36 protein-coding genes, 2 tRNA genes and 1 pseudogene are annotated in these 41,411 nt (G+C 49.5%); 23 read left to right on the top strand and 16 right to left on the bottom strand.

All coding sequences use genetic code 11. The features are described 5' to 3' along the window. Window positions 1–485: radical SAM protein (locus MKMG_RS04010; protein WP_165075894.1), on the bottom strand; the 485-nt coding region annotated here is incomplete at its 3' end. Window positions 486–674: 189 nt separating this feature from the next. On the opposite strand from MKMG_RS04010, the gene MKMG_RS04005 reads away from it, so the two are divergent. Further along, window positions 675–2,546, top strand: coding sequence for a HAMP domain-containing sensor histidine kinase (locus MKMG_RS04005; protein ID WP_165075891.1), 1,872 nt, complete (start codon window positions 675–677; stop codon window positions 2,544–2,546). 473 nt (window positions 2,547–3,019) lie between these two features. Here the strand turns inward: MKMG_RS04005 and MKMG_RS04000 are convergent. Then, a tRNA-Leu gene (locus tag MKMG_RS04000) sits at window positions 3,020–3,104 on the bottom strand. A 230-nt stretch (window positions 3,105–3,334) separates the two neighbouring features. Here MKMG_RS04000 and MKMG_RS03995 point away from each other — a divergent pair. Continuing rightward, entirely contained in the window at window positions 3,335–3,838 is a 504-nt protein-coding gene (locus MKMG_RS03995) for an ACT domain-containing protein (RefSeq protein ID WP_165075888.1), read from the top strand. 248 nt (window positions 3,839–4,086) lie between these two features. Here the strand turns inward: MKMG_RS03995 and MKMG_RS03990 are convergent, their stop codons facing one another. From MKMG_RS03990 to MKMG_RS03960, 7 genes are all read right to left on the bottom strand, one after another. Then, window positions 4,087–5,109 (bottom strand): RimK family alpha-L-glutamate ligase, encoded by a 1,023-nt coding sequence (locus MKMG_RS03990; RefSeq protein WP_216842870.1) that lies wholly within the window; start codon window positions 5,107–5,109, stop codon window positions 4,087–4,089. A gap of 9 nt (window positions 5,110–5,118) precedes the next feature. Continuing rightward, window positions 5,119–6,069 (bottom strand): N(5)-(carboxyethyl)ornithine synthase, encoded by a 951-nt coding sequence (locus MKMG_RS03985; protein WP_165075885.1) that lies wholly within the window; start codon window positions 6,067–6,069, stop codon window positions 5,119–5,121. Between the two features lie 523 nt (window positions 6,070–6,592). Further along, window positions 6,593–7,081, bottom strand: a complete 489-nt coding sequence (locus tag MKMG_RS03980; RefSeq protein ID WP_165075883.1) for an HDIG domain-containing metalloprotein — start codon at window positions 7,079–7,081, stop codon at window positions 6,593–6,595. Then, window positions 7,081–7,599, bottom strand: coding sequence for a transcription factor (locus MKMG_RS03975; RefSeq protein ID WP_165075880.1), 519 nt, complete (start codon window positions 7,597–7,599; stop codon window positions 7,081–7,083). The genes MKMG_RS03980 and MKMG_RS03975 overlap by 1 nt, the downstream gene beginning before the upstream one ends. Next, window positions 7,593–8,678 (bottom strand): ATP-grasp domain-containing protein, encoded by a 1,086-nt coding sequence (locus MKMG_RS03970; protein WP_165075877.1) that lies wholly within the window; start codon window positions 8,676–8,678, stop codon window positions 7,593–7,595. The genes MKMG_RS03975 and MKMG_RS03970 overlap by 7 nt, the downstream gene beginning before the upstream one ends. Next, a complete protein-coding gene (locus tag MKMG_RS03965) occupies window positions 8,675–9,199 on the bottom strand; it encodes a tRNA (cytidine(56)-2'-O)-methyltransferase (protein WP_165075874.1) in 525 nt (174 codons plus the stop codon). The genes MKMG_RS03970 and MKMG_RS03965 overlap by 4 nt, the downstream gene beginning before the upstream one ends. Beyond that, complete coding sequence (locus MKMG_RS03960; RefSeq protein WP_165075871.1) at window positions 9,199–9,486, bottom strand: winged helix DNA-binding protein; 288 nt, start codon at window positions 9,484–9,486, stop codon at window positions 9,199–9,201. The genes MKMG_RS03965 and MKMG_RS03960 overlap by 1 nt, the downstream gene beginning before the upstream one ends. A gap of 59 nt (window positions 9,487–9,545) precedes the next feature. Here MKMG_RS03960 and MKMG_RS03955 point away from each other — a divergent pair, with 59 nt between their 5' ends. Next, complete coding sequence (locus tag MKMG_RS03955) at window positions 9,546–9,935, top strand: hypothetical protein (protein ID WP_165075868.1); 390 nt, start codon at window positions 9,546–9,548, stop codon at window positions 9,933–9,935. 7 nt (window positions 9,936–9,942) lie between these two features. On the opposite strand, the gene MKMG_RS03950 is transcribed toward MKMG_RS03955, so the two are convergent. From MKMG_RS03950 to MKMG_RS03940, 3 genes are read right to left on the bottom strand one after another with little or no spacing between them, the layout of a single operon-like run. Next, window positions 9,943–10,650, bottom strand: a complete 708-nt coding sequence (locus tag MKMG_RS03950) for a UPF0280 family protein (protein ID WP_165075866.1) — start codon at window positions 10,648–10,650, stop codon at window positions 9,943–9,945. Further along, on the bottom strand, window positions 10,647–11,033 hold the full coding sequence (locus tag MKMG_RS03945; protein ID WP_165075864.1) for a 4Fe-4S binding protein: 387 nt from the start codon (window positions 11,031–11,033) through the stop codon (window positions 10,647–10,649). The genes MKMG_RS03950 and MKMG_RS03945 overlap by 4 nt, the downstream gene beginning before the upstream one ends. Further along, entirely contained in the window at window positions 11,030–12,538 is a 1,509-nt protein-coding gene (locus MKMG_RS03940; protein WP_165075862.1) for a homocysteine biosynthesis protein, read from the bottom strand. Before MKMG_RS03940 ends, MKMG_RS03945 begins: the two co-directional genes overlap by 4 nt. Before the next feature lie 143 nt (window positions 12,539–12,681). Here MKMG_RS03940 and MKMG_RS03935 point away from each other — a divergent pair, with 143 nt between their 5' ends. The 4 genes from MKMG_RS03935 to MKMG_RS03920 all read left to right on the top strand — a co-directional run bounded on the left by MKMG_RS03935 (window position 12,682) and on the right by MKMG_RS03920 (window position 17,146). Next, window positions 12,682–13,386 carry a Nif3-like dinuclear metal center hexameric protein gene (locus MKMG_RS03935; RefSeq protein ID WP_165075860.1) on the top strand — a complete coding sequence of 235 codons (705 nt, stop codon included), beginning with the start codon at window positions 12,682–12,684 and terminating at the stop codon, window positions 13,384–13,386. After that, window positions 13,386–13,670 carry an SWIM zinc finger family protein gene (locus MKMG_RS03930; protein ID WP_165075858.1) on the top strand — a complete coding sequence of 95 codons (285 nt, stop codon included), beginning with the start codon at window positions 13,386–13,388 and terminating at the stop codon, window positions 13,668–13,670. The genes MKMG_RS03935 and MKMG_RS03930 overlap by 1 nt, the downstream gene beginning before the upstream one ends. A gap of 69 nt (window positions 13,671–13,739) precedes the next feature. Then, complete coding sequence (gene alaS / locus MKMG_RS03925; RefSeq protein WP_165075856.1) at window positions 13,740–16,481, top strand: alanine--tRNA ligase; 2,742 nt, start codon at window positions 13,740–13,742, stop codon at window positions 16,479–16,481. Continuing rightward, window positions 16,478–17,146 carry a transcriptional regulator gene (locus tag MKMG_RS03920; RefSeq protein WP_165075854.1) on the top strand — a complete coding sequence of 223 codons (669 nt, stop codon included), beginning with the start codon at window positions 16,478–16,480 and terminating at the stop codon, window positions 17,144–17,146. Before alaS ends, MKMG_RS03920 begins: the two co-directional genes overlap by 4 nt. A gap of 210 nt (window positions 17,147–17,356) precedes the next feature. Here MKMG_RS03920 and hisH read toward each other — a convergent pair whose 3' ends face one another. The 3 genes from hisH to MKMG_RS03905 form a co-directional block, all read right to left on the bottom strand. Further along, entirely contained in the window at window positions 17,357–17,962 is a 606-nt protein-coding gene (hisH, locus tag MKMG_RS03915) for an imidazole glycerol phosphate synthase subunit HisH (RefSeq protein WP_165075851.1), read from the bottom strand. Then, window positions 17,937–19,349, bottom strand: a complete 1,413-nt coding sequence (locus MKMG_RS03910) for a phosphoadenosine phosphosulfate reductase family protein (RefSeq protein ID WP_165075848.1) — start codon at window positions 19,347–19,349, stop codon at window positions 17,937–17,939. Before MKMG_RS03910 ends, hisH begins: the two co-directional genes overlap by 26 nt. Window positions 19,350–19,856: 507 nt before the next feature. After that, entirely contained in the window at window positions 19,857–20,174 is a 318-nt protein-coding gene (locus tag MKMG_RS03905; RefSeq protein ID WP_165075814.1) for a hypothetical protein, read from the bottom strand. A 109-nt stretch (window positions 20,175–20,283) separates the two neighbouring features. On the opposite strand from MKMG_RS03905, the gene MKMG_RS03900 reads away from it, so the two are divergent. Next, window positions 20,284–20,928, top strand: coding sequence for a tetratricopeptide repeat protein (locus MKMG_RS03900; RefSeq protein ID WP_165075846.1), 645 nt, complete (start codon window positions 20,284–20,286; stop codon window positions 20,926–20,928). A 194-nt stretch (window positions 20,929–21,122) separates the two neighbouring features. Here MKMG_RS03900 and MKMG_RS03895 read toward each other — a convergent pair. After that, a tRNA-Gly gene (locus MKMG_RS03895) sits at window positions 21,123–21,194 on the bottom strand. A 268-nt stretch (window positions 21,195–21,462) separates the two neighbouring features. Between MKMG_RS03895 and MKMG_RS03890 the strand changes: the two genes are divergently transcribed. From MKMG_RS03890 to MKMG_RS03820, 15 genes and pseudogenes are all read left to right on the top strand, one after another. Then, window positions 21,463–22,083: a bifunctional precorrin-2 dehydrogenase/sirohydrochlorin ferrochelatase gene (locus tag MKMG_RS03890; protein WP_165075844.1), complete on the top strand. Its 621-nt coding sequence runs from the start codon at window positions 21,463–21,465 to the stop codon at window positions 22,081–22,083. Continuing rightward, window positions 22,080–23,354 (top strand): glutamyl-tRNA reductase, encoded by a 1,275-nt coding sequence (gene hemA / locus MKMG_RS03885; protein ID WP_165075841.1) that lies wholly within the window; start codon window positions 22,080–22,082, stop codon window positions 23,352–23,354. Before MKMG_RS03890 ends, hemA begins: the two co-directional genes overlap by 4 nt. Then, entirely contained in the window at window positions 23,333–24,307 is a 975-nt protein-coding gene (hemB, locus tag MKMG_RS03880; RefSeq protein WP_165075840.1) for a porphobilinogen synthase, read from the top strand. Before hemA ends, hemB begins: the two co-directional genes overlap by 22 nt. After that, entirely contained in the window at window positions 24,304–25,545 is a 1,242-nt protein-coding gene (gene hemL, locus MKMG_RS03875) for a glutamate-1-semialdehyde 2,1-aminomutase (protein WP_165075838.1), read from the top strand. Before hemB ends, hemL begins: the two co-directional genes overlap by 4 nt. Then, window positions 25,536–26,417 (top strand): hydroxymethylbilane synthase, encoded by an 882-nt coding sequence (gene hemC, locus MKMG_RS03870; protein ID WP_165075836.1) that lies wholly within the window; start codon window positions 25,536–25,538, stop codon window positions 26,415–26,417. The genes hemL and hemC overlap by 10 nt, the downstream gene beginning before the upstream one ends. Beyond that, complete coding sequence (cobA, locus tag MKMG_RS03865; protein WP_165075834.1) at window positions 26,414–27,175, top strand: uroporphyrinogen-III C-methyltransferase; 762 nt, start codon at window positions 26,414–26,416, stop codon at window positions 27,173–27,175. The genes hemC and cobA overlap by 4 nt, the downstream gene beginning before the upstream one ends. Window positions 27,176–27,262: 87 nt before the next feature. Beyond that, window positions 27,263–27,523, top strand: a complete 261-nt coding sequence (locus MKMG_RS03860; protein ID WP_165075832.1) for a UPF0175 family protein — start codon at window positions 27,263–27,265, stop codon at window positions 27,521–27,523. Then, on the top strand, window positions 27,504–28,001 hold the full coding sequence (locus tag MKMG_RS03855) for a DUF3368 domain-containing protein (protein ID WP_165075830.1): 498 nt from the start codon (window positions 27,504–27,506) through the stop codon (window positions 27,999–28,001). The genes MKMG_RS03860 and MKMG_RS03855 overlap by 20 nt, the downstream gene beginning before the upstream one ends. A gap of 112 nt (window positions 28,002–28,113) precedes the next feature. Beyond that, on the top strand, window positions 28,114–29,160 hold the full coding sequence (locus tag MKMG_RS03850) for a virulence RhuM family protein (RefSeq protein WP_165075828.1): 1,047 nt from the start codon (window positions 28,114–28,116) through the stop codon (window positions 29,158–29,160). Window positions 29,161–29,617: 457 nt separating this feature from the next. Next, window positions 29,618–31,276 (top strand): hypothetical protein, encoded by a 1,659-nt coding sequence (locus MKMG_RS03845; RefSeq protein ID WP_165075826.1) that lies wholly within the window; start codon window positions 29,618–29,620, stop codon window positions 31,274–31,276. Between the two features lie 14 nt (window positions 31,277–31,290). Then, window positions 31,291–33,789, top strand: coding sequence for a hypothetical protein (locus MKMG_RS03840; protein WP_165075824.1), 2,499 nt, complete (start codon window positions 31,291–31,293; stop codon window positions 33,787–33,789). A gap of 4 nt (window positions 33,790–33,793) precedes the next feature. Continuing rightward, on the top strand, window positions 33,794–34,834 hold the full coding sequence (locus MKMG_RS03835) for a hypothetical protein (RefSeq protein ID WP_165075822.1): 1,041 nt from the start codon (window positions 33,794–33,796) through the stop codon (window positions 34,832–34,834). Continuing rightward, window positions 34,827–40,187 carry a DEAD/DEAH box helicase gene (locus MKMG_RS03830; RefSeq protein WP_165075819.1) on the top strand — a complete coding sequence of 1,787 codons (5,361 nt, stop codon included), beginning with the start codon at window positions 34,827–34,829 and terminating at the stop codon, window positions 40,185–40,187. The genes MKMG_RS03835 and MKMG_RS03830 overlap by 8 nt, the downstream gene beginning before the upstream one ends. A 527-nt stretch (window positions 40,188–40,714) precedes the next feature. Beyond that, window positions 40,715–41,032, top strand: a complete 318-nt coding sequence (locus MKMG_RS03825) for a hypothetical protein (protein ID WP_165075817.1) — start codon at window positions 40,715–40,717, stop codon at window positions 41,030–41,032. Further along, window positions 41,029–41,411 (top strand): annotated as a pseudogene (locus MKMG_RS03820) (hypothetical protein); the annotation flags it as partial. The gene MKMG_RS03825 and the pseudogene MKMG_RS03820, both read left to right, overlap by 4 nt.

Below are 41,411 nucleotides of genomic sequence, written 5' to 3'. Positions count from 1 at the left end.
CGGTAGTCAACGGAGTATGAGGTGAAGGTGCAGATGAAGCGCACGGAAAGTCCGTTATCACGCGCAATACGGTAACCATGCATGGTCTTGTCAAAGTATCCCTCGCCCCGCTGTATGTCATTAATCTCTTTCGGGCCGTCAATGGAGGTGCCGATGGGGACCTTGTATGCGGCAAATATCTGTGCAAGTTCAGGTGTCATCCGCCAGAGATTGGTCTGAATGGCAAACGCCGGTTTCAGGTGTGCAAGCTCTTCTGAGAGGAGGGGGAGCGCCTCACGGTAGAAGTCAGCCCCGGCAAGCAGGGGTTCTCCCCCATGGAATGTGACTGTCACCTGCCGGTCGTCAAAATCTTTGAGCCAGGCCGCCACTTCCCGGATGGTCTCCAGGCTCATCACCGGCGAGTCCTCTTCTGAACTCCAGCAGTAGTGGCATTTGGACGGACAGCCAAGTGTCGGTATAAGCATCACATGAAAGGGACTTTTCATACCCAAAATTTTAGGTCTCTCTATCAATGAAGGTTCGGATTGCCATGCCACAGGCGAGGGATGGGGAAAAATCGTTCAGGGCAGTTGGGGTGCATGACATCGAATAAGCAGCTTATGCCTGTATTCTTCCGTTTTTTGCGTGTATTTGAAAAGATATGTTAAAATCATACCATCACCCAAAAAAATGTAATGACAAAAGATGACCGAAAACAGCCGTCCCTTCAGACAAGCTTTAGTCTCGTCATCTTTCTGGTATTTATTGTTCTGACAGTATTTCTTTCTGCAATACTCTACTCCTCGGTTGAAGAGAATATCATCTGCCAGTTTGAGGAGAAGATGGATCAGACGGAAATATCGGTCACTCACTCTGCGATTCTCGCAGACAAAGGGCTCATTCTCTATGAGAAAGCCTATGATCAGCAGCTGAAGGATGCATTCGTCCCGTTTCTTGAGGCATATGAGCAGTCAGGCGGGAACCCGGCCACCATCGATCTCGATGCCCTGAAAAACAGGATGAAACAATCTTCCGACTGGGAGATTGATCTCTATATCATCAATGAAAGCGGTGTTATTGAATATACCACATTTGAGCCTGACAGGGGATTTGATTTCAGCACGATTCCCGGATTTTATTCGTCAATCACCACAGTCAGGGAGGGAGATGAATTTTCTGCCGACCGGGTGAGTACCAGCTTCTCAGATCCTGATGTGGGGAAAAAATATGCCTATATGCCCACCCCTGACCACCGGTATCTGCTGGAAGTGAGTTTTACATCTGAGTCCTTTATGGCAGAGCGCAAAAACTTTCCATACACCGCCATTTCAGATATGCTGATTGAGGATGGCTCTGCCCTCCGTGAGGTTTCGATCTTTGATGTCACCTATCGCCGGCTGGCAGGTCATGGTGCATCTGCACAGGGGGATACTCTTGCACATGTGAAGCAGGTCTATGCTGACCATTTTGGCTTTGATATCACCGATAAACCGAATGAAACCATCACCCGCTATATCTATATTGATCTGAATAATGCCGGATATCCCTCTTCGTCCCAGATGAATCTTGTCGGTGAGATTGTCTTTACCACACAGCCCCTGCAGGATTCGCTCAACATGCTGCGTTTCAATGTGTTTGTCCTCAGTCTGCTTGGCGTTGGTATCGGGGTATTTTTTGCATATTATATTTCATATTTCCTGATACGGCCGGTGAAGGCGATTATGTCAGATATTGACTATATCGCAGAAGGGCATCTGGATCACCCGATACAGGAGGCGCGGTCAGCGGAGACCGAAAAACTCAGGCGGAGTGTCAATATTCTTGTGGTGCGCCTGAAGTCTGATATTCTGATGCTGAAACAGACATCAGCTGAGCTCGATTCTGAACTGAAACGGACACAGGAAGCGGAAAAAGCACTGATGAATGGAAACATAAAACTGGGACTGCTCTCGGGCATTACCCGGCATGATATCCTGAATCAGATCCAGGCACTCACGATGATCTCTGCCCTGCTCAAAGAAGAGCTGGGTGATGAGGCGAAAGCAGAGCAGCCCCTGAGGATCATGGACGATGTGATTGCAACGATGGAGGAACAGATCACCTTTACCCAGGAGTATGAGATGCTGGGATCTAAGACCACAGAATGGATGAATATCTGGTCACTGGTAACGGAAGTGGCAGAAGGCACTGCATTCCGCCAGATCACAACAGAGATTTCCACCGGCAATCTTGAGGTGTTTGCCGACCCGCTTCTGAGACGGGTGATCTTCAATCTGTTCGACAATGCGGTGCGTCACGGAGAAGGGGTGACCAAAATGACGGTCTCATTCCATGAAGAGGGCGACGGGGGGCTGCTTATATTTGAAGATGACGGCTGTGGTGTTGAGGAGAGTATGAAAGAGAAGATCTTCTGGAAGAAGACCGGCAAAAATACCGGCTACGGGCTATTTCTGGTGCAGGAGATCCTCTCGATCACCGGCATGACCATTCGTGAGACGGGAAAGGAAGGAGTCGGGGCCCGCTTTGATATATGGGTTCCTGAAGAGTGTTACCGGTTTAAAGAGTGAACTGCACATTCGTGTGGGGGTGCAAACCGGTCGGATGAATATCTGAAACGTGGGTTACTGTCTCTCCCTCCTGTTTTTTGTCACCCGTTTTCTTCCCTCTTTCGCTCCCTGCGTTGGGGAATCGGGGGGTGAAATGACCGTATTTTTTGATCATTTTTACTGCCGAAAAAATATGCATTTTCTGCCTTTTATTTGCTAAAAATACGGTTTATTGCGGACTATTTTGGGGTCGCTATTGGTGAATATTTTGAGGAGGATGTATCAGTTGTCCCGACTGAGAAAGGCTCGCTCCGGGCTTCTGTGTGGATACATTTTTTCGGGGCACAGACGTGCAGGATGTGCCATTTAAACACTATTCTGCCTGGTAAAAACCAAAAAATTATCCATTCAGCATTGTTTATCTATTGCTTATATATGGAATAATGCTGAGCGAAACAGTTGCACCTGGCTGTCAGGTGTTAAAAGTGAATAAATGCGGGAGGAGCGATTCGAACGCTCGGACTCCTACGAGACTAGGCCCTCAACCTAGCGCCTTTGACCTGGCTCGGCAACCCCCGCACAGGAATGTGAGAAACAGCCAGGACCGGTTTCATGACATCAACACAGACCGAAACAACCGAATTCGGGAGTTCAGGCGACTGCGCCATGTTACTCTATACAGAATGACGTCCGTGGAAATATATGTTTTGATTTGATTTTTGGTTCCCTGTCTGCCCGGACAGACATTCTCCGGTTTTTGCCGGTGACGATGGGTGGTATTTTTATGAATCAGGTTTAATTCTAACGTAATGTGGGCAAAGATACTGGATGCATTCAGTGATTCACCTTCCCAGGCGCAGGTTGTACGGTTTCTTCTGGAAAATGGCCTTGGCATCAATGAACAGGGCCGCGTCACGGTAAATGGCATAGAAATTCCTGCGACCCATCTCTCAAAGGAGATCGGGACCGACCGCCGGGTCGTTGACGCCACGGTGAAGCGGATATTATCCCTTCCTGCCATTACTGACATCTTTCTCAACCTTCGGGCCACACCGGATGTCAGCCGTATCGCAGCGTCCCTCGGTCTCACTGTGATCACTATTATGCCGGATAATGCAGCGCAGAAGGGCGTGGTGGGTGAGGCCGTGAAGGTCATTGCCGACAATGGTATATCCATCCGCCAGATATTTGTCACCGACTCCCACCTGTCAGAAGACCCGAAGCTGGTCATTGTGGTCGATGAAGCACTGCCAGCGGTTGTCTATGAGGCCCTGCGTGCCCTCCCGCAGGTCAGAAAACTCATTATTGAATAAATTAAACCCTCTGTATATAGCGTTTCTCCACCAGGGGGGCTGCACCCCCCGGAAATCGGCGATTCTCTTATACTCAGGCGTTGTTCACAATTTTAAAATCAGAGATTTCTCTCATGCTCACAGATGTGGACTCATTTGGTGACAGAGAGAAAAAAATTGCATCCAGGGCCGCTGTCAGCCAGCCTGCTGCACTCCGCCCCTCCGGCAAAATGGAGGAGAAACGGAAGGATATAGTCTGACACTCTTTCTCAGGTCAGTAACTTGGGGTTGACTTCTTCTGCCGGATACTCCTCAAGCTGCTCTACAAAATCCCGGACCCTCAGATTACAACATGCGTTACGGCAAAAGTATCCCTCTTCAAAAACCCAGCTACCGTTTTCTGACAGATATCTTCCCGGCTTTCCATCTATGTACATCTGTGAATCGTTATAAGCACCAAAAAAGGGCTGCAACTCATTGACATAATAATCTCCATGTAAATCCTCAAAAATATCAATATTCATGGAACTGAAATTGCCCTGACTGCATATGTGCTGAGTCATCCGCAGAAGCTGTTCCGGAGGTGCAACCCACCCCACCTTACCACTTCCACTGTGAAATTTACCTTTTTTCATTTTCTGGTGTCCAAAGTAGGACTTTCCGATCTTAATCATCCTCCATTCATGTTTTACATCGATCATCTCCTGAAAAGTAATATAATTGAACTGTTTGTCATCCATTAACGGAACAGAAAGTCCGGATTCTGTCTTCTGCCATTTCGCATAACCACTGTTATAAAAACCATACTTTGTAAAAACTTTATCAATCAGTCTTTTTGCCTGATGCTTTCTGCTGATGTATTTGACCCCCATCGAATAACTTCCTATATTCGGCTTAAATACCAGCGGGAAACAGGCTTTGTTTTCTATAAAATCCATTGCCTCCTCTTTGTTATAAAAAATCCAGGTTTTGGGATGAGGCAGGTCGTGTATCTGTAGCCAGTATGCCATGTTTTTTTTGCTTTCATGTAAAAATATATCGTTGTACACGGGATAGACTGGCTTATCGGTTATATATTTAATATAGTATAATCTTTCATCATACATCCGTTTCCATGCATCTTTTTTATACGAAGGTCTGACCAGATAACCATCACAATCGGATGACCTTATATTTTCAATCCAGTCAGATGAAATGATATCAATCACTTCATACTCAATGTCCAGTTCTTCACATGCATTTATATAATCCTTTTCCAGTCCCATAAACTCATTAAAAATACCCAGTTTCACAAACAACACCTATTCTGCTTTTTTATATTCTTCAATCAGATCAAAGTAAACCTGCACATCCCTGTGATAAATCTGCCTGCTAAAAGAGCTGCTTATTATCCTGCTGGAATCCCTGTAGAAGATAGACGGAGCATTATTTACCACATAATAGTGGACGTTATCTATTTTGTATATCGGATTGTCTATGGATGTGTAGTGACTATCTTCTATAGCATTCCCCGCATCGGCCGCGGCATCTATGACAAGACAATTTTTCTTCAGCCTTTTCTGATCATCAAGCGTTAAAATATGCAGGTCAGGCCTGTCAACTTCAATTCCATTGATAATAATGTCAAAGCTCTCCAGGTCTGCTTTAAACTCAGGCATTGTCTTTCTGTAAAACAACCTGACATCAGCTCCCCATTTTGATATTGCTGAAAATGCTCCCTGGGAAACATTACCCGGGGCAAGTATTGCAACCCTCGTAGATGATGTAGGAATCATTCCGAATGACAAAATAGCATGATATGTGGAGGATAATCCCGCAATAAAACTGTTCCTGTAAATAAAATTCGATTTTAGCCAGTCTATGGGTATCACATGATCGTTGTAATAAATGCAGGGCTGAATATTATCCAGGTCTACAATAACAAGTCCTTTCGGTTTTGCCTGAGACTCCATAAATTCTTTGCCGGAACCAGACGGGTGTGTCCACCCTATGATAATCTGACCTTTCTTAATATACGGGTAATCCGAAGGCTGTAGCAATTTTAGTGAAAACACGGCTTCACATGTTGAAAAAATGGTTTCCCTGTCAGAAATAACACATCCGGCCTTTATATATTCTTCATCTTCGATCCCCAGGTTCCGGCCAAATCCATTTTCAACTACGATTTCATTATTGAAGTCTCCAATATGTTCGGGCAGCAGAGCAACCCTTTTTTCATGCGGAAATTCTGGTATTATAAATCCAAGTTTCAAAATTAATTCACCTCTGGTTCTTGAGTAAATACAGACATCACTGTCCGGACTTATCGACGAAAATTATCATTAAGGCATAAACATAAAATTGTTCATTTTTATGCATACCCAGATTAAACACTATCATAATACAGACCTGTCAGACAGATCTGATCGTTTAAAGGATCACATTGGTTATAATCCATATGTTTTTACCCAGTCATGCAACTGAACATTTTAATAAATATCCCTGTATACTTTGTTTGGCAATCCGGATATATTTTTCTCCTGACATTTTTCATGCAGAGAGCGGATAACATCAGCAATATCTGACCGGTCAGTCAGGGAAATACATAATGTCATGCGATCATATTTCTGCCATTATCTGACTCAATGCATCCATTATCAGTGGCATTTATCTGACATTAGAGAACTGACCGAACACCAGAGCATTCCTCTTTTTTCCGCACAACGGTCTCTCCACTATCCATCGGACAGTCGGTATAACACCGGCTTTGGAAAAGAGAGGCGGCACATGACTATTTCAGAGACGTTCCACGTCTGCTGCAAGGGCGGCGATGCGTTTTACAATGATGTCCGGGAGTGTGTTTGTGGCAATCTCCAGCCGTTCTTCAATGGTAATGATTTTCGTGCCCCTGACCAGGTTGTCCGCATGGGCCACAATCTTCTCTTCAGGTGTCCGCGGTATACAGTCAATCGGTTTCAGACCCTCTGCCCTGCACTCCTCTGCTGTCAGACCGGCGCCGATGTGGCACTCAACGATGCGTGCCACCTCTTCAGGGAGACCGTATTCACGGCAGATGTCTGCGCCTGTCTGGGCATGGGCCAGCGAATGGGTCTGTGACCTGCCGATGTCATGGAGGGCCGCACCCCATGAGACTAACTCTCTGTCCACCGGCCGTGACTCTGCGTAGCGGCAGGCAAGGTCATGCACCACATGGCAGTGGGCTATTACATTATCCGGGCACCCGGCCCGGTGAAGAAATAAAAACGGGTCTTCTGATGGGAGCATCAGATTTTGCCCAGTGTCACCTTCATTGCGGCAACACGCGTTTTGAGTGCATTAAGAAGAAGTTCGTTATCATAATGTTCCATCTGGGTTCCGCAGTTGCAGGCAAACTCGAGTGCAAGGGCGTCAGTGAACGTATAGACGATGCCGCAGTTATTACAGATGTAAAAGTCGTTCTCGTCTTCATACCGTTCCCGTGCATCCAGTTTGTCGAATGCGTTCTCCATGTCCTCGGTGAGGGCATCGTTCAGGTTATCCAGCCTGAGTGTCCATTTATAGGTGAGCCACCCGGTCTCCTGGTTTTTTTCCCGCCGGTACTGGGCGAGACGCTTCCCGTAGAGTGTATACAACGTATTCCGGACTGAATTGAGGTTAATTTCGGTCTCCTCAGCCAGTTGCTCATCGGTCTTTTCAACTGTACGGTCAAATTTTTCCAGAAGGGTAAGCCCTTCTTCTCCCACCATCCGGATCAAATATGCCCGAACCGCAGGATTATCCAGCACGTCTGTCTCCTCTACCATCTGCTCATATATCTGTGTACTCTGGTAATAGTCTTATCCAAGGCAGCGAGTGCTTCGTCCTCATCCGCACCGTGGCCATAGACGCTGAGGACCGCACTTCCCTCTTCAATCTCCGTCCCCGGCCATGGTATATCTGCAACGTCGGGATGAAGTGATTTCAGGTCATCCTTTACCACACAGTCGTGTTCTGCAAAGATGATGGAGCGCACAACGGTCTTTTTTGGGATTGGGCGGGCAGCGGGAAGGATGCCACGGGCCGCATTGCGGTGCAATTCAAAGATATTTGTCCCTGTAGAAATCTCCACGATGTCAAGCGTTGCCTGGAACCGCGGATTGATCTCAATGGTGCGGATGCCGTCAGCTGTCAGCATAAAATCAATCCCCAGTGAACCGATACACCCGCTTTTTGCTGCAATATCCTCTGCAAGGCTGAGGATGCTTTCGCGTTCTTCCGATAGGAAAGGTGTTATCGCCCCTGCAAATCCGAATCTGCGTTCCCCTTCCCCGCCGCGGTTAAACTGGCGGTTCAGGCTGAGGGCCCGTGCAGACGTGCCGTCAGCGATACAGGAGACACTGCAGGGGATACCTTCCACCGGATGCTGGCGTACGTACGGGGTGTCCGGCCAGCACTCAGTCCATGCTGCCTCGTCGTCCGCGGTGGCGGCAAGCGCATTGCGCCAGCCGCCCGCGCCGGTGTCAGGTTTAATGAACGCGGGATACTCCCCTTCGTGAAGGAGAGGTGGCACCGGGAAGCCATGCTCCTCAAAGAACTGCTGAATGCCGGTCTTTGTACAGAACCGGGCAGCCACATCAGGCGGTGTCCCGCAGACGTTTCGCCCGAGGTCCATCTCCTCTGCGCCGGAGGTGGTGACGATGCAGTCAAACGTATGGCGTGAACAGATGTCTCCGATGAGATCCGGTAATTCGGCCAGTTCCTCAAAGGTCTGCTGTTCTTTTGTGTACCATGTGAGGTCCTGGTCACAGAAATGGTCGATGGCACAGACCTCATAGCCTGCGGCATATGCAGACCTGACCACGTGGCGGGTTGCAAACCCGGCGACGAGGACCCGGCCCTTCAATCCTCAAACCTCTTGCCGTGTTCAGACGGAATTATTACCATCTCTGCATCCGGATATTCGCGGTTCAGTTCACCTCCGTCAAAGAGCCTGTCGAGGATGAGGGCCAGGCTTGAGATCTCTGAATGGGGCTGTGTGGTGACCGATATATTGTAGTCGGCGAGTTCGTAGATGTCTGACGGCACCTTCTCCGCACCGACGACCACGAGCACCTTTTCATGTTTTTTGATCTCATCGATGGTATCCGTCATCCGCAGACCGTACATGGTCAGATGGACTACTATGCCCCCTGCATCCTTCCATTCACGGATGACCTTCTTCCATGACGCATTATTCTCGACAAAGAAGTCGCCGCCCCAGCGATTGGCGACATCAGTCGCTGACTGGCGCACGCCCTTGTCGTCTGCTGCAAGATACATGCCTTTTGCCCCCAGCGCCCGGGCAGTGAGGGCCACATGGGTTGTTACTCTCTGGTCACGTTCCGGCCGGTGGCCCAGCCGCAGGACCCGTACATCCGACACCATTACTTGTCCTCCTTCTCTTGCCGGACTTTAATGACGCCATCCTCCATATAGATGGGGGAATCCTTCATTGCCCGTTTTAGTTCTGCGGTCATAAGAATTTCCTGGATGGATTTTACCGCGCAGGTCTCATTCTTTCGGGAAATCAGACCGTATCTCTGCAGGCGCTCCAGTGATTCTTCTGCAATGCTTTCTTCTGTGCCTGTCATCCTGCAGATCTCATCCACGGTTATTTCGGATTTATCTGCGATAATATGGTATATCTGCCAGTCTCTCTCTTCTGCTCGCACATTCAAAGGTTACCCGGATGCGGGCATATAGTTTTTTACATGCAAAAGGAATGTGAGATATGACTGATTATGTTGAACTGGCAGAACTTGCCGACAGTATCCTCGCAATCAGTGACGATGATGTGGCAGAACTGGTGTCTGTCCTTGATGAACTTGAAGAAGGCGTGAGAAATGAACTGCTGGTCTCTGATTTTCTGAATGCCTATCAGGTATTCTGGTATTTCTTCCGCTATGAACCTGAAATTCTTGCAGCAGAACGCCTCATGCTATCATCTGCATCCTCACTTCCAAAAGGCGTGCTGATTGAGGAGCGCGACATCTATGAGATCCGGTTCCGTGTCGCGGATGCTCATCCTGAGATGCTGGTCACAGACGGGGAGGCGGAGCTGATGACCTTCAGGGGTAAGGGCGCATACCGGGACGCAGCAGAATGGGTGGACAGCAACTGATCTGTTGTTATCTGCCTGCGGTGATCAGGCTGGTATCGACTGATGCCCGTACGATATCCGGGAGCCTGCCCCACCGGCAGAGGAGGTCACCTGCGATGGCACAGATGCCGCATACGCCTCTGAGGTCACGCGCCTGAAAAAATGCATCCGAGCATTCGGTAAAGTCATTGCACAGAGACGTCGCCCAGGCGTCTGCAAGTGACACATTCCGGGAGAATACTGTAACGGCATCGGCCGTCCCGAACGAGACCGACGGGCCCACGGTGGCAGAGGAGGTGCAGATGCCGAGTATGGCGTCCTGTGGCGAAACGCGGAAGGCAAGATTACCGGAGAAGGGAGATGTGCCTGCATGAATGCCGATGGTGACCTCACGGTCTGTAATGAGGGCGATGTCACCGCCATTATCAATCACTGCGAAGGTGGCCCCGGCATCCTGCATCGCTTCCACACCAGACCATGCAATTGTCCCTGCGACCGCGGCCATCGGACCGACTCCTGCGGATTCTGATGCAACAGCCATCCGCTGTGCCACCGGCGAGGATATTTCAGTGGTGTACGGGTCATAGGTTGACCCAAAAAAGGGGTCCCGGATGATCTCGCGTTCCAGTTCACTCCGGGCGTCCACCATTGCATTTTTGGCTGCTCTGATATGTCTCTCCTCTTCGGCGAGGATGGTGGTGATGGTTGTCCGGTACTGGAAATGTTCCCGGATCATGGGAGCAGTGAAAGTGCCTGGTGGGGACAGGCTTCCACGCATTTGCCGCAGAGGACACACTTTGAACTGTCAATGCAGAGTGTCCATGTCTCATCGAAGGAGAGCACGTCCTGCGGGCAGACACTGATGCATGCACCGCAGTTTACGCACTCAGACTCGTCCCTGATGACCGAATCCTCGATCTTCTTCACGCGTGCGCCCGCCTTCTCCATCGCAGCTGATATGATCTCTGTATCCTCGTCGGGGACGTCGATGAGGACTTCACCCTCGTTTGACTCGATAAACGCCCGCTCTACGTTTATAAGCACACCGGTATCCTTTACGGTCTGTGCGATGAGTGGCTGTTTGCCGCCCTTTCGGGAGAATGTGACCAGCAGTTTCATCGTTTCCACCCCCGTTCAAAGAGTTTGCCCAGGTTAATTGCAGAAAGAATCCCGGCCAGTTTGCCGTTTTCGTCCACGACCGGGAGGGCACTGATATTGTTCATCTCCAGTTTGCGGGTGGCCACATCCACTGCCTCAGCAGGTGATGTATATACCACCCGTTTTGTCATGATGTCACGCACAGTCCCGCCTTTCCCGTTGGATGCCACTGCCTTCGCTATGTCAAAGGTGGTGACGATGCCGACCAGCCGGTTTGTGTCGTCAAGCACAGGAAGGTGATTTATTTCCCCTCTGAGCAGTCGTTTTGCCGCCGTCTGGATCTTCTCGTCTTCGCTGATGGTGACAAGGCTCGTGTTCATGATGTCGCGGACCTGGGGTGCACGGGCCCGGTCGCGCATCGGGCGTGCGGTTTTCTCTGTGTTTATTCTGCGGGTGGGGAGGGCGAGCTGCATTCTTCCGCCCTCGACCCATGACTTCAGCTCATCAGCGACCTCAAGCGCTTTTTTGTACGAAGAGAGAGACGACGTCTTCACCTCCTCACCGTCCATCTCCACCAGTCCGCTCTTCAGTTCGGCGTAGGTGACTTCACGCAGGTCCGGCCGGTTGCGGTTGGAGACGCCGTAATCTGCAATCGTGGTCTTCAGGTCTTCATCACGGACAGCTGTCTGTCGCACCACCTCTTCATCGAGAACGGGTATGGGCACACCGAGGCCGACATAGAGCGTGCTGTTATATCCCTTGAATGTGGCCGCACGGAGGAAATCGGTGGACATGTCGTTCATGTCCCCTGTCGTCATCAGGGTGCCGAAACCATTGCCGGGCGATGCCTGGGTGCCTTCCCCGATGATCATGCCCTCGGCGCCGCAGAGAAATATAGGGACGCCGCTGCCGATGGTGCGCAGGCCGGGGTCATTGGGTATGGGTGAGAGGCAGCCTGCACCGGAGTATGAAACATTTCCTGCATTGGGCAGCAGGGTGCCCATATAGGTGTGCAGGGTCCGGTCAGAGGTGTTGGATGCCGCCACATATGACTGATAGGAATTGCGCGGATTGACCATGGTGGCCTGGTTCATATCCTCAAGGGTCAGATCAATCTCCAGTGTCTTTCTGGGATAGCAGTCAGTTCCCCGTGACTGTGCCCGTAACCGGACTGAATTACCTGCGACGAGGTCTTCGAGCACATGGGCGCCGCCGTATGATATGCCCTGTGTCTCCGATTTCTGGGTGGCGCCGAGGTAGGCGTCCACTGCCGCAATGCCTGCATATGCCTCCACTTCGTTCATCCATACCTTCTCCATCCGTATAGGGGGGTCTGAATGGCCGAAATTGAAGAATGCACCGGAGGAACACATGGCGCCGAACGTGCCGGTTGTTACCACGTCGACTTCCCTGAGTGCGCCCTCCACACCCAGCTCATCAACAATATCCGGCATCTGATCTGCCCTGATTGCCCGGGCATTGCCGTCGCGAATGCGGGTGTTGATGAGTTCAATGGTCTTTTCCATGTAGTATTATATGATATGGTGTATAATTAAAGCTTACGTTTATTACTCTGAGTAATTGGAGCATTCACCGAATCCTGTCTGATGGCATTCTTCCGTCCTGCAATCAATAACTTTATTCCCGGTTGTTTCTCTACATATTCACTATGCAGATTGCTGATTTTATTGCAATGCTTGAAGAGATTGCACCGCCTGAGCTTGCAGAGGAGTTCGATGGTGGCAGAATCGGCCGTATTATTGAAGGGCATGAAGATGTGAATACCGTGTGCTGCGCCCTTGATGCGACACTCCCGGTGGTCAGGGCAGCGGTCGCAGAGGGGGCGGATATGCTTGTCGTGCATCACACACCGATATGGAATCCTCTCACCCGCATCGGAGGCGAATCAGGACGGATCATTGGCACAGCCCTTGCCGCAGGGCTGAATATCTATGTGATGCACACCAATTTTGACCATGCACAGGGCGGCATCAATGACGCACTGGCAGAGACGCTTCATCTCACGGAGGTTGTCCCCCTCTCACTGGGTGTCATCGGCACCCTCACCCGTTCCCCGGATGAAGTGGCTGACCTCTTGGGTGCACCCCTCCGGGTCTACGGGGATGTGCCTGTGCCCTGCCGCCTTGCCGTTGCCGGTGGCTCATGTTTTTCCCCCGACCTGATCTCTGAGGCTGAGGCGCATGAAGCGGAGGCATTCCTCTCGGCGGAGCTGAAACACAGTGTCATGCGTTCTTCAGGTATTCCCCTCATTGAATCCACCCATTATGCGACCGAAGCACCGGGAATGCGGATGCTTTCCCAACGGATGGGCTGGACCTTTCTTGAAGACATCCCCGCAATGGTGCAGCACTGATGGTCGGCAGTGACGCAGCTGAGGTGATCACAGAGGTCTGCCGCCTCTATGACATGAAAGGAGAAAAAGCGGTTTTTGCTGCAAAAAACGGGCGGGTGATACAGTATCGTGACTTCTGTGTGGTGATTGGCACCACTGACACCTATGTCGTGGATGAGGAATTCTGCACCTGTGGTGACTTCACGTACCGGGGATCCCAGTGCTGGCATATCCTTGCCTACAGGACGGCAAAAGCGCTTGGAACGATTGTAGAGCGTGACGAATGGTACCAGGATTCGTTCTGAAAACCGTGAGGAACAAACACTATATGGAATCCCGTGGTGATTATTATAATCAGGTTACTGTGATTACCCATGCTCGAGGAAGAATATCAGCTTGAATATTTCAGAGAGAACGGTCTGGTCAGGAAGATCTGTCAGGCCTGCGGTTCAGCGTTCTGGACACGGGACCCTGAGCGTGAATACTGCGGTGATGCACCGTGTGAGCCATATTCATTCATCGGCAACCCGGTCTTCTCTCCCCATACCATTGACGAGATGCGTGAAGCGTATCTGAGTTTTTTTGAACAGAACGGCCATACACGAATCGGGCGCTACCCTGTGGCTGCCCGCTGGCGTGATGATATATATCTGACGATCGCATCCATTGCGGATTTTCAGCCGTATGTGACCAATGGTGAGGTGCCCCCGCCTGCAAACCCCCTGACTATATCCCAGCCCTGCATCCGGTTAAATGATCTGGATTCGGTGGGACGGTCCGGCCGCCATCTGACTACGTTTGAGATGATGGCCCATCATGCGTTCAATACGGATGAGGATAACATATACTGGAAGGATGAGACCGTCAGCCTCTGTGACCGGTTTCTCGCGTCCGTCGGGGCTGACCTGAGCCGTGTGACATACAAGGAACATCCATGGATCGGCGGCGGCAACGCGGGCCCCAGTGTGGAGGTGCTCATCGGCGGGCTTGAAGTGGCAACCCTTGTCTTTATGAGCATGACAAAGCGTGACAACGGCAGGGAACCCGTTGACATGGAGGGTGTCCCCTATTATCCGATGAACCTGCGGATTGTTGACACCGGATATGGTCTGGAACGTATGGTCTGGGCCTCGCAGGGCAGTCCAACGGTCTATGACGCAGTCTTCCCTGAACTGATCAGTCGTCTGATAGAGTCTGCGGGCCTCACCAGTCTCCTCAATAACTCCGAATTTGCCCGTATTCTCGCACTGAATGCAAAGTATGCCGGGCTCATGGACATCACCGGCTCCAATCTCTATGAGATGCGCAGGACCGTGGCAGAGAATATCGGTGTACCCTACCAGAAACTGCAGGACATCATTGCTCCGATAGAGCGTATCTACGCGATTGCCGACCACACGCGCTGTCTTGCCTATATGCTTGGTGACTGTATCGTGCCGTCCAATGCACAGGAGGGCTACCTGGCCCGTCTGGTGCTCAGGCGGACGCTGCGGATGATGAATGAGATTGAGATGGACGAGACGCTCGCTGATCTCATTGAATACCAGATGCGAACCATCGGCCTTGCCTCCTTTGAACAGGAGATCAGTGTCGTGCAGGAGATCATCAGAAATGAGGAGGAGAAGTATGCCGTCACGATGGAACGCGGCGGCAGAATTGTCCAGAAGGCGGCAGTTGCCTATAAAAAGAAGAATCTGCCCATACCTCTGGATGAACTGATTACGCTCTACGACTCTCATGGCATCCCGCCTGAGATCGTGCGTGACATCGCAGAGAGGGAGGGTGCGGGTGTGGACCTGCCGGATAACTTCTACTCCCTGATTGCAGATGTGCATTCAGAATCCGAGGTATCGGGGGAAGCAGAAGATCCGTATGCCGCAATCCGCGAGAGGGTTGAGGCCATGCCCGATACAAAGATGCTCTACTACGACCTCCCGCAGGCGACCGATTTTGATGCGATTGTGCTGGACCAGTTTGATGAGTATCTGGTGCTTGACCAGACGCTCTTCTACCCGGAGGGCGGCGGTCAGCCGGCTGATATTGGTAAGATTGTCTCTGAAGAAGGTATCAGCAAGGTTGACCATGTGGTAAAGATTGGTGGTGTGATCGTGCACCATATCACCGGCGAACCCTTAAGACGCGGCGAACATGTCAAAGGAATGATTGATGAGGAACGCAGGAAGACGATGATGCGCCATCACACCGCAACCCATGTCCTGCTGCATGCCGCAAAAGAGGTGCTTGGCCCGCATATTCACCAGGCCGGTGCCCAGAAAGGGGTCGGGAGTTCACGCCTCGATATCCGGCATTTCCGTCATGTCTCTGAGAAAGAACTGCAGCAGATTGAGGATGCCGCAAACCGGCTGGTGTTGGATGACCTCCCGGTGCATATCGGATGGGAGGACCGGACCGCAGCCGAACAGAAGTACGGGTTTGACCTCTATCAGGGCGGTGTGCCGCCGGGTGCCCGCATCCGTATCGTCCGGGTGGCAGGCGATGTGCAGGCCTGTGCCGGTACACACTGCAGCAGTACCGGCCAGATCGGGTCGGTGCGGATTATGCGTCTGGAACATGTGCAGGACGGCATTGAACGCCTTGAATTCTCCGCAGGCATGGCCGCTGTCGCATACAACCAGTGGCTGGAAGGGCTGGTTGACACCTCGGTTGCAACCCTGAGCGTCCAGCGCGAGAACCTCCCCTCATCGGTCGGGCGGTTCTTCACCGAGTGGAAGGAGCAGAGAAAGGAGATTGAGCGCCTGCAGAAGAAGATCGCCGAGCTGGAGGTGGCCGGTATTCCGGTGGAGGATATCGCAGGTGTCAGTGTCACGGTTCATGCCGTTGCCGCCTCTCCCAAAGAGGTGGTTTCGATGGCGACAGCGTATGCAAACGAAGGGGGCATTGCCCTTCTCGCAGGCACCGGAGACCGGGTGCATGTTGTGGTTGCGTCCGGTGTGGAGCGCGTGAACGCTGGTGAGATTGTACGCCGTGTATGTGAGATACTTGGCGGAAAAGGAGGCGGCAAACCGTCTCTCGCACAGGGCAGCGGTGCCTCGGCAGCATCTCTTGACGAGGCGCTTGCCGCCGGGCGCCGGATGATTATTGAGCAGCTGGAATGACTGAAGACGGGGTGCTTGTCCTTGAGCCCGGTGACGAACGGGCAAAGAAGATCGGAAAGGCGATGGCCAGCACGACGGCAAGTGTTGTACTTTCCGCTCTTTCTGAGAATGAGCTCACGCTCTCTGAGTTATCTGAACGCCTGAGTCAGCCCATAACGACCCTGAAGTACCAGATTGAAAACCTGCTGGATGCAGGTCTTGTTGAGATTGTGCGCACCCGCTACAGTGAGAAGGGCCGGGTGGTGAAGGTCTACGGTGTGTGCCAGCAGGTTGTCATCATGTCTCCTGCAAAGGCAGACCTCCGTTCCATACTGCTGAAATATGCGTCCCTCTTTGCACTGATCATCTGTGCGTCGCTGGTGCTGTTTGCCCTCGCTCCGACGCTCGGGTTCCTGTCCGATGGCGGACTCCCCGGGCCGGAAGGTGCTCCCGACGGTGTGCAGGTGATGAGCTTCTCTGCGAATGAGACCACCGGAGCAGGGGCAAATGGCGATAAAGTCAGTGCAACACGTATGCCTGCCCCGGTGGTGGCATCACTTGCAGAGGAGTATCTGTCTCCGGCGATCATCCCGAACATCCTCGCGGTCATGTTCTTTACCGGCGGATTCGTGGCGATCTTCGCCATGCTCCTCTTTGAACTGGTGGCGATGTACCGCAGAAAATAAATTTCTGGATAATTTCTCCTTTTTTGGTCAATTGTTCGCACTGCACTGGTCTATGCAGGTCATTGATGGTGTCTTCTCTTGTATGTTGTGCAGGGGGAGTTTACTGTTTATGGGATGTGTTGGGGGAAATCGTTTAGAATGCAACACCATATGGTGCAATGCAGGAGAGCAGAAATCCGAAAAATGTTTGAAAAAAATATATCCTGCGTATCAGAGCATGTTAATAAAATTCTTCAGTATTGCAAGCCCGGTCTCCCCGCTCTTCTCCGGGTGAAACTGCACGCCGTATACATTGCCGTTCCATATCGAGGATGAAAACCTGCAGATATAGTCGGTTGTCGTGAGGGTATGCTCCGGGCTGGTCTTTGCATAGAACGAGTGGACAAAGTAGACATAACTCTCCTGTGCAATGCCTTCGAAGAGGGGGGAGGGCTGTTCGGTGTGGATGGTGTTCCATCCCATGTGGGGGATCTTCATGCCGGGGGTCTTCTCAAAGGGGAGCACCTCTCCGGGGACGAGTCCCAGCCCTTCGTGCAGACCGAATTCTGTGCTCCGTTCAAGCAGCATCTGCATGCCGAGGCAGATGCCTAATACGGGCCGGTCTTCTGCGTATTGACAGAGTGCCTCGCGAAGAATGCCCAGCTTATCCATCCCTTCTGAAAAGGCTCCGACACCGGGGAGGATGACGCCGTCGCATTCCATCATCACTGCGGTATCCTTTGTGATTACAGGTGTGGCCCCTGCCTTCTCCATCCCGCGGCTTACACTCCGGAGATTTCCAATTCCATAATCAAGTATAGCTACTTTCGTCGTCATCCTCTGTGTCTCCCCGTTTGCGCCAGAGCGCTTTCTCCACCCAGATATCTGGAAGGTCATGCTCTTCTTTGTATTGATTCAGTGCCTCTTCCCAGCGCTGCCACTCTTCCGGATAGTCCTCCATGATCATCCGGAACGTCGCCCAGTCGGATGAAGGGCACATGAAACACCCGATACGGTCAATCCGGCGCGAATAGAGAATATTATACGGTGCATTCTCGCGGAAGATGTAGAGCCAGACATGCAGCGCCGTCCAGTGCTGTATGGGTGAGGCCGAGAGCTGGCACGGGATAAAATTGCTCCGCCAGACACGCGGGCTCTTCATCCGTTTATATGATTCATACTTTCGCTGGCCGATAAATGAGAGGCACTCGCCCCATGTATCTTCAATAAGTTTCTTTATCGGCTGGAGTTTGCAGACCTTGCAGCACCAGCGTGCATCGACCGCGGGCGGGCCCTGCCGTTCCATCTCTTCCCAGAAACGCGACGACAGATCGGTCCGGAGCACCTCGAGGCCGTAGTGGTCCGCCACATCCTGCACATTCCTGTAGGTCTCCCTGAACTCAAGGCCGGTATCGGCAAAGAGGAGGGGGAGCTTCCCTGCCGCCTTGAGGACCACCAGCAGTGTTGCAAGGCTGTCTTTTCCGCCGGAGAAGGATACATTTGCCGGCAGCGGATTTGTCTCCATTGTACGCCGGACAAAGCTGACTGCCTCGTCCTCGACACCTGCGAGAATGCGTTCATTGGCAATGAGCACATTCTCCCATGTCTTCTCTGCCGGGACACAGGTGACCGGTTTGATCTTCCGTGTCCGTGCGATGGTGCCGCGTTCCAGCGTCTCTGCCTCGGCTGCAGAGACCTTTGCCCTGCCGACACCGATGCAGCGCTCATCCGGCGTCAGGATGAATACCTCGTCACCCGTTTCGACATGCTCCTCGATTTTTATGAGTCCGGGTGCGAGCACAGACGCCCCCTTGGTCCGGATGGAGGGTTCTGCACCCGGGTCAACCACCACATACCGCAGGGAAGGAGTCATATAGAGAGCGGCTGCGGGCCGTGGCATGGCCTCCCAGCGTTCCTCATCCGGGTAGAACCGGATGGCACCAACAACAGCGCCGCCCATGATGATCTCTTCCATCCGGTCAAAATCCGGTACCTTGTTGAGTATGACAACATGCCCTTCAGGTATCAGGTCTGCGCCAAAATGATCGCGGTATACCCTGTTTATATGGGTGATGTCGTCGTCAAATGCCGGCCTGATATCGCCGGGAGGGGTGATGGCCACCTCCCGTGTCTGCGTGCCGCAGCTGCATTTTTTTCCCAGTACCGGTGTCCCGCATGTATCACACCAGTGCAGGTGATTTTTTCCGAGATATGAAAGGCGCATTCCTGAAATATTTCATCTGTATGATAAAAAAATGGCAGGTTTCTGCAACGCGTACCATGCCTGTTTCAATGGATTTATTCGGCGTGGCCCGCAGATTTGGCAGTGGATCTGTCTGTTTTACCGGAACTGATGGCCATCTCTCTTTTTCCCGTGCAGTATGTGCCCGGTGTGGTGCCTGCACAGGAACTATGAGTTTGTGGTGGAGTAAGTCTGCATTACTTTCAGCGGTTCTTTCTTATGCGTTCAGGTCATATCTGGAGAGTAATCGCAGTGCCGGTGCGATATAGCGGCGGCATCGGAGCAGAGGATGGATATTTTTCTTCAGACAGTGCTGATTCTCGGGGTAACAGGGGCCCTTGCCGGGAGATACTTGTGGTGACGTCCGTTCCTGCGTCCTTTGTCGGGGTCAGCCTCTCGCATCGTATCTCTGCACGCCACCTCGAATGGCTGGTTTGTCGGTCTGCTCTTCCTGAGTGCGCTGAAGATGTTCGGTGTCTTCTGAGGGGGTTACCTGAACCCAACGAAAAAAATGGCGGCGATGAAGATGAGGGCCATGATGATCCAGAAGAGGGAGCGGCGCCTCTGTTCATATTCCTGCACCTCCTCCCGGTATTCCTTTTGCAGCTCCTGTTCTTCTTTTGGCGTGACGTCATCATCAAACTCAATGACCAGAGCGCCGGAATAGCCGCATTTTTTGCAGCGGTAATAGTATCCGCCATACCCGCCTGCCACCGGGTAAATCTTCGTGCTTCTGCATCGCGGGCATCGTATCATCGCGTCTTTCCCCTCCGTATTCGTGATCCGCAGTACGTTCCGTCTCTGCATTGTCTGTTTCCGACACCGCAGAGTTTCTTCACATGAGGATATGGGTGGCCGGGTGCCATAATGGATTTGACCGCAACTGATTATGCTCTCCGGAGGCAATCTCAGATGGATGGCACGAAGAGATACTATGGGCGTCTGGTTTTTGGCAGCACTCCTCATCGCTGCATGTGTTCCGGCTGCATCTGCAGAAGAGATCTGTGTTGAGAAGATTGATCTCTACAACATGGCCGTGGATGAGGCGCAGGCAGGGAATTATACTTCGGCAATGGCGTATGCCGATGCCGCACTCGCAATTGACAATACATTCACGCTTGTCTGGGTGACGAAGGCCGGTATCAGCTCGGCACAGGGCAACTACACGGCTGCACTCGCGGCAGCAGAGAAGGCAACCAGTCTGAATCCGAATCAGACGCAGGCCTGGGTGGTCACCGCCGATGCGCTCCTCAACCTCGGCGAGTATGAGAGAGCGGTTGAGGCGGCAGAGACAGCAATTGCGCTTGACCCGGATATGATCGAGTCATATATCATTCAGGGCACTGCCTACGGGCAGATGGGTGAGTATGATAAGGAGATCGCTGTCTCAGAGCGGGCACTTGAAATCAATCCCTCGGATGTCCGTGCGCAGGGCAACCTTCACTTCGCAGAGGCGAATGTTGGGGGTGGTACTGAATCACCGGCTGAAGAAACTCCGTTTCCCATCGCGGGCGCCATTCTTGGTGCCGGGGCTCTCCTCTTGATCTCCCGGCGCTGGTGAGCGCATACCTGCAGTATAGATTATTTTCCTTTTTTTGTGTGTCTGCCTGTTCCTCCGGTTCAAAATAACTGATATGACTTTTGATTCTGAGAATTAGGCAGAGATATATTCCTGCACTGCTGTCGCTCCCGGTTCTGAACATTGTGCGGAGAAAAAGACGTTCCGTTCTGATGCATGAATAATATAAAAACTAGTGCGCCGACCGGGACTCGAACCCGGGTTTAGGCGTTGGCAACGCCTAGTGATAACCACTACACTATCGGCACATTTTCGCCCTGTGATGCCAGTGCATCTCAGTGCTCTACAATATACACTCCATGAGAATATAATGGTATCGAATTGAGTTTTTGCATCCTCTGTTTACGAATTCCTGCCTGATTTCACGAAATTTTATAAACGTTTTTATTTGTGCCCGTTTGTTCACCGGTATCACCGCAGGTAGAACGAAATCCCGGTGATCCGGCCCGTTTATGACATACTATTGAATGAAAAGGTGATACGGTTAAATGCGTGCAGCATCAATGCTATTCAGGCATGATACCACTGATGATGGACCTCAGGGGTGCGAAGGTTGTGATTGCAGGCGGCGGTGCGGTTGGCGCCCGCAAGGCACGTTTTTTTGCCCATGAGGCGCATGTGGTGGTCCTCAGTCGTTCATTCCACCCGGATTTTGCAGAAATTCCCGCGGAGACGGTGGAGTGTGATCTGGCTGCAATGCATGACGATGAGATCTGTTCCCTGCTCTCCGGTAGTTTTCTGGTGATCACAGCCCTTGAACGAGCGGACATAAACCAGAGAATCGGTCGTCTGGCCCGCCGGTGCGGTGCGCATGTGAATGATGCGGGAGGAGAGGAGGGGGATGTTATCATCCCGTCCGTGGTGCGGGGGGATACCTACTGTATAGGGATATCCACCCACGGCCGCAGTCCCGCCATGGCACGCCGTCTCCGCCTCTGCATTGAAGAGCACGGCGGGGATATCGACGGCATGGTCCGTCTGCAGGAGGCGCTGCGCGAAGACCTGAAACAGACGGTCGCAGACCAGCGGGCACGCTCGCGGATTCTCAATGCCGTTATTGATGACCCCGCGATGTGGGATGCCCTCCGCCACGGCACAGAGCAGGCAAAAGAGCAGGCCCTCAGGAAATATCTATGAAGAACGGACTTATTCCATCGGTTGCCATCGCAGGCATCAGCCATCACGGGAGCGATATCGCAGAGCTGGAGTCATTCCGCTTTCCCGATGAGGCGGCACTTCTTTCAGACGCACAGGGACGGTTTAAAGGCGCACTGTTGCTCCAGACATGCAACCGGATTGAGTTTCTGGTGGAAGGGGATGCCTGTATGGCAGAGGCGTTTCTCCGGGAACAGGGGCGGGACGGGTTCCGGATGCTGGAAGGGGAGGATGCCCTGCGCCACCTGCTCCGTCTCTCTGCAGGGATGGACTCCATGGTCGTCGGGGAGGACCAGATACTCGGACAGCTGAAAGCGGCCCTCGCCCTCTCCCGCGAGAACGATACCTGCAGCCCGCTCATGGAGCGCTGCATCACAAAGGCGGTGCACGTCGGCGTAGAGGTGCGACGCCGTACGAACATCAACAAGGGAGCTGTCTCCATCGGTTCCGCTGCGGTTGAACTGGCAGAAGACCTGTTGGGGAGCCTTGACGGCCGCCATATTCTGGTGGTGGGCGGCGGTGAGATAGGCACGCTTGTCACCCAGGCACTGGCGGCAAAGGACCTGACCGCCATCTACGTCACCAACCGTACCTTTGCCCGCGCTGAGGAACTGGCGGAACTGGTGGGAGGGAAGGCCGTCCGCCTGGACGAACTCTTCCGCTATGCCGCTCTTGCAGATGTCATCATCTCCTGTACGGCAGCACCCCACCCCATCATCCGGTGTGATGAGGTATGCGATGCGATGCGGGACCGCATATGGCCGCTCGATGAAGGCAGAAAGCCGCTTGTCATCATCGATATTGCCCAGCCCCGTGATGTAGAGGGGGCTGTCGGCGACATTGACGGGGTGTATCTCTTCACCATCGACGATCTCCGCACCGTCAGTGAGAATAATATGAACAGCCGGAAAGAGGAGGCAAAAGAGGCGCATGCATTCCTGGACGCTGAACTGATGCAGTTTGTGACCCTCCTCAACCGGACCGGCGCCAGTGACGTACTCGCCCATCTCCATTCATGGGCAGAGATGATCCGGTGCCGTGAACGCGACAAAGCAGCCGCACGCCTCCGGTCATCGGGTGCATCTGCTGAAGAGATCATCGATGACCTGTCACGGGTGCTTGTGAAGAAGCTGCTCAATGACGTAACCTTCTCCGTGAGACGGTGCGCAGAGAGCGGTGAACTTGAATCTGCACAGGCCCTGGTGCACGCAGTAACTGCAGGAGATAACGAATGTTTCCGGAAAGACGATTGAGACGACTGAGAAAACGGACGATGCAGCCCCTGTTTCAGGAGACTGTATTGAGTAGAGATGATCTGGTGGCCCCGCTTTTTATTGACGAGGCCGCATTAGCACCCGCCGAGATTGTCTCCATGCCGGGGCAGTACCGCTACCCCCTTACAATGATCGCAGAGGTGGCCAAAGAGATTGCCGCGGCAGGTATCCATGCCGTCATTCTCTTTGGCATCCCCGCCCGAAAGGATGCCGGGGGGACAGAGGCATACAACCCGGAGGGTGTCATCCAGCAGGCGGTCAGAGAAATAAAACTGGCGGTGCCTGAACTTGTTGTCATCACCGATGTCTGTGCCTGTGAATATACCGACCACGGCCACTGCGGTATCGTCGGGGAGACCCCATGCGGGCCTGACCTCCTGAATGATCCGTCCCTTGAACTGATGGCGCAGATAGCAGTATCCCATGCCAAAGCCGGTGCCGATATCGTCGCCCCGTCCTGTATGCTGGACGGTATGGTGATGGCCATCAGAGAAGAGCTGGACTGCGAGGGCTATGAGGATACGGCAATCATGTCGTATTCCACGAAATTTTCAAGCGCCCTCTACGGGCCGTTCCGTGACGCAGCAGATTCCGGATTTTTGTTCGGCGACCGGACGACCTACCAGATGAGCCCGGCCAATCCGCGTGAAGCATTCCTTGAGTCCGAGCTGGACCTGAAAGAAGGTGCTGATATACTGATGGTCAAGCCTGCCGGTATGTATCTGGACATACTGCAGTCGGTCTGCTCCCTTGGTCTGCCGGTTGCAGCCTATCAGGTGAGCGGCGAGTATGCGATGATCAGGGCGGCAGCAGCAAACGGCTGGATTGATGAGAAGGCGGTGGCACTGGAGAGTCTTCTGGCCATCAAACGGGCCGGTGCTGATCTCATCATCACCTACTATGCACGGGATGCAGCGGGGTGGCTGAAATGAGAAGTGAGGAACTCTTCTCTGAGGCGCAGACCCTGATGCCCGGCGGTGTCTCCAGTCCGGTGCGTGCGATAAAGCCGTATCCCTTCTATACCCGGAAGGCGGCGGGTTCGCGCCTCTTAACCGAGGACGGCGAGGAGTTAATTGACTGCTGTCTCGGCTACGGCCCCCTGATTCTCGGGCATGCCCACCCGGCGGTGCGTGAGGCCATATGCGCCTGCACCGAAGGCGGCTGGCTCTACGGCACCCCGGCGGAGAAGGAACTGACACTTGCCCGGATGCTCATTGCGGATCACCCGTCCGTTGATATGGTGCGCTTTGTCTCCAGTGGTTCGGAGGCAACGATGGCAGCCATACGCCTTGCCCGCGGCTTTACCGGTCGTGAGGACATCATCAAGATAGAGGGCGGTTTCCACGGTGCTCATGATGGTGTGCTGATCAAGGCGGGCTCCGGTGCGACCACGATGGGCGTGCCCGACTCTGCAGGGGTCATCCCGGATGTGGTGCGCCACACGCTGCAGGTGCCCTACAATGACACCGAAACGTTGTCTGCACTGCTGGATAATAATGAGAATGTGGCGGCATTCATCCTTGAACCGGTGCTCGGCAATGTGGGCCCGGTGCTCCCGGATGACAACTACCTCTCAGAGGTGCGCAAAATAACTCAGGAACACGATGTCCTGCTCATCTTTGATGAGGTCATCACCGGCTACCGGCTGGGCATCGGCGGTGCACAGGTGAAGTATGGGATCACACCCGACCTGACGACCTTCGGCAAGATCATCGGCGGGGGTCTTCCCATCGGCTGTTTTGCCGGGCGGCGCGACATCATGGCGCTGACCGCACCGGCAGGCCCTGTCTATCAGGCAGGGACATTCTCCGGCAATCCCCTCTCACTTTCGGCAGGTATTGCCTGCCTGCAGCAGCTGCGGGACCACCCCGGCGTGTATGCCACGCTCGCGGAGAACGCACGAACTATTCAGGAGTCCGTTCCTTCCGCAAAGGCGGACGGTTTTGTGAGCCTCGGTTCGATGTTCAAACTCTTCTTCCGCAAGACACCGCCCAGAGATTACCGCGAGGCTAAGCAGAGCGACACCGAGGCATTCGCGGTCTTCTGGAATAAGATGCGAAAAGAAGGCATCTTCCTGCCGCCGTCGCAGTTCGAGACCAATTTCCTCTCTGTGGCGCACACTGAGGAAGATGTGGCAGCGATTGCCGGGGCCTACAGCACATGCCTCTGACCGTAGGCACGCGTGGCTCACGCCTCGCGATGGCGCAGACGGAAAGGGTCTGTGGAATGCTCACAGAACTGGGCATTGAGACGGCCGTCACCGAGGTAAATACGGTGGGTGACGCCCGCACCCAGGTGCCGATGCATCAGGTGGGCGGGCAGGGCATCTTTGTCCGGGCTCTGGATGATGCCATCCTCGCAGGCGAGATTGACTTTGCGGTGCACAGCATGAAGGACATACCGGCATACCGGCCGGAGGGTCTATGCACGGCAGCGGTGCTCAGGCGTGACTCCCCGGCAGACTTCCTCGTGCACGAGTGCGACATCGAGGATATCCGTGTCGTGGGGACGTCATCCACACGCAGGCGTGCCCAGCTGTTGAGGAGCAGTCTGGATGTTGAAGTCCGTGAACTCCGCGGCAATGTGGACACCCGTCTGCGGAAACTGCACGATGGTGAGTATGACGCGATTGTCCTCGCAGAGGCGGGGATGCAGCGCCTGCACCTTGATTTGCCGGGGACACAGCTGCTGCCGCAGTGGTTTGTGCCCGCACCCAACCAGGGTACGATCGCGGTGGTCTGCCGGGATGATGCGGTACTCACTGAACAGCTTGCGGTTCTGGATCATGCGCAGACCCGGAAGGATACTGAGGTTGAACGGGCGGTGATGGAGGAAATAGGCGGCGGCTGTTTCACACCGCAGGGCGTCTTTTGCGAGGATGGGTTCCTTCTCGCGGAAGTCCTCTCCCTTGACGGCAGCCGCTACGAACGGGTAGAGGACAATGGCGATTCGGTGGAGGAAGGCCGTCTCATCGGCAGAAAATTGCATAATATTGGCCGGGACCTGATTGAAGAGGCCCGGCAGACTCTGGGATTATCATGAACGGAACAGTATATCTTATCGGGTCCGGCCCCGGAGGGCTGGGTATGATGACCATCCGGGCACGCGAGGTGCTCGACGCGGCCGATGTCATTCTCTATGATCAGCTCCCCGGCGCTGAGGTGATTGCCTCCCTGCCAAAGACGGCTGAATGTATTGATGTGGGAAAATACGGCTCGTCCCATACGCTCGAACAGGATGATATTGAAGATCTGATGGTCGCGTATGCGAAGAAAGGCCTCCACGTCGTCCGCCTGAAGGGGGGTGACTCCTTCCTCTTCGGTCGTGGTGGTGAGGAGATGGAGACGATGCGGGCACACGACATCCCGGTTGAGGTGGTGCCCGGCGTCACGAGTGCGATTGCCGTCCCCGAATGCGTGGGCATCCCTGTTACCCACCGGAAGTGGGCGAGCCAGGTGACGATTCTCACCGGGCATGAGGATCCCACGAAAGAGGAGTCCGCTCTTAACTGGCACTGGCTGGCGCAGACGACCGGGACGATTGTCATTCTGATGGGCGTGAAAAACCTCCCGAAGATTTCCGAGGCCCTTGTGGCAGGCGGTATGAAACCGGAAAAACCGGTGGCGATCATTGAACGCGGCCTGCGGCCCGACCAGCGCGTGACCTGTGCACCTCTTGATAAGATTGCGGAGGTTGCAGCAGATGCGGGCGTGAAGCCCCCGGCGGTTGTGGTGATTGGGGAAGTCGCGACGCTGTATCGGGACGGGTCTGAGGGGCGGATGCATATTACGGGTGAGTGATTCGCGCTGCCATGCGTGGCAAAATAGATGCAGCGCGGGTATTATATGATCTCTCCGCCTAACCCCTATTCATCAGGTGACGTAAAAATGTCTGACATTTCAATTAAGGTGCCTTTCGATATCGTCCAGGCACTCCGTCTCCCTCCTGATACTATCCAGGCCGAACTTCAACAGGAACTTGCTCTGGCACTCTACCAGCGGGGAATTCTCTCTTCCGGGAAAGCATGTGATCTTGCAGGAGTGACCCGGTGGGAATGGGAGGCGTTGCTTGGAGCACGGAAGATTCCTCGCCACTATGCAGACGATGAACTCGATCAGGATATTGCATATGCCACAAGCGGTCAGTAATTCTTCGCCTCTTATCCACCTCTCGGCAATTGGTCGTTTAAATATACTCCGCCGTTTTTCATCGATATGTATACCTCCGGCCGTATGGCGTGAAGTTGTTGAAGAAGGTGGTGCACGTCCGGGAGCAGCTGAAATCAGGCAAGCCCGCGATTCCGGATGGATCTCTGTCAGGGAACCGGTAAACACTGATTTAGTACACCTGCTTGAACAGGATTTACATGCAGGCGAAGCGGAGAGTATTGTTCTTGCCATTGAAACCAAACCAGATATACTACTCCTTGATGAAGCAGAAGCACGACGTATCGCAGGACTCTACAATATTCCGGTCACAGGAATTATAGGTCTCTTAATGCAGGGAAAGAAAGAAGGACATGTTGCTTCAGTGCAGGAGGAGATGGACCTGTTGCGTAATCAGGGCGGTTTTTGGATTCATGATATTCTGTATCGACGTATTCTTGAATGGGAAAAGAATGAGTAGAATATGGGGGCAGTTTTCTGTTTATTATCAGTCTGAATATGTCAATATCAGGGGTGCGACAAATCTATTTCTGTCGTGATATCTGAATAAAGTCTGTAAACGGAAACCAGCTATGAACAGAGATGAAAGAACGTTAATTCGAAACAGCACCGCTGAATTTCTGATATTTACTGCAACGGGCGGTGAAGGGTCTATTGAGGTCAGATATGAGGATGAGACTATCTGGACAAGCCAGAAAATGATGGCCGCCCTCTTCGGTGTCGATGTGCGGACAATCAGTGAACATCTCAAAAACATCTTTGAAGCACAGGAACTGTCAAGGGACGCAACTATCCGGAATTTCCGGATAGTTCAACCTGAAGGGAAGCGTACTGTCACCCGCACCATAGAACACTATAATCTCGATGCGATCATCTCTGTTGGATACCGGGTAAATTCAAAACGGGCCACACAATTCCGCCAATGGGCAACGCAGGTCTTGCGGAAATTTGCCATCAAAGGGTATGTTCTCGACAACAAGAGGATGGAGAACGGGACATTCCTTGGGGAGGACTATTTTGAACGCCTCCTTGCTGAAATACGGGAGATACGACTCAGTGAACGGCGGTTCTATCAGAAGATCACTGACATCTATGCCACCAGCCTTGACTATAACCCGCATGCACCCACAACCCGCGAATTCTTTGCAAAAGTCCAGAACAAACTCCACTTTGCCATCCCCGGGCACACTGCAGCCGAACTCATCCGGGAACGTGCAGACAGTAACAAAGAGCACATGGGCCTTTCCACCTGGGAAAAAAGTCCTGACGGCAAAATCCTGAAGACGGATGTTGCGGTTGCCAAAAATTACCTGACTTCCGATGAGCTCGATTCACTGGGGCGAATCGTAAACGCCTGGCTTGATTTGGCAGAAGAACGGGCAAAACGAAACATCCCGATGACCATGGAGGACTGGGCAAAGCGTCTTGACCAGTTCCTTCTGTTTGACGACCGGGACCTCTTAGAAAACAGTGGCACTGTTTCAGCAGAGGAGGCAAAGGAATGTGCAGAAAATGAATTTGAGAAGTACCGTATTGTTCAGGACAGATTTTATGAAAGTGACTTTGACCGGATGATTAGGGAGGCGGGGTACTCTTATACATGTGGGGCGGGTCGGTAGAACGGAGCGCTGCAATCTGGAGAATGATACGCCTGAAGGCATGGAATAAAGATCTCTCAACAAAAATGAACCACAACACCGGGGGGCTGCATACTTGAACATTATATTTCATTTACCATGGGCGAGTCAGTAACACATCATATCCATCTCTCGGCAATGGGTCGGTAATACCCATCATTTTTTCTCAATATGCATACTCCTCGGCTGTATGGTGTGAAGTCAGGGAAGGCCCGGAACAGGCATTCTCTCTTTTATCAATTGGTTCAAATATGTTCCATGTGGAACAAAATGTGTCCATTCTGATCTGTCAAATATGAGATCAGTTATGGCTTCTGGATCGGTTAGAGTAGATTGGAATATCAGTTCCCGACTGGGGGGCACATTCATTGAAAGTAAATATATAATCATTCTATTTTGATCAAACGGTTATTTCTCATTTTAAAATGTGTTCAGGGAATTGAGAGTTAAGAATAAATTCAGAATATATATCTTGGTTGAAGAGATATTTCCTTATTTAAGGGGATTTTATGTGGATTATGCAATAAGAAAGAGACGTTTTGGATCTGAAGATATGATCTATGCTAAAGATCCTGAAGATGCACGATACATTCAAAATCTCCAAAATAGCCAATTAATTTGTCCTGAGTGTAGGGAGCCAGTTATATTCATAAACACATTGAAGAGGATCTATTTTAGACATACACCAAACAATCCAAATACTCATAATTGTCCCAACTATTCAGATAGCAAATATGCAGAACAATATCAGGAGTTGCGTAAATCTGGTCGCCGTTCAAAACGGATTTATATTTCGAAGAGCGGGGGAACCTTTGGACTTTTTCTTGGTTTCCCTCCATTGGATGAGGAGACTGTTGTAGTCGCCAGAAATGAACATCTTGTAATACAGATTATCAATCCGAACAATGCGGAACTCAAAGAAAACAAACTCCTCATTAATCAGGTAATTTCAGGAGAAACCACTTTCATTCGGTTGATGTGGATATATGACAATTATTCACTCAAATATGGTGAATGTTCAGTCAGTGACAATATAATAAATATCTGGGATGAAGAATTATCCGGACTCCCGGAATCTGGTGCATTGTTTGCATATAGCAAAGATTATGCTCGGGGTATATCCGATTATGGAGAAATTACCACAGACAAATACTATTATTTTGCAACAGCCACTGAAATCCCGGATAGTTATAACGATTTTCTCGAATATGAGTTTGCAGGAAAACTGGAGGGTAGAACCTTTGGATATGAATCTAAATGGACGATCTACCGAGTGCAGTTTACTAAAGTCACCCAAAATGCCCATGAATTTGCAGACTTAATGAGAGTCGAACTTATTGAGTGGCATCCCCCATTAACTCCTCTTTGGCCTCCCCATGTGCAGTTTGGAAACAGGCAAATTTACCGTAAACCAACAACAGTCCTCAGTCTTGCGCAAAGATCCGACGAATCAGATTATTATCAGGAAACAGATACACAATCTTGTCTACCTATTCCAAAAAATCGAATTAATGCTGGATGGTTACTGTCCCCCTCTGTCAAGAGTTCCATGCATATAACATCGTCTTCTGGACAATATGAATCACACCTCACATGTGAATGTCCTGAAGAGATCTTTCAGTATCTTCCCCCGGAAATTACACTGGAATACGAGAAAAAACCCCTTGAAAATGGCGACCATTTTTTCCTCAAAGAGAAGCCATACTTATCCTTTAAATCGGACAGCAAGTGTAACATTTATCATTATTCTGAAAGACAACTGAAAAACATTCACTGGAATGAAATGTCTATTCTTGAATTTTTTGACCTTTCTAAAGGAGATTGTATTTGTGTACGCCACGGAATGGATGTAGTCTATCAGGTAGGTATTCCAAAACGCATTCAGAAAGTAATAAGTAACTCGGTAAATAACGACGAGGAGATTCATAAGAAACTTGTTCTGTTGGGAGGCACGTTTATGCCAACGCCCGTGAAAACTAAATATATTCTGAGTAATCTTGGAAATTATCCAAAAGTCAGTAGCTATCTTCGCCAAGCACTACAATATGGGAAAATCCCACAACACGCATATGACCATCTTATTTCTGAATTCTTCTGATGAGTTGAAAAGTAATGACTAATTTAAAAAAATATTCCAATTTACATTGCTGCATCGGAATTTCGGTGAAGTTTAGTGACGATGACATCAAAATCTTAAGGATCGCAGATATATCCACAGAAGACTGGAAAAAATCCCGACCTAATACTCACGGGAAAATATACTCTGATCCAGATGAGGAACCCATGCTCATACCAGTTAATCTGGAGAAAAATCCCGTCCAATCTGAACATGATGATGTTGGATTCTGGATATGGGGAGATATTCCCAATTCTGAGAAATGTAATGCTACCCCCTATTCAGCTTTTTTTAAGCATATTCCATGTAAATACACTTATCATGAACTCATCTTCCTGAAAAACCCAGAGTCCTCACCAGAATCATCAGATCATCAGAGGTTAGTGGGAGGTTCTGATGATGAGCTTGCACGTCTCTTGGAAAATGGAATTGTTGTTCCGGATACGTTTTCAGACAACCTCCTTGTAATCTATGATTACGATGAAGACGATTACTTCTGTGCTGAAATAAATAAAGCAACATCTTGTCTACGATATAACCAGTTGCTCTTTGTAACTGATAAAAAGTCATTGAATCGATACAATATCAAAAGAACTGATGTTATTGATTCGTTCGATTTGAAATATAAAGATTCATTTCCAGAGAATTCCGTAGACCTGACCCGAAGACTCATCTACACCAAGATGAAAATCAGTCAAAATGATAAGTTGGATTCTTTGTCACTCCATACTGATTCAGCCCGTTTTGCAAGATATTTTTACCGTATTGCCACTCGCTTGAACTATTCCGAGGATGAGAAAAAACTGGTAAATGAAATTGTCACTGAATCCCTGTCAAATTCAAAATTACAACCAATTTTTACAGTATCCCCAGAGAGTAAGCAACGGCTTGAATTGCAAACAGAGATCATAAACTCATATCTCAACACAGACGATAAAATTGAGGAGTTTGTAAGAGGGGTTATTGCACACGTCCCAAAGATCAATGAAGAATATGTTGCGAAAATGCAACATGAAGCCAATCAGGGACTTTTTGAGCAAAAAAAGGCATTAGAAGCTGAAATTGCCACTCTAACGAATGCAATAGAGGGTCTTAATGGTGATATTCTTGCGAAAAATGCAGAGAAAACAGCTGAAACTGAATCATTAAAATTACTCAAGAAAATTGTTGAATCTGAAGGTGAACGAGAAAGAGCTGACTTGAAATGCCAGATCGAACTGGAACTCAAAGATTTTGAAAAAGATCTAAAAAAGAGTGCTGTTGAGGAAATCGCCGCCTTCAAAAAGGAACAACTGCAGGAACTCAATAAAGAGTGTGAACAGTTTAGAGTTGATCAACAGAATGAAATCCAAAAAGATCTTCAATCGTTCCATGAGAAATCAAAAAATCTTCAGGATGAGTTGGTCTCATTAGAGGCAGCGAAGAAAAATTTGCAGGATGATATTTCAAATAAACAACACATTCGGGAAAAATTATCTAAACTTGAGCAGGACAAACAAGCTTTAGAAGCAATAAATGAACAGTTAAAGACCTATTGCGAACTGAAAATCAGTGATATTCAGCAGAATCCCGGAAAATTCCTTGGAGATCTGGCATTATTCAAAGGTATGGTGCCATCTGGAGTCCCTGAAAAAATAAGTGTTGCCTCCTCATCAAATTCAGGTCTGTTTGTTCAACCAGCCAAAGAATATGGATCAGACCCGTCTGAAATTACAGATATTGGTGAATTGGTTGGTTATCTGAGTGATAATCTCTCGAACGTTGGGGTTGAGAACGAATATACAAATATCCTTGCTAAATTCATCGCAGGAGCATATCTGACGAGGACTCCGCTCCTCCTTACAGGATGTAATACAAATCTCATAGCTGAAGCCATCTCAGTTACCCTCTGCTCACAAACTCCTGAGATTATATCAGTCCCTTCTGGTTACAACGACTATTCATCATTGCTAAATGCTGTGAAAAATACCTGCGGCAATGTTGTTCTTCTTCAAAATGTAATTGGGTCCATTGACGAATACTGTTATACGCATCTTGCAAGGGATATTCATGATGATAATCCCGAAAAATATCTTATTTTTTCACTTGATTTCGCAGAAACAATGCGAATACTCCCGCCAAGTGTACTGGGATACATGGCCCTCATCAATTCTGAAGATGTGATCACCTCCATTACAACAGATGTCCTGGATTCTGGTAACTGTGCCATAGCGGCACCTGCTGAAAGAAACCCACAGGAAGTAAAGAATCGGTATCAGAGGATTGCTGATCTTTCATGTGGAACGAATACAACAAATGGATACAATCTGACCAGAACGGCGATATTCTCTGCGGTTTCAACAAAAGACACAGAAGATGAAGATGCTGCACTTATTTTGGAGCTTGGAACTTTCTGCAAATTACTGGGAACTACGGATGAACTGAATCAGAGATTAGAATATCTTAGCAGAGATGACCTCAAAAATATCGTAGAGAAACTTCTTGGAGGAGAATAATTTCATGGGACAAGATCCCCATGAAATTATGGCGCAAGGGATGGGGATATCCCGGTTTTCCTGTGAAGACGAGAATGCCTATATTGCCCGAATACTTTACTCCGCCATTTCGGAGTGGACGAAAACAACAGTCCTGGATCGAAGTATTGAGGTTGAAGGTGAGGGATGTGATGCAGGAGATACACGTTACACAAAACATCACGTGACCAGAAAATGTAATCTCATCCTTTCCACATATTTAGATCTCTATCCGGACGTGGAAAAATGGTTTTATCCTAAGAATAAACCAGACATTCAGCCGACAAAAGAAATTCAGGAAAGACTGGAATTTTCAGGGTTTCTGGTCTCCGGAACTGAAAATACCATTCAGTTACCTCCTGACAAATACGCAAAAGTTGCTGAAGATTTATATTTGCTACGTGGGACATCATTTGGAAAAGATGGGGAGATACATGGTCTTGGATGGTATGTCAATAGTATTTCTGAACTGAATGTGTATTCTCTTGAAGAACTTTTTTTGATACCGCAAATTGATGCGAAAGATACTGTCCTTGAGTACAGCAGATTTGCTGAGGGAAAATTCACACTGAACTCCACCATTTCCGACGTCAGAAAGTATTTTGATCCATCATCGGGGCGGGTATTTTCTGAATCATGGGAACAATCGCTCTGTCATCCTTGGGAACGAACTGTGTATCGGAATAATATTTTTGATTATGGACTCGCTAAACAAGAGAATGGAGAGATATCTGCCCTTGCATTTCCGGGTCATATCATAAAGATGCAGGATGTTCGCAGATTCATGTATGGTCTTCGATATCTGAGTCAAAATCCGGAACATGCCAGAATAACAACCTACGATGACGCAATCAAAATCAAGTTGAACTCTTTTCTTCCGGGGAGAGAAGGTATGTTATTCTACATGATTGCATGGCCAGTTCGTAACATTCTGGACAGAACTGAATTTATTACATCACCGGTTTTTCTCCCAATCATTACCAAACTTCTGGAAAATCTGAATATTAAGGTGATACAAAATGGCTGAATACAGTGTTCAAAATACACACCGTGAACTTGTTGAAAAACTGAAGGACTACATTCAGGCACAATACTTTGGTGAGAATGATCTTCTTTTGAGTGCATCTAAAGATCTTTTGGATGAAAAAGATTCCATCTACAAGGATCCCTACATTGAATCAAATCAGACATACCAGTTACGAAAAAACGGACTGGTTGATGCTGATATCCCGGAAAATATCAAGGATTTTCTTTGCCAGATGAGTGACAAAAACTTGGGTGTTTTCCAGGTTCCCTACATTCATCAGGTAAAAGCGCTTGAGGATTTTTACCATGGAAATGACATTCTGGTAACGACAGGCACCGGTTCTGGTAAGACTGAGTGCTTCATGTGGCCCCTTATTGCAAACCTCGCAAATGAAGCAAAAACACGTCCTGATTCCTGGAATAAACGAGGTGTCAGGGCGTTGTTACTTTACCCCATGAATGCACTGGTCGCGGATCAGATCGGTCGTTTGCGAAAAATGATTGGGGATTACGATGGAGAGTTTCACACACTTTTTACTGAATATGCCGGTGATATAAACAGCCGCTCTCCCCAGTTTGGGATGTATACTGGCAGAACACCTTACCCGGGTCAGCCTAAGAAAGAAAAGGATGCAAAGCTGGCTAAAACGCTGGAATGTGATCTGATCAACCATAGCCCTGAGTTGATTGCGGAACTCAAATCAATGGGTAAATATCCCTCAAAATATGATCTGGAAACCTATATTGCAAATCTGAATGAGGGTGTCCATAAAACAACGTTACGTGATGCGGAATTAATCACACGTAAGGAGATGCAGGATAATTGTCCTGACATTCTTGTCACAAATTATTCGATGCTTCAGTACATGCTGATTCGGCAGATTGAACAGCCATTCTGGTCGAATACCCGCGATTGGTTAAACGAGTCTCCCGAGAACAAACTTCTGTTAGTCATCGATGAAGCACATATGTATCATGGTTCTGCCGGGGGAGAGGTTGCCCTTCTCATTCGTCGGTTAATGTACAAGTTGGGAATTACACGTGATAAAGTCCGGTTTATCCTCACCAGTGCCAGTATTCCGGCTGATGATGAGGATCGTAAAATCGAACTTAAACAGTTTCTTAGGGAGATTACTTCATGCGAAGATGATACATTCTCGATAATTGTTGGAGAAAACAAAGAGTATAATTCCCCAAATCCGATTGATATCTCTGCAAAACTGATTCGTGACTTCCCCCTGGATGATTTCCAACTGGATGATACGACAAAGATATTGGCAGTCCACAAATTCTTCCGGTTACTTGACGGAACCAGACCCCCGTATGATACAATCAAAGAACTGGAAGCATGGTTGTTTGAAACATTGCCGAAATATGGTCCAGTTCAACGGATAATAAATCAGACCGCCGGGAACGCTACCGAGATCAATGAACTTGCAGAAATTGTTTTCCCAGATAATGACATCGAAACTGCACTTCCCGCAACACAGGTTCTTCTCTCGCTTCTACCACTTGCCAAAAAAGACGGGCAGGTTCTTTTCCCTGCACGACTTCACATGTTTTTCCGTGGCCTACAGGGGTTGTACGCCTGTACAAATCCGAACTGTCCAGAAAAACACACCGGTGACGGCATCACACTTGGGAAGATCTACTCAGACAATGGACGAGATACCTGTTCTTGTGGTGGGAAGATCTATGAGTTAATCAACGATAGAAGATGTGGAGCCCTGTTCATCAAAGGATATTTGCATAATGCAGAAGATTCGGTGGAAAATGCACCACAAAATCCTTGGGAAATGAAATATCTTTGGTGCACTCCGGGCGAGGTATTTGGAGATGAATTGAAGGAAGTACATCTTTACATCGTCCCAAAGAATGGGTATGTGAATGAGGGAAAGGAAAAGATCCGTAGTGGATGGCTTGATACAAAGACCGGTTTCATCCATTTCACCAACATTCATGCTGGAGAAGATGAATTCCTACAGGTTTGTTATTCTCTTAATCCGGTAAAAGGAAAACCGGATCAGTTTACATTTAGTAAATGTCCCAAATGTAAAAAAAGGCTGACGTACTACTCGTTTTCGGATTTTTCTACGAAAGGAAATGAGCCGTTTTACAACATTGTCTCATCACAATTGTCCGTACAGCCACCTACAATATTTGATGAAGAAAAACTCAAACAACAACCAAATGCCGGGAGAAAAGTACTGATATTTTCTGACAGCAGGCAAAGAGCTGCTGTACTTGCCAAAGATATGACCCGGGCGGCAGATGCTTATGCTGCAAGAGCTGTTTTGGTTCTGGCGGCTATCCATTTGCAGGAGTGGGCTGAAAAAACGGGAAATATTGTGACACTTGAAATGCTCTATCCTGCATTTTTGGAGATCGCATCTCACAATCATTTACGCCTGTTCTATGGGGGGGACAAAGCTCGCTTTAAAGAAGATCTGGGAATCATCAAAGGTGCTATCAAAAAAGCAGAAAAAGGTAATAAATCATTAAAATACGATCGGCTTGTCAAAGATTTTGATGATATACCCGGATTGTTTTCAGAACAACTCCTGAAAAATCTCTGCTCGTCTTTCAGGTCTTTGACAGATCTTGGACTGGGTTGGATGGAACCTTGCTACAAGGATGATATTGAAGAATGTCTTGAATCATTTGAGGAACATGATATTGAGATGTCAGAAGAGGAGTTTATTGCCCTTTTTGCCGCATGGGCCCAGTATCATTGTACAAATTCATATGCTATCGGAACCCGAATTTCTGATCAAATTCGGTTTAATATTGCCCTTCGTAAGTATGGCAGATTCGGTGTAGAAGAGAAAGACCAAAATAAAATTTCATCCCGATTCAAGAGTGTCCTGGAGGAGAAATATACTAGGGAACAGATTAATTGGATCTTACTTAAACTGTTCAAAAAGTTCCTTCGTCGCGGAAATGGGGGGGAAAATGGTAGTTATTTCCTTGTCCTGGATAAAATTGCGTTAAAATTCAGGGACAACCATAACTGGTACCGTTGTAGAACATGTTCTAATATTTTCCCATATACTCTGTTTGGGAAATGTGCTGATTGTGGTTCCTCTGATGTCTATCACATGAGTGAGGAGGATATTGAACGCTACAAGTTCTGGAGAGATCCTGTTCTTGACGCGATCACTGAAGGTTCTGGGAAATCGATTCGTACCATTAATACTGAAGAGCATACGGCACAACTTTCCTACAAAGATCAACAGAATGACATCTGGTCTACAACGGAAAGTTACGAGATGCGGTTCCAGAATCTTCTGTTTGACGATGATTACCCGGTTGATGTACTGAGCTGTACAACAACGATGGAAGTGGGTATTGATATCGGTTCCTTGACTGCCATCAGTCTTCGAAATGTTCCCCCGATGCGGGAGAACTACCAACAGAGAGCCGGACGTGCGGGAAGACGGGGAACATCAATTTCAACCATCGTAACCTATGCTCATAATGGCCCCCATGATGGGTGGTACTTCACTCATCCCGATAAAATTATTTCAGGAGATGCCAGTAGTCCATGGATAGATGTAGATAATTTCACACTACTTCAGCGTCATGTAAATCTGCTCATATTAAGTGAATTTTTGAGTGAAAATGGGACTGATTTGTATGAATATCCGGTATTATCGTTCTTTGATAACTACTATGATAATTTCATAGATTTTCTGAATACATTCCGGTTCAAACCGGAACTTGAGGCAAGCATTTTTTCCGCTGAAAAAATGGATGCCGGTTATTATCAAGAATTTGTAGAAGGACTTATACCTGAATTACAGAGAATCCGGGATGATGTGTTCAAAAATCGTGAACTGCATGAGGTACAGGTTGAAAAAGGACGCAAAACCAGTCTTCTTGATCATTTGAGTTTTGAGGGAATCTTACCAACCTACTCTTTCCCACAAGATGTAGTAGGATTCTTTATTGAGAACATATATGGAAATAAGATTCTCCAAAGACCAGACCGCTCACTTGACATTGCGATTAGTGAGTATGCCCCGGGAAAAGTTCTCGTTGTGAATAAAGAAACCTACAAAGTTGGTGGAATTTACAGTTTCCATTCAAAGTTTCGAAAAGGCAATAAACGTGAAAATCAGGCACAACCATATTTTGAGGATCCAAATTATCTGTCGGATTTGTATCTCTGTCTAGATCCCTATTGTGGCTGGACTGATACAGACTATCCGATGGATGGAGTATGTCCATTCTGTGGAAAACCTGTCTCTGAAAACAAAAAACAGAAGTTGCTCCGACCGTGGGGTTTTGCTCCTGTAAATGGAAGGCCAATTCCTGAAGCACACGCGGAATTTGAACAGTCATATGCAGAGGAGCCATGCTACTTTGCAACGCCTGACCGTAGGGACATGAAGGATATCGGATGTCAGCACATAATGGCAGCAGTTCGTTCCGATAAGATCAGGATCATTAACAAGGGTGTGAAAGGACGTGGATTTAATGTGTGTCAGAAGTGTGGTGCTGCAGAGGTTGCAGAACAACTTACTGGTGAAGGTTCCGGATCGAAAATGTTGGAGGATATTGATCGACCATACGCAATCCCGGGTATGACTTCAAAGAAGTGTTCTCATAATCCAATAAATCTGTATCTTGGCCACACCTTTGCAACAGATATGATTGTCTTTGAGTTTGAGTTGGACAAGTCTCGAATTAATACAAATCCCCTTGGGATGTGGATTTCAAACGCTGCAACAACACTTTCCGAGGCGTTTTTACTTGCTGCAAGTCGTACTCTGGACGTTGATTTCAATGACATTAAAGGTGGTCACAGAATTCATGGAACTGGATCTAAAACCTTTGTTGATATTTTCATCTATGATAGTCTGTCAAGTGGAGCAGGATATGCAACTGGCCTTCGGAAAATGATCGATCCGTTACTTGAGAATGTTCAGGATGTTTTGAATTGTGATGAAGAAAACCCTTGTACTACAGCGTGTCACACATGTCTCAAACATTACTGGAACCAGAGAGTTCATGAAAAATTGGATCGTTTTGCCGCACTTGCTCTCCTTAACTGGGGTAGATATGGCGTTCTTCCAAAACCCTTGAGCATCGATAGACAGTATGAGATTATTTCCCCACTCGAACGTTTGTTTGGCGACGATCATTCTGAAATTCAATTTCAACCTGAACAAGAATGGATTTCAATTAATTCACCCAAAATATCTGCCAAATTTGTAATATATCCTGCGATGTGGGCAATTCCAAAGAATAGTTGTAACACTCTTTATTTGTCAGATTCGCTGGTGAATAGGGCACTCCCTAAAGCCTTTGATGAGACAGTCAACTTCATAAATAATCACATGGTGAAATAGATCATTCAAATGAGTTATGGCAAAACAATTTTCCCTTTTTTAAAAGTCAGAATGAAGTATCACTGACAATCTAAATGATATATATTCATACAGTGATTCCGCAGTAATACCGTCATCAACAATTTATATCCAAATTCACGGCGGGTAATGCCAAAAAGGGAAGCACACCCATGCAACCCGCACCCGCAGACACAAACCCAATAAAAGACTGACCAAAACGCCAAAACAAAACCCGAAAACAGATCACAAATCAGGGAGATGCATGTGATCTAATTATTTCCACGGTCAGGCATCATTCACGCCCAGCACATGATCCGATCCCCGATCTTTTTTTCGGAAATCATCCGTTGTTAGGACAGATTAATATTACCCAAAGTAATAGTTTCATACGTCAGTCGCCACCGGGGAAACGACTGGCAGAAGTGTGCATGGGTGTCATACCATCACAGACTTCTTCTTTATGCCCCGCTGCTATCCCCACATACGATAGTGGATACTATGTGTTTCGTGCACAGGAGATAAATTTCATGAACGAAATCAAAAAAACAAAAACCGGAACAGAATCCGGAACCGAAACCGGAAAACAACCCGGAATAGAAAACGGCAGCCCCGCAAAAAAACCATGCTCCCACATAGGTTTGAGAGGAACTGCCACGGAACAATCGGCGGCAGGACAGAAAAAATCAGCGGAACCGGAACGGGCCGCAGGATGCATGCCCACCCCTGCCCCCATCAAAGCAGACTCCGTCCCGCTCTCCCCCATCCCGCAGACCATCTCCTCAGAAATTCACGTATCCCCCCCGCTCTTCCCCGCGATGCCCGACTGCACGGAGGGCCTTGCATGACCGCAGATCCCAAAGAGATACGGGACACCCTCTCCCTGCTTTTTTCCGGGGGTGCGGTCGTCGAACTCCGGGCCCTCGCTGACGGCGGCGTGCACAGCGGATACTTCACCGACCACGATGTGATGGCAGAGCGGGTGGCGGCGATGAACCGTTTCACCGATGTCCACGGCTGCTATGTCACCCTGAACGAGGTGAACCCCGCCCTCCTCTCCCGGCGTGCGAACCGCGTCAAACAACGCCTCTCCCGGAGTGACGCGACCACCGCTGATGCCGATATCATTCGCCGCCGCTGGCTCCCCATTGACTTTGACCCCGTCCGGCCGAGCGGTGTCTCTGCGACAGACGTTGAGCATGCAGCCGCCCTCGAACGGGCCGAAGA

The organism is Methanogenium sp. MK-MG (assembly GCF_009914725.1).
GTDB lineage: Archaea > Halobacteriota > Methanomicrobia > Methanomicrobiales > Methanomicrobiaceae > Methanogenium.
This window is presented reverse-complemented; position numbering and strand designations above follow the sequence as displayed.

Bases quoted from the DNA above. Each gene is read 5' to 3' on its own strand.
- MKMG_RS04005 (WP_165075891.1), top strand. From the start codon at position 675: ATGACAAAAGATGACCGAAAACAGCCGTCCCTTCAGACAAGCTTTAGT.
- MKMG_RS03995 (WP_165075888.1), top strand. From the start codon at position 3,335: ATGTGGGCAAAGATACTGGATGCATTCAGTGATTCACCTTCCCAGGCG.
- MKMG_RS03980 (WP_165075883.1), bottom strand. From the start codon at position 7,081: ATGCTCCCATCAGAAGACCCGTTTTTATTTCTTCACCGGGCCGGGTGC.
- MKMG_RS03975 (WP_165075880.1), bottom strand. From the start codon at position 7,599: ATGGTAGAGGAGACAGACGTGCTGGATAATCCTGCGGTTCGGGCATAT.
- MKMG_RS03965 (WP_165075874.1), bottom strand. From the start codon at position 9,199: ATGGTGTCGGATGTACGGGTCCTGCGGCTGGGCCACCGGCCGGAACGT.
- MKMG_RS03955 (WP_165075868.1), top strand. From the start codon at position 9,546: ATGACTGATTATGTTGAACTGGCAGAACTTGCCGACAGTATCCTCGCA.
- MKMG_RS03950 (WP_165075866.1), bottom strand. From the start codon at position 10,650: ATGATCCGGGAACATTTCCAGTACCGGACAACCATCACCACCATCCTC.
- MKMG_RS03945 (WP_165075864.1), bottom strand. From the start codon at position 11,033: ATGAAACTGCTGGTCACATTCTCCCGAAAGGGCGGCAAACAGCCACTC.
- MKMG_RS03940 (WP_165075862.1), bottom strand. From the start codon at position 12,538: ATGGAAAAGACCATTGAACTCATCAACACCCGCATTCGCGACGGCAAT.
- MKMG_RS03935 (WP_165075860.1), top strand. From the start codon at position 12,682: ATGCAGATTGCTGATTTTATTGCAATGCTTGAAGAGATTGCACCGCCT.
- MKMG_RS03930 (WP_165075858.1), top strand. From the start codon at position 13,386: ATGGTCGGCAGTGACGCAGCTGAGGTGATCACAGAGGTCTGCCGCCTC.
- alaS (WP_165075856.1), top strand. From the start codon at position 13,740: ATGCTCGAGGAAGAATATCAGCTTGAATATTTCAGAGAGAACGGTCTG.
- MKMG_RS03920 (WP_165075854.1), top strand. From the start codon at position 16,478: ATGACTGAAGACGGGGTGCTTGTCCTTGAGCCCGGTGACGAACGGGCA.
- hisH (WP_165075851.1), bottom strand. From the start codon at position 17,962: ATGACGACGAAAGTAGCTATACTTGATTATGGAATTGGAAATCTCCGG.
- MKMG_RS03910 (WP_165075848.1), bottom strand. From the start codon at position 19,349: ATGCGCCTTTCATATCTCGGAAAAAATCACCTGCACTGGTGTGATACA.
- MKMG_RS03905 (WP_165075814.1), bottom strand. From the start codon at position 20,174: ATGCAGAGACGGAACGTACTGCGGATCACGAATACGGAGGGGAAAGAC.
- MKMG_RS03900 (WP_165075846.1), top strand. From the start codon at position 20,284: ATGGCACGAAGAGATACTATGGGCGTCTGGTTTTTGGCAGCACTCCTC.
- MKMG_RS03890 (WP_165075844.1), top strand. From the start codon at position 21,463: ATGATACCACTGATGATGGACCTCAGGGGTGCGAAGGTTGTGATTGCA.
- hemA (WP_165075841.1), top strand. From the start codon at position 22,080: ATGAAGAACGGACTTATTCCATCGGTTGCCATCGCAGGCATCAGCCAT.
- hemB (WP_165075840.1), top strand. From the start codon at position 23,333: ATGTTTCCGGAAAGACGATTGAGACGACTGAGAAAACGGACGATGCAG.
- hemL (WP_165075838.1), top strand. From the start codon at position 24,304: ATGAGAAGTGAGGAACTCTTCTCTGAGGCGCAGACCCTGATGCCCGGC.
- hemC (WP_165075836.1), top strand. From the start codon at position 25,536: ATGCCTCTGACCGTAGGCACGCGTGGCTCACGCCTCGCGATGGCGCAG.
- cobA (WP_165075834.1), top strand. From the start codon at position 26,414: ATGAACGGAACAGTATATCTTATCGGGTCCGGCCCCGGAGGGCTGGGT.
- MKMG_RS03860 (WP_165075832.1), top strand. From the start codon at position 27,263: ATGTCTGACATTTCAATTAAGGTGCCTTTCGATATCGTCCAGGCACTC.
- MKMG_RS03855 (WP_165075830.1), top strand. From the start codon at position 27,504: ATGCCACAAGCGGTCAGTAATTCTTCGCCTCTTATCCACCTCTCGGCA.
- MKMG_RS03850 (WP_165075828.1), top strand. From the start codon at position 28,114: ATGAACAGAGATGAAAGAACGTTAATTCGAAACAGCACCGCTGAATTT.
- MKMG_RS03840 (WP_165075824.1), top strand. From the start codon at position 31,291: ATGACTAATTTAAAAAAATATTCCAATTTACATTGCTGCATCGGAATT.
- MKMG_RS03835 (WP_165075822.1), top strand. From the start codon at position 33,794: ATGGGACAAGATCCCCATGAAATTATGGCGCAAGGGATGGGGATATCC.
- MKMG_RS03830 (WP_165075819.1), top strand. From the start codon at position 34,827: ATGGCTGAATACAGTGTTCAAAATACACACCGTGAACTTGTTGAAAAA.
- MKMG_RS03825 (WP_165075817.1), top strand. From the start codon at position 40,715: ATGAACGAAATCAAAAAAACAAAAACCGGAACAGAATCCGGAACCGAA.